Raw genomic sequence first — 57,671 nt, 5'->3', positions numbered from 1 at the left:
CCTGTTCCGCATGACCAGCGCCAACATGACGGTAAACTATTCGTTCTCGAGCCGGGGCGAAAGCAAAGAAAAAACCAACACCCAAGGTAAACGAAACGGAGGGCGTGAAGACGACTTATTCGGGACCAATACCGACCTGAGCGACCGCCGCCAAAGCCAGTTTACCGATGAGGGTGAAGAAAAAGAAACCGCCTCGGAATTCTTCAACTACAAGCTGCCGTTCGACATGACCATGGCCTACTCCCTAACCTATTCGAACAACAACCGCGAAAAGAAAATCTCCGGAAACTCCCTGATGGTCTCCATGAATACCGATTTGGCACCCAAGTGGAAAGCCGGGGTCTCTACCGGGTATGACTTTGTGCAAAAAGGAGTCACTTTCACCCAATTCCGCTTTGAACGCGACCTCGACAGCTGGCGCATGGATTTCAGCTGGGTACCCTTCGGACAGTCGTACTGGAGTTTCTTCATCGGTATCAAGTCGGGCGTACTGAGCGACATCAAGTGGGACAAACGCAGCCAGGCGGATAGGAGTTTAAGATAGCGGAAGGTGGAAGGCAGATTTCAGATAACAGACTTTCAGATAATAGACGAACAACCATCAACCATCAACCAACAACTCATGAAAAAAATAATCTACACTGAAAAAGCACCGGCACCAATCGGGCCTTATAACCAAGCGGTTTTGACAGGGAATACCCTTTATACTTCGGGACAGATTGCTCTGGATCCGGTTACTATGGAACTGGTTTTAGACGATATTGAAACCGAAACCCGTCAGGTTATGGAAAACATGAAAGCCGTATTGGCAGCGGCCGATATGACCTTTGAGCATGTGGTTAAAACCACCATCTTCATCATGGATATGGGCAATTTTGCCCGCATCAACAGTGTGTATGGCGCTTACTTTGACGAGGCTACTGCCCCGGCCCGCGAAACTGTTCAGGTTGCCGGACTGCCCAAAGGCGTTAACGTTGAAATCTCCATGATAGCGGTTAAAGCATAAGCTATCCCCCCTTTATAAACCCTGACAGGGTTTGGAACCCTGTCAGGGTTGAATTACAAAGGTTTGGAACCCTGTCAGGGTTAAATTACAAGGGTTTGGAACCCTGTCAGGGTTGAATTACAACAACAAAGCGAAAGACTCCTCTTTCGCTTACCTTTTTTCTACGCCTGCAATAATTTAATGATTGCATCCCTGAGCAACCCTAACCTAAAAAATCAAAAAACACAACTGAAACCACAACTGTCACCCTGAGCCTGTCGAAGGGCATCATTCACAATTCCCCTGCCTCTCTTAGCCTGCCTATCCTGAGCTCAGTTTACACTGAGCCTGCCTGTCCTGAGCCTGCCGAAGGATTGAAGGGAAGGATCAAAGGTAAAGATGCAAGCCCCCAAATCCCCTCCTAAATTCCCGAATCCAACACCAAACCATTTGATTCCGCAATCCCAATCCTATAGCTTTGTTCCCTTCAGTACTACTCGTAATGCAGGAACAACCCTTCCATATCCATATTAAAAACATCTACCAAATGCTGTTTGAACTGGCAACGGGGAATCTTTCGTTCCGGTTAGTGCCTCAAGTAGAAAATAAAGAAGTCGAAACCTTAATCAACAAACTAAACGCCTTCGCCACCAGCCTGCAAAACACCATCGACATGTTAGGGCACGTAAACCCGGTATACAACTATCAAAACCTTGTACAGTTCACCCTCGAACTCGATGAACAGCACAACATCAAAAGCTTCAGCAGTGCCGTTCCCAAACTCTTAGAATACCCACCGGCTCAACTCATCACCACCAATATCACCACTCTGTTACAGCAAACCACTCTGGCACTCTGGAGCCAATTAGAAACCGAGCTCAAAGCCAACAGTGTTTACGAATCCACTGCCCTGCTGTTATTTCACACTGCGCAGCACAAAGTTCTCCCCTGTCATTGCACCATCGCCAAACACCACTACAGCAGCAAAATAATAGTCTCCTCGGTAACTACAATTCTTGAGGACTTGATGGCAGACGGCAACAACATACAATCCATAAAACCCCGCAAGTCCGATGCAGCCATCATGCAAAGCATCTACGAATACATCAAAGAACACCTCGAAGAGCCCATGCCGTCAGCCAAACAATTGGCACTCCTGTTCGGGACCAACGAATTGAAAATCAAAAGAGGCTTCCGCCACTACTACAACACCAGCATCTACCAATGCTATACCAACGAACGCCTGAAAAAAGGCCACTACCTCATCCAAAAAACTGACTTCCCACTAAAAGAAATCGCTTTCATGAGCGGTTTCAACGACTATCCTACGTTTTCCAAAGCATTCAAGAAAAAATACAACTACTCCCCAAGCGATGTCAAAAGAGAAAACAACTAACACACTCATTTACAACATCTAATCCTCCGATTTCAACATCAACCAACAGTTTCTGATTCAGAATTTTACAATACAAAAACCAACTGTAATGAAACCACATCCGGCACTCAAAAACAATTTTGTCTATACTGTTGCAATGCTATACATACTGTTGTTCTCATACGCAGCTATGAGTAAGCTGTTAGACTTTCAAAACTTCCAAATCCAACTCGGGCAGTCTCCTTTGTTGAGTGCATTTGCAGCTCCCGTATCCGTAGCAGTCCCTGTGGCAGAATTCATCTTGGTACTACTCCTGATGTTCAAAAAATCAAGACTGATAGGATTGTACGGAAGTTTTGTCCTCATGACCATGTTTTCAGCTTACATCGTCATAATCCTGAATTTCAGTTCGTTTACACCCTGTTCATGTGGCGGCATCTTAGAAAAAATGAGCTGGACACAACATCTGATTTTTAATATTGTTTTTGTGGTAATCGCGGCAATCGCTATAATAGTTCAATCAGCAACAAGAGGCACCTATGGGTTCCTGACAATGCTTTTCACATCTGGGATAGTGGTAATCACAGTACTGTTTCTGATGTCAGAGGATATCATACAGCATCGCAATAATTTTGTACGAAGGCTCCCGGAACAGTTCCCTCAGGAACACGACATTGACCTTGGGTTCAACTCCTATTATTTTGCAGGAACTGCTAATGGAAAAATATATTTAGGAAATGTCACTGCACCATTATTACTTACCGAAATTGATGCGGCACTACAGCACAAAAAGGAAATTGTAATTAAACTAAACAACCTGAATTTTCCGTTCCGCGCTTTGCATCTTAACGTCTATCCAAAATACTTTTTTGCATCTGATGGTACGGTGCCGGTGATATTTAGAGGGAAAACAGGGCAATGGAGTGCACAACAGCAACACGGAATCACTCCTCGCTTTACAAATCCTGTCTTTACTGATTCAGTTGCTACGGCATTCAGAACCGACAAACAGAATGGAGAAAACATACTTGGTGCCTATTCTCAAAGTGCCAACAATCTAATCCTAAACCCCTCTTTACTGCAGAAGCAAATAGATGGAGTTTTTGATACTGATGGAATGTTGAATTACGACCCTTTTACAAATCAGTTGGTCTATACATACTATTACCGCAATCAATATATAGTTACCGATACTAATCTCAAATTAAAATACCGGGGAAACACTATTGACACCATAAGTAAAGCACAAATAAAGTTGGCATACAATGCAGCAAGAAACGAAACAAAGATGGCAGCGCCTCCGGTATACGTCAACAGGCAAGCCTTTGCTTACAAAGGGCTTTTATTCGTCAACGCTGCTTCAATGGGCAAATTCGAGGATGCAAAAATGTGGAAACAGGCAAGCCTTGTTGATGTCTATGACCTTAAAAACCGTAGCTATATAGTGAGTTTCTATGTGTACAACGTCGATGGCGAAAGATTAAGTCACTTCACATTGCAGGGCAACCATTTTTATGGATTAATAGGAACGCACCTGGTTAGTTACCGAATGAGTCCCTTGGTACTACAACGGTATTCGGAAAATACCATTAAAGCCAAACCTACTATGGTTCAAAGAACGAAAGCTGCAACACCAGATAAATAAAAATATAACCGGCCGGTTGTCAGGAGAACGATCGAAAACCTGTGAACAGAGTAGATCAATAACATTAAATTTAATAATCATGAAAAGATTCAGTAAATTCATTCCAATGGCAGTACTTGCCTTGGGATTGGTTGGAGCACTCAGCTCATTCACAACGAGCAAGAACTCAAAGTTGACCATCAACATTCCGGGATTTGTACAATTAAATCCACAGGGAACACAGTGTTCAACATCCATTATGTGTTCTGATGATGTAGGACCACTTTGTACCTTCGGAGGAAATAACCTTTGGGGTAAGGATGCCAGTGGAAACTGTGTGGTAAAACTATACCGCAACCACCAGTAGCAAAAAGCAATGCAGTTCCCGTGGGAACTGCATTGTTGTTTTATAACCTATCGGGCATAAGCCAATCCGGCTTTACTCCCCCTTTTAAATAGTAATCAAACCATTCCTGGGTTCGATGCGTCAAATCGACCTGATGCTCCCTTTTCATTAGTACGTGGTCCTCTCCTTCATACAACAGCAAAACATTGGGTTTCTGCAATCGCCGCAATGCCAAGTGAAACTCTATACTTTGATAATAATCTACCTGTCCGTCAGCATCTCCCGACCATAGTAAAACAGGTGTCTGTATCTGCTTTGCAAAGGTAATCGGAGAATTATCCAGATACTTTTGAAATCCATCAAACAATGATACACCCATCCTTGACTGATTAAATTCATAACGCCAGCCATTGGGTCTCTTATTGCCTACGGCTAAGTAACTGCTTATGAAATCAGCCATACCCGAACCTGATATTGCGGTGACAAACTTATTAGTTTGTGTTATAATAAAATTAGTTTCATAACCTCCAAACGAATGACCAAAAAGCCCCAGACGTTTTGGGTCAACGGATTCGTTAGCCAATACTTCATCAACCGCAGCAGTTACACAATCTAAGGCAGACTGGCCGGTTTTACCTTCTTCATAGGCAATATCAGGTAACAGCACAAAGTAACCCTGTGCGGTTAGGTTACTGATATTGAATCCCTCACCATTTAGCAAGCTTGGATTCACATACTGGTTATAGAAATCAGACAACCGCTCATAAATATACACCACCATAGGATAGCTTTTATCCGCATCAAAACCGGCAGGATAAAAAAGAGCTCCGTGCAATACCTTCCCTTTCGAATTTTCATACGTTATCAACTTTGAAAAACCCCATTGGTAGTTTTTCTGCTGTGGATTGCTTTGATAAAGTACTTTCTTTTTATTTATGTTATATTGAACTACCAATTGAGGTGACAAATGATAATGTTCTTTTGTATATACAATCACACCATTTAAAGAACGTTTGATGCCTCCTATCCTATTGCTTTCGTACACCAGCTTTTGCAGCCCTTTCCCGGCAGTCCATGTAAAATAACCACTTTTTGTATCACTTACAGCCTCAAGCAGCAATCCGTCATTCAAATGTAAAACCCCGCTATCTGACGAACGGAGAGAAGTATAAGCATTTCGGGGCACCAGCCTGTATACTGTTTTTTCCTCGCGACCTCTTGTCAAACGCACAGCAGGGCTGCCATCTGTTCTCAAAAGCCAGATGTCATACGTATCATAAACCAGTACTTCTTTATCATCCTGAGTCCAGCCCGCAATACCCGACACCTTTTCTTCTCCTGAGCGATCATACTTTTCCTCTGTAAAGGATTGCCCCGTATGCGAAGTAAGGTTGCGACGCGTGTCCGATTTTACATCATAGAGCCACCACTGCTTATCCTTGAAGTAGGCAATAAACCTACCCGCACCCGAAATACCAATCTTATTTTGGTCGTCACTAAATTTTTGTAGAATGAGTTTGCTTTGCCCCGTTGTACTATTTTGCAGGTAATAATCAATGGAAGCATCACGGTTGAATTGCGGCTCATTGAAAATCGGATTGCAAAGCAATGCCCATTCCTGACCGGGCAGTAATTGCTGATACGGAAATTGTGCGTCCGTCACCATCCTAAACTGTTGCAACTCCGGAAACCATACGCCCAATTTGGGACGAACGGTCCAATCCTTAAGCGCGGCTCTGGCAGGATACAATATTTTGTCTGCCGTATTCCAAACCTGCACACCGGTCGGTTCCACTGTCGGTTCCTTTTCCTTAATTCCAAAGAATATACGTTTGCCATCATCAGAAACGGCTAATTCCGCAACAGATGCACCACATACTAAAGCTTCTTTTGGAAAATTAGGGAATCGGTTTCGGTCAAACTTGTACTCCTTCTTTTCGCTTAGGCTAAAATACCCAACTGTACCATCAGTAAGATAGGCAAAAGAAGACCCATTGCTTTGCCAGGCTATTTGACGGTAGTCACGCGCCACCTCATCAACAAGTACAACTGTCTTTAAAACCTTTAGGTCAATAACCCGAAGTTTCCCGTCACTGTCACAGGCCAGTGCATTAGAATCAGGACTAAGCGAAAACAAGGTAACCTTTGGTATTGTAAGCACCACTTTACCATCCGCTCCAATACCTAGTAAATCACCTCCACCACCGTTTCCATTTTTCAGCAGGAGCAACATACTCCCTTCTAAAGCTATAGTGTAGTTACTAATCTCTGTATATGTTTGCTGCCTGCCGCTTTTAAGGTTCTGCCAACTTATTCCACCATCAGTTCCCCGGCACACAAAAAAATCCTCCTTGGCAAAGCGCCCATCCGCACCTCCCGCAAAAGCATAGGATTTTAGGCTCTTAGTATGCCTTACAAACAAGGTATCCTTACCGCTTTCATAACGCACCGAATAGCTCATCCAGTTGCCATAATCCGACAACTGATTACTGTCCATTGTGCCCCACAGTTTGTATTCCGCTTCAGTAACAGGTCCTTTTATAACCTGCCCAAACAAAGGGCAGGCCATTAATAGTATAATAATAAAACTTTTCATCAATACCCGGGGTTTTGAGGGAGTAAATTAGGGTTTAGTAACAATTCCGATTCGGGCAGCGGCAGTAAGGCATCCGTACTACTCCATCCCGGTTTTATCGGGCTTAATACAGCATCCAATTGCTGCGCACGCTTCAAATCAAAAAAACGGTGCCCACCTTCCGTAAAAAACTCCACCCGACGTTCCTGTACGATGGCAGAAAGAATTTCCTGTTGAGTCACAGCAGTGGTATTGAGCAATCCGGCAAGGTTGCGAATAACATCAAGGTCTTCTTTCGCACCCGTTAAAAATCCCTGTTTTGCCCTTGCCTCTGCCCGAATCAGGTATTGCTCAGACAAGCGGAGTACTATTGAATATTCCATCGAAGTGCCGGTAGCAGTAGGTTCCTTGTATTTATAGGCATGATACCAGGTGCTGCTCCCATCCGTAACCGCTTTTACCCAATGGGTTTTGCGTAAATCCCCGGTTTCAAAGGCATTTATCAGTTCATTTCGCAATGCTGCAAAAGGGGGCGGTCCTGCCACGAAAATATAGGTACTCCCCTCTTCCGTGTTGCGCCCCTCTGCAGGCGGACTAAATTGCCACAGGGTACCCGGACTGTCCTTTAAAAAAGCAGTATCCAAATCCGAATCCAAAGTATAAGTTCCTGCTTCATTCAGTACTGCAGATGCAGCATTTGATGCCGCGGCATAATCTCCATGGTACAGATATACTCTTGCCAATAAGGCGGTCGCCACAAACCGATTAGGGCGCACCCTGTTTCCGCCAACGTAGCTGGTTGGCAATAATGTCTGTGCCATTTCAAGATCGGCTATGATTCTTGTATACACTTCAGCAACAGACATCCTATGTACCTTTTGATTCTGCCCATAATCAGTAGTAGTTATGTAGGGCACATCACCATAGAGGTTCACCAGATAAAAATGCAGCATCCCCCTAACAAATAAGGCCTCTCCCATCAATTGGTCTTTTATAGGTTGCGACAGTTTTGCTGAGGCACTAACGCCTTCATAAACAGCATTAGCGGCATAAATCTGATTGTAGCTGCTGCTCCACCACAGACTTACATCACCATTATTGGGTAACAAAGTGTTGGTATAAAAAAATGCAGTGCCTCCACCATAGTAATCCAGTTCGTCAGCATACAGTCCCAGCGCAGCATGCATGCCATACCCATAGCCGGTCAGCAAACCGTTGTCACGCATTTTGGCATAGATATCCGTCATAGCCGCATTGGCGGTTGCAGGCTCTTCAAACACAGTTGCCAAACTCAATTGCGATGAGGGCAAATCTACCGCAACAAACGATTCGCAACCAACAGTCAGCATAAGCAGTACAACAGCCATCAGCCTGCGGAGGCCGATAAAAAGGGTTTTATTTTTCATTTTAAATAGTGTTTAAGTTAAAAAGTAAATTGCAGTCCTGCTGTTAGTACCCGCAAAGGCGGTAAATAACCACTAAGGGTAAATTCAGGGTCGCGACCTTTATAGGAAGTAAATGTCAATAGGTTTTGTGCTTCCAGCGTGGCACGGCAGCTGGCGCCAAACAGCCATTTCTCAGGTACCTTATACGTCAGGGAAACATTTTTTAAGCGTACATAAGAGGCATCGCTTATCACTGCATCACTCTCAAGATAATTGTAAAAGGCATCCACAGCATCATAGTTGTACCCTGCGGTATATTGCTGAAAACCGGTCGAATCACCCGCTGACTGCCAATGAGTAAGTACCTCTACCGGCTGATTGCCTCTGCTTCCCGGCAATCCGGCCATTGCCGCCGAAGTATAGTTTCGCTGCTTCACAAACTGCAGCAAAAAATCGAGCTGCCAGCGTTTGTAGGTAAACTGGTTGCTTAGACCACCAAAAAAAGCAGGATTAAAATCGGCAACCGTTTGTTTGTCTTGAGCATTGGTAATACCGTCACCATTGACATCCTCAAAAGTAAAGACTCCCTTTGCAGGATTGAGTCCGGTATAATGGTACACCTTTTGGATATTCAATGCCTGTCCTATTACAAACTGATTGCGATAAGTCGAACCTTCTAACGCGGGAAACGACAACAATTTATTTTTAGCTACCGAGATATTGAAATGGGTAGTCCAATTAAAATTCCCTTTCTGAAAGTTCACAGTCCTCAAAGTTACCTCAACCCCACGGTTCTGTACCGTGGCATCAAGATTCCCCTGTATTGAGGAAAATCCCGTAGTAGCAGGCATCGGAATACCCACCAGCTGGCTCGAAGAACGATTGTTATACCAACCCAAGGTTAAAAAGATACGGTCCTTAAAAAACCCGGTTTCAAGCGCTACCTCAAGCTTTTTATTGGTCTCCCATCCAAAATTAGGATTGTAGAGTCTGGTCGGCTGCAAACCTATTACACCGGCATAGCTTACCCCCGAGGACAGATAGGTATCCAAAAACTGGTAATCCCCTATTTGGTCATTCCCGGTGATACCATAGCTGCCACGAAGCTTTCCAAAACTCAGGATACCATTATCTTTCAAAAGCTTCTCCGCGCCAAACAGCCACGCTGCCCCCACAGCCCCAAAAGTAGCAAACTGCCTCCCGGGGCCAAACCGGCTCGACCCGTCACGCCGGCCCGTTAAGTTCACAATGTACCTTTCTTTATAGGAATAATTCAACCGCCCAAAAAAGGCCTGATACTTGTAATCGGTCTGCTGATCCTTTAAGGTAAAAACATGAAAAGCAGCACCGAGGTTATAAATCAAACTATTACTGGCAAAGCCATCCGCTTCAAACAACTGGTTACTGCTTTTCTGTTGCTGAAAAGTGCCTCCCGCCAGTACTTCGGTTGTACCAAACTTCCATTGATGCGCCCAACTCACTTGCGGTTCCACTATCCACGACCGGCGTTTACTATTAGTAACATACAGGGAGGAATACTCAGGTCCTACCTCATAAACAGGGTCGTATAGCGTTGAGGGCTGGGTGCGGGTTTCCTCGTGCTGCGTGTCAGTTATGCCAAAACTCGTTTTCAAATCCAGTCCCGGCAGTAGCGTGTAGCTTAGTAATGAATTAACAATAAAATCATGCGTTTTGGTGCGGTACTTCCCTTCCAGCAAAGCTATCGGATTCGCCCAAGTACTGCCTTCCCAGTTCAGGCTGCCATCGGCAGTGTACAACGCCGGTGCATTAGGCGCTAAGCTAAGCGCAACACTACTGAGGTCGGTGGATGTTTGGTTGTTTTCTTGGGCGGTATATCCGGTCGAAAAGTTCATCTTAAACCGCCCGTTTTCTGATTGGTGGTTCAGGTTACTGCGCAGCACACCGCGTTTATACCCAAAATCACCCGGAAAAACGGTGGTCTCGTCATGGTAAGTGCCGCTCACTAAAAACTGAATAGTGGCACTTCCGCCACTCACGCTGGCATTGGCATCGGTGTAAGTTGCCGTACCTCCTGTCAGCTCTTTTTGCCAGTCAGTATAGCGGTTCGGGTCCCACGTGCCGTTTACATCATAGGCAAATGGCTCGGGGGCTACACCATCATTGGCATAGGCTTCATGGCGCATAGCCAGGTACTGCTGTGTGTTTAGCAATTTCATAAACTTGGTAACACTACCCGCTCCTTTACTAACATTGGCGGCAAACCGCGTCTTACCCTGCTTTCCGGTTTTAGTAGTAATCAGAACCACACCATTAGCCCCACGCGAACCATAGATAGCCGTAGCATCGGCATCCTTCAGCACTTCTATACTCGCTATATCATCAGGGTTAATGCTGTTCAGTGGGTTTGCCACACCCGGAAGCACATAAGTACTTCGGGTATTACCCAAAGCTTCACTCGAATAAGGAACGCCGTCTATCAGGTACAAAGGGCTGTTCCCCTCCGCCCTAAGGCTGTTCTGCCCGCGGATTTTGATGTCAAAACCACCTCCCGGCACCCCACTCGTTTGGGTAATGCTCACTCCCGCCATCCGTCCCTGCATAGTAGCAAGTACATTCGTCACGGGTTGTTTCTCTATGTCCTTAGCAGTAATCTTAGCAATACTACCGGTACGTTCCTTGTCTTTCACGGTATAATACCCGGCATTAACCGTTACTTCTTTAAGCGTGGTAGCATCCTCCTGCATAATCACATCATATACACGGCGACTGTCCACAGTAACAGTCACAGCCGCATAACCTATGTAACTAAAGACAAGCACATCTCCCACTTCAGCAGCTATACTAAACTGCCCTTTTTCATCGGTTATAACACTTTTGCCACTACTAAAAGAATTGTCACCCTGAGCTTGTCGAAGGGCAACCGTCACCCCCGGAAGCACCCCATGAGCATCACTAACGGTTCCGGTAATAATATTTTGTTTTATTGTCATTCCGACAAAGGAGGAATCTCCTCCATTTACAGCAAAAAGTCTCTTGCTTCTTGTCTCTTGCTTCTTGTCTCCAAAAGCAAACGTAACCTGAAAACAAAGGCACAAAAGGAATAGATATATTCCCATATTGCCAATAGGCTTTTTATTCATATTTTTGGTTTAGTTAAATGAAACATTAGTTTTGTTTGTCTACCGGTCCTCTGTTCAACCGCCAAGAAGATGCAGAGGGCCTTTTTTTTTGTGTTTTAAGTTCGTTGTGTTTGTTATACCATAGGCTGTAGCGTTAAAGGATTAATAATTGTTTTCTTGTCGTTCAAACTTTGTCATCCTGAGCTTGTCGAAGGACGTAATTCATAATTCGTAATTCATAATTCGTAATTCGTAATTCGTAATTCATAATTCATAATTAAATAAACCCGCCCCAACAATTTTTAATTTCATAATCCAACTCGCCCGAGGCGCAGCCGAATTGTTTGGAGCGCCGCGGAATAAAATAAATTAAACAACTTAACCACTTGTAATTCATAATTCATAATTCGTAATTCGTAATTCGTAATTCATAATTCGTAATTCCAATGGCGTTGAGGCAGGGTCTATTATTTATGATTCCGTCAGTTCGAGTGTCCGCCTTGGCGGATATATCGAGAACCTCATGTATGGAAATTCCACACACAACTGTTTCATAACAATCAGTAAAAATAAAAGTGAATCGTGTAGCAGAGTGTAACGCATAAAAAAAGGCGCGGAACTCAGCTTACTGCATCGTAGGCACTGGTATACCTTGCAACAATAAGTGAGCCCACGCCCTAGGAGCGTGAGCATTTACACTTATCATCTCGTTGCTAAAATTACCAGTTTTACGATGCGAGATTCAAAGCGAATGCTTCAATATTGTATTTGAAGAATCGCAAATTTATATATTCTGATACAAATATAATAAATAATTCCTACAATCGGACAGCTGTCCGATTAATTTTAATCTATAACATCTTAATTTGTCTATATGGCAGATTTGAACAGAAAAATATGTGATTACATAGCTAAAGAATGGATTGGCAATGAACAAGCAAAAACTCAGTTTGCTTTAAATCATAATATTGAAGAAAAGACAGCCAGAAGAATATTTAACGATAAAAAATACACCATAACTTTATACACTTTGAATAAAATCTGTGAAGCAAGAAATATCAAACTCTCCGATTTTTTTAAACTAATAGAAATGTAAAAAACAAATACAGACCAAAGAGTTTGTTATATTTTAATTAATGTCAAAAGAAAAGATGCCTCTCAGCATCTTTTTTTAATAACTTTATTCTTAGTAATCAACATCTTTTAACTCAATTCAAATAACAATGGATGAAACTTTAAGAATGTATTGGGAATTATACAATGAATTATGTCCTAATGAATTAATGATTCACAAAAATCACAATCTCTTGAGGAATTTCGAAGATGAATTCATTGAGGGTCCAATACTTGAATTAGGATGTGGTCAAAGCAGTTTTCTTGTCGAATATTCAAAAAAGGGAAAAGAAATTTTTGCAATTGACAATGAAGACTTTCAGTTAAACCTTCTGAAAAAAAGAATCGAGTTATATGCTGGAAAAGAGGCTGGAAAATTACATCTATTAAATATAACGATTCCTAAAAAAGAAATTCCTAAAGAAATATTCTCTTTAGTGATCATGTTTGATTTTTTACATTTTTTCACCTTGGAAGACTGTAGCAAAATAATTGATCAAATAGCTTCAAGAACGCAAAAAGGTTCATTAATTTATATTAAAGCCCACTCAAAATCTCATTCTTACTTCAAGTCGCCAAATCCTGGAATGCATCAATATTATAAACATTTTTTTTCAGAGACGGACCTATCTAGACTCTTTGATAACAAAAACTTTGAAAGAATCATGATTTCCGATACGGTTCAAAGTGTTAGATCAAAATTTTCAAGAGAATTGGAGATTAAATGGCATGAAAGTGTGTTAGATGAACATCAGGTATTTGATTCCCAAGATAGAGAGGAAGAACTTAAGTCCACTAAAGAAGAATCAAATATCGGTTATTTAGAGTGCATTTACAGAAGAAAGTAAAAACTACACATAACTTTTCGAGTTTTATCCCTAGTCTAGAATTAAACACTATAATATTTGTTTTTCAAACTGTTAATTTACCGTTCGCAAACTATCTGGAATGGTTGGAACACCCACACGACCAATATATGAAAGATATCTTTGACGTAATTGCTGTATATAAGGAGTATTAATCTTAACTGAACGATTTTGCCTCCGAGTCTCCAAGTACTTACCTTTCACGAGGGTTAGTGAAAATCTAAAATCAATAAGTGCTGTCTCTTCTGAACCTGCAAAAGGAAAAATTGGCAAAAGATGTATTGCCGCAATTTCTTGATTATATGCTCTCTTAATTTCATCCTGAGACTTGCAAAATGAATTGATATTATTTTTAAAATCGTCTTTACAGAAACATATCATCTCAACTAGTTCATTTTTTTTAATCAGTTTCATCATGTCACATTCTGGTGAAATTATAATTCCATAGCAGTCCTCCTTTAAAAGATATACATCACCGGTCATTACAGTATCGGTAACTAGCGTCTTTGTGTAATATAGTTTTGAATAAAGATTTATTATGGCGCTGGCACCAGGTATCTCAGTAAAATTTTTAATTGAATAATCTGTAATTGCATCCTTCAATTCCACGTTCTGGATTAATCTTTCTGACAATATATTTTGAAACAAATTTATTACTTCAATTGTTGGCTCAACTTCAACAGCTTTTGGTATGCCTGCTTTATCAATTCCTCTTGCCGAACTATAATATAATTCTTTAATCCAAAATTTATCGGCAGATTCTAGTTCAGAAAATATTTTTTGCGATGCTTCATTTATGGCTTTTCCCCAAACAAATGGTACTACTAGGTGGCCATTTTTATCTTCAAAGTCTCTAATACCTTTTGTTATTTTTTCAAATTCATTATCTAAATCATTCGTAATATCTTTTTTGTCAAAAAATATCTTATTTGGATATAGTGCTTGAAGCTCTGCTATAATATCTTCAGGTAAATCCTCTTGCGAATAAATATAGATTAATGAATAAACTGTTTTTTGTCTTAAAAAACTTAAGGGGTTTTCATCTGTGGCTTTAACTCCTAATTCTTTATCTTCTTCGCTTAATTCTCTTTTAAAATTCCAATCCAGTATTATTGCTTTAAAAGTTGAAATTGATGAAACAGCTTTTTCTAGAACATTTAAATTGTTAATTGGTAAAATAGAGTAGTTACCATCTGAATTAAATTTATTAAAAAGTTTATTGACAAACTCGTTATTATCAAAAACGTGATCATCAGCATATAAAATAACTCCTTCCATTCAATACTAATTAAAGTTTACTACGAAATTTGCTCCAGGCAAGATTTTCGCATCTTCCCTGTTATTTAAGTAAATTTCACCATTTATTCTAAAGAGGATTTCTTTCACAATGTATAAACCCAGCCCACGACCATCTGTTTTAAGTGAAAAAAATTCTGAAAAGATAGCTTCTGTAACATCTTCCCTAACACCTGGACCATTATCCGCAATAGTTAATGATTTTTCCACAGCGTTTATAGAAATCATTATTTTCTTGTCATACGATTCATTTTTGTTTACCCAATAAATTGCATTGTCAATCAAATTTATAAGTATCTGCAAAATCAGTCCTTTATTAGTATGAATGACTAAATCTTTCGACTTGACAATTTCAACTTCAATTTTCCCATGCAAGTCTCGCCTAAAATATTGAACAACTTTTTCGACACACTCAATAATACTTATATCTTGAGCAGCTTTACGTTGAGCTTTAAATAGCGGCTGAATTATCTGCATTTCTTCAAACACAAAACTTAAGTTTTCGTCCAATTCTGTCAATAATGAAACTAAATTTTCATTCTTATAATCTCCATGTAGCGCTTTTTTCCTAAAATCAAGAACATTAGCCCGCATAGTAGATAACAAAGTCAGTGAATCGTGAGAAGCTTTTTCGACAGCCATTCCAAGTCCAGCTAAGTCTTCAACAGTTTCCATTCTATCGCGCATTAATTTATTATGTTTCTGCACGGTATCAAGGAAACTATTGGCTTTCTCTAATACATCTCTATTTTCAGTTTTCTCTAAAACTGCTTTAAACGAATTGAATGATTTTGTAAGTATATCCGAAGAATCTTTTATAGCAACTTTTTTGTTGAGTTCAATTTTATTCTTATCAATCTTAATCTCTGTATTGAAGATTTCTGTAACTGCAGTAACCATGCTTTTAAAATCCTCCAATGCACCATCAATATCCATTATTCCTTGTCTATTGGAAGAATCTTTTAGTCGCTGGTTATGATCGTCGCTGATATATACAAATCCTGTTAAATCATTGTAACTAATAAACCATCCCGCACGCACAGTAGATCTTAGTTTGTCGAGGTTAAGCCAGTCAATTCCTTTCTCACCGTATGGATAAACTCGCACTCCATCTCGTAAAACAAATACAAAATTATCTTTGATAAAATTTTCAATATCTTTATTCAATATAGTTCTATCCGGTTTGGCAAGGTCAAAAGCATAGAATGTGAATTTGAAAGGACCTGATAAAGGTTTGCGAACCAATGTTTTCTTTGCTTTATCGTAAAACCGCTTTTCAATAGAATATGAAACATAATTTTCCTTAGATAATGCTTCACGGCTCATTAAATTAACTTCCTTTGAAAAACTGCGAACTGGCGACTGAGATTTATAATTAAATTCTAAATATCCGTCATTATCCACTTCGCCAATCATAGTATATTGGGCGCGCTCAATTACATCTTTAAAGGTGGTAATATTTTCGGCAACAAATAATTCTCCGTCATTATACAAATCAATTCCAAAATCTTGATGAAAATCGATGCCTAATCGTTTGGCATTTTCATCTGTCGGAGGTATTAATCGTTGGATAGATTTATATAAATCTTCTAAATCCTCAATTTTCCATCGCTCCCTTAAGTTGAATATCCTGATTACTGTACCTTTTTGTTTAGTAATAACTTCAGCCGGCTTATTAACGTACCAATTATTAAAAACTTTATTCAAAAGCTTGTAGTCATCCATCGGTGTGAACAAGTCCGCCTTTTCAGGGTCAAAATCAGTAAAATCCATTTCCAATTTTACTTCATCATTTCCAAGGGCCTTTGTAAATAGCTCTATTTTTTCTCCAAGTTTATGAATGGCAAATCGACCGATACCTTTTTCTCCTTGAATTATCCGCCCCTTAGTTGTTAGGTTTTCTTTTAATTTTTTCTTGGTAATTTTATTTGGTGTAGCCGGTCTCAGCCAGACTTTTTTAATTATTTCCAGACTCATGCCGTCACCATCATCTTCTATTTCAATATAGGGTTGCTCATTTACAGGAAGATAATTTTTTCCATAGTTATCAAGATTAAAGAATTTTACTTTAACACTTTCTGCATCGGCATCATAAGAATTTTTGACAATCTCAACTACGGCAATTTTTCTATCGGTAATCAATTGATCACCTAAAATATTCATAAGCCTAGCATAAGGCTCAAAAGGTTGACTATCTTTATGTATTACTCCCATTATTATCTATTTTATATTGAGAATCACGATTAATCATTTAAACCAAAAGCATCGATATATATATCCCTAAATTCGTAAGGGATGTCGGAATCGTTTGAAGTTTGATTTAGGGCATTCAAAATTATTTCAGGAGTACTTTGCAAACTAACCAAATCATTTTCATAAGAAATATAACTAGGCACTAACGTTTTTAAGCTTTGAACAATTTGTACTATTGTAGGTGATGATATATCTGGAAGCCCAAAATTATATTTTAATTCCGATCTGATAGCTGTTATATTCGGTCTTTCAGTATCATCTTTTGTTAACTTGTATGCAGCCTGCAGAACTTCCTTAATAGGTCCGCGATCGATAACTTTGGCTTTCAAGTCATTTATCCATTTCGAGGTATCAATAACAGAATGGCAATTTTCAAATAACGGTCTTAGTTCTGTCAAACCTAATTGTTTAGGACCAGCGAGTAAAATTAGACTCATTAAATCTTTAGCTCTAATGAGATTAACTTTTAGATTCCGTGCTTCCTTATTGACCGCAGAATTTTCATCAGTTGCACCTTGAAAATCAATTGCAACAATTACTGCATAATTTGCATTGTGATCTCTACGATGCCTATCAACCCCAGAAATATGGGCTGTACCGGCCATAATCTTATCTTTGTTGGTACTTTTGGCATCAAATGTAATTTTATAATTTTCAGTAGAGTGTTTATGTCCCAAATAAGCAGTGGCAATTCCATCGGGATTACCGCTCTTTCCAATTGGATTTGTTTCAAATCCAAGAGAAGTAAACGCTTTCACTAAAGCATCTTCTAATCCATCAGGATTATTTAAGGTTGCTTTAATGAGGCTTGCCACAGCTGGTGCATTTTGCTTATCACTAAACGTTAACTCTCTAAGTATACTGTCACGCCGATACATAATCTCTTTAATCTGCTCTTCATCAACACCTTGTTCAATTAAGGATACTTCCGTTAAGATTTCAGTTAATGCAAACAACTGGAAAGGCAGTGGGTTTTTCAAATCTTCAATAAAGTTTGCAAAAAAAGGATGCATTAAATTAATGTTTGCAACACCATCTACTAAATTAAATTTAGCAACAGGGTCTTCCGGCAATAAAGCAACCCATTTAACGTCCTTTATTATTCCTGATTCGCTGGTAAGGTCAAATTCTAACCGCTCAATAATCTCATTTTTTTGTTCAAAAGACAAATCAGAAGGAATCTCAGTCAACAGCAGATTGGAAATTTCTCCAGCGAAGAACTTTTTGGCCGCCACAAGAAGAGGTCTTCTCGACATACTACCAGCAGCATTCGATATTTTGTATGAGGCTCTGCTTTTCTTTTCCTCTTCTTCAATTTTAGAAAAGTAGAACTCTCTGGCTTCGGTAAACTTTCTTTGAATATATTTCTTTAAGTCTTCAAACGCCGAACTATCTTTTATTGACTCTCGGGTAGAAGTAATGTAATCGTTTAGGCCATCTGCCTCAACCATTATTCGTATTCTATTAAAAACCCCGTGGGTCATTGCTGGCATACCTAACAAAGGATCATCAAGATTAATCAAGCGCTTTCTAATCGTTAGGAATATCCCGTGGCTTCGCCCCCAATCCTGTGATTTACCTTTTACAAGAGAATCAGCATAGAGTTCCACCTGGCCCCTTACTTTTTTAACGTTCGGCATATCTATGTAAGGACCATTCTCATCATCTCCTATTTCATAATCGACAAACTTTTTGGCAACTGCATCTTCGTCATCGCCAAATTTCCAAATCTTTATAGGCTTTTGTTTTTCCTTGCTTGATTTTAATAAATCTCCGTTATAATATAATTCAAAGTTAGGGTTCAGTGGCAAAGCTGTTGACAAAATCCACTTTAATCGGCCTTCACTGATTTCTGATACCTTTGGTTTCAGATTGCTCATTATCGTAAAGGTCCACGTTGGCTCTGAATTTTCACCCCAAAGCGTAAAAGGGAGAAATTTTTGACCTCCAGGATTGATGTATGGCGAAAGAAGTTCTTTTACATTATCTTCAGAAAGTTGTATCTCATCTAACTTAATTTGTTCTGTGGTTTTTGTGATATTTCGATAATCCATTTTAACCGCGAAATAACCGTCAGCTGTTTTACAGATATAGGTCAGTTCATAAGTTAGGATGTATGTCGCTAATTTACCAATACCAAATTTACCAATCAATGGTCTGGATTCCTGTTCTGCTCCATTTTTAACAGATTCACCAATCATCCAAAGATTTTTAAGCCCTTCTTTATTCATTGAGCTTCCGTTGTCACATACCCAAATTACCGAGTCTTCCTTCAACTTGTCAAGAGGTAGAAATACAGCAACCTTATTAGCTAGTGCGTCATATGAATTACTCACTAATTCCTCGAAAGCTTTATTCGGGCTTGAATACAATCCAGCAGAAAATAGTTCAATAATTCTAAAGCTTATATGAACAGGTATATCGTCGACCTTTGTACCGTATTTCTTAAAATCCATTTACTTTTTGGCTATGATGATATATTCTTCAGGGTACACTTCTTTACTGTTTTCATTTGCCAAAGTCGTGAACTTACCTGTATTTTCATCTCTGATGGTTGGTATTAATTTAAAAGGAATTGATCTTTTAATAACTTCTTCGATAGTGAACCCGCTTAACTCTAGAAGTTCGCCGAAAATCTCAGCCGATTCTATTTTTATATTCTTATATGTTGTATTTCCGATTACAATGAATGCCCTACCACCATCTCTTAATATGCGATGCATTTCGACAGCGACTTTTTGCATGTCATTGAAATAGTTAGTCATTTCCTTGGCTGTCCGAAGGTGTTTAGCTTTAAGCTGTTCAATAGTATTTTGCGCAATTGGTGATTCACATTCTAGGGTCTCACCATAAGAGTAAAATGTACCAATAAAATTCTTTCTGTAATTCTTCAAATCAGATATATAATCAAACCAATATGCCGTCAATTGATGCAAATCTGCGTATTCATAGGAAGTCACATACGGCGGCGAAGTTATAACGGCGCTTACAGAACCTTCTGCTATACTAGTCTTCCTTGCATCTTCAAGGTGGATAGTACATTCCGTAGTTAAAAAGTTTAATTTATTTAATTCTTTAAAAAATAAATCATTCTTTTTCACCATCGAATTTACCTGCTTTGTAAAAGCTGAAAAAGGTTCTGAGATAATCTTTTTAGGGTCTCTTTGAGGTTTAGTACTAGACTGCAACCATCTGGAACAATTTTTTAAAATGTTCGAGAGTGCAACCAAAAAGAAATCTTTAACTTGTTGTGGCTGTTCACTCGCCAAGATAGCTTCATATAGGTATGCAATTTTATTTCTATTGTCAGGAAAAAACCAATAGTCTATTCTATCGTGTTTAGCCTCAGTTGTGAAAATCTCTGCATCGTAGTCTGCTATCACTGTTTTAATCGCAGAATAGGCATTCACTAACGTTTCTGGATTAATTGGATTGGTCTTTACACTAGTAATTAATTGAGCTACAGGATTGATATCTACTCCTATTGAAACCCTACCATGTACTTTAGCCTCAACCAAAGTCGTTCCGCACCCGGCAAAGAGATCCGCAACAGTATCGCCTACATTTGTATGGGTTTCGATGATTTTTTGAACAATATTGGGCAGGAATTTGGCAGGATATCGGTGATAACCATGAGTCCATTTTTCTGATGAACGGACACCGTTAAATGTCCATTCATCATTTGTTATTAAGTCATTAAATGGTAAATAGTTAACTAACAAATTTATAATTTTTAAATTAATTATTCAAATATATTTACTTAAATGACAATATGCAAGGAATTATCAAAATACTTAGAGCTTCACATGAATGAAAATATTTACTTTTAGAATTAAAATAAAGAAACTCATTTTTATAAAAAGACAATTTGCAATTAATATTTCCCTATAAACTTAAAAAAATTAAAAAATGTTAGAAATGAACGGTAGATATCTAAATAAAATCCTTGAAACAAACGCTAAACATGCTCTATACCGCGAAGATGGAAAGTGGTATCACAATTTAAAAAAGTTTCCCGGTGTATTGTTTGATAAGAATGGTTATGTAATATTCAATTCTATTGAAGAATACAATAATGAAGACGCGCTCCAAATCAAAAAAGATTTGCATATTATTGATGGCATCCAGAATCTAAAACAATACCACAAATTTACTGCATTAGAATTACAACTTATTGAGGGTATTGAAGTAAATGAATCAAACAATGATTCTAGCAACAGTGAAGATACTGTCAGGGTCTTACGAACAATCGATACAATTCTACGAAACAAGGCTCTGGTACAAAGAGTAAAGAAGCTCTACAACAACACTTGTCAACTTTGCGGAACACAATTACGTATCAGAAAAAATAATTACTACTCCGAAGTACATCATATTGTTCCGTTAGGAAAACCACATAATGGAAAAGATAGTTTAGATAATATGATTTGCGTTTGTCCTAACTGCCATGTGCAATTAGATTTGAAAAGCATTTCAATAAACAAAAATAGTTTATTACTTAACAACCATGAAATCAACATTGGCTATATTGACAAACACAATTCCTTTCTTAAATCTTAACATCCTATACAAGTTTTTATAAGAATAGATTATAAAATTCGGCATCAGTATTATAGGACTTAACCTGAGAAATGTTCTCAATCCATTTTTTCAAGTTAGGCTCTGTCTTACCACTATCTCGTAAATTGATTTCCCTACAAATTAGATTTGAATTACTTTGAAAATCATCAATGTGCCTCAAGTTTTCAAAAAGTGTAAAATATTTGATGTTCTTTTCCCAATCCCTAACTGAGCGTATTCCAGTAGCAAAACCGCTCGTTGCCAATTCGAAAGTGCAATTGGTATTTTTACAAAAGTTCAAAATATCAGGATAAGACTCCACTATATGTTTTCCGCCGATTATATAATTCGGAATGCCGCAAAATTCAAAATCTTCTTTCTCCTTCCATGCGTTAAACAAAAACTCCTTTAAATGAGGCATCTCATCAATGGGATGAGTTTCAGCATAGAAACAATTGCTGTAATGGTCCCTGATCAAGAAGTTAACCAAATGCCGTTTGCCGGTTCGGCTATAATTTCCCCAATTAACATCGAATTTCTTTTGTTGGTAGTGGATTTCTCCGTTTTTCAAAAGATAATAATTTTGAGAAATAGACAGGTTTAACTGATGTACTTGGTTAGGACAGTCGCTTTTATAAGATAATTGCATATCCAAATCTACAAATATTTAAACAATTCTTGCCAATAAGATTCTACATAAAGAAATATTGCTGTAGGTAAATCTTTAACTATATTTGAAATAATAATCTCAAAATTTTAGATTGTAACTCCAATAACCACCCTAATAAAAAATGAATTAAAAATGGCGAAGCAGCGAATAAGTACTTTTTTCAACAATGAAATTGAAGCTATTTTAAACAAATACAAACAGATTGAAGCATTAATTCCAAAGCAGCAGATAAAAAAGGATGGCGAACTTGCTGCCGGTTCAGACCATACTGCCGAAGAAGGACGTTTTATTGAAAGTATCCTCCGTAGCACTTTAAACAAATACTTGCCAAAAAACCTCAAAGCACTTTCTGGATTTATACTGCGCCCTGAAGCAATGGTAGGCGAAAACGACAATAGTCGTATAATCGAAAATGAGGGAGACCAACACTCAAGGCAATTAGACATTATAATTTTTGATGTGGGTAATTATCCTGTTTACGAACAATTTGAGGAATTTGCTATAGTACCTCCTGAAGGTATTATAGCAGTCATATCGGTTAAAAAAACATTAAGGAAAGCTGACATTAACCACGAATTAGATTGCCTTGCGGATGCGGCCTCATTATCTCGTCACTATATAAGGAAACAGAATACGGAACTTGCTACAAAAAGTGCTTTTGAAAAAATCAATGTGGTTGCCCCTGCTACTATTTTAGTAGGATTCACATCAGATTTTGGTGCTGCAGATTCACTGACGATTGCAAATGATGTGTTTAATTCTTGCATTGAGCCTTTAAAAAAATATCCTTATGATGCCATTGTCAAGCTGATAACAGTTTTAGACAAGCTTAGCATACTAAAAACTGAGGAACAATCATCAAACATTAAATCCGATGGTATTGAAACCACTTTTGTCTGGTACAAACACACGCACGAGGATGAAAAATATTATGACGTAGGCATTCAATTGATACTTCAAAGCATCCTGAAAGTTTATTATCAGCGAACTAGGTCACCGTTTATAGTAAAACCCGGTTTTGAAAAGATAGAAGATGTTTTTAAAGTAAAAGACCGATTAGGTTTTTTAAAATCTTCAGGCTATCGAATAGAAAATACGATTAACACAGGTATTAATGCCAAAAGAAAATTGATAAGACAACAATTATTATCCGGAAAAAAAGATGAATAAACACCTCTCAATAAGAATTGCCTGGCACGACAATAAATGGAATGGAAGTATCTGTAAACATCCTGCACAAAATACTTACTGCAAACATTTGCCTCGTATCCTGGCTGAAAAAAATGATGTTCTAGAAGAACAAAATGCGGGTAAAGCCTGGAATGAAATTCAAGGTACTTTTCTGCCTCCTTGCAAGGCAGAAGGTGGTGCTTTCATGAATACATCAGGTTATAAACGTCTTTTCATTCATCCGTATAGTCATAATTCAGGAAAGGATATCCCACATGCTGCATTAAAGCCTACCACTATTGATGTACCACCGTTCAGTAGTTTTGCTGTACCGTTTAAATGGATGTTGAAAAATAATCAAAAGGAATTACGCAACTTGTACCCGGATATTCCTTTTGATGAAAACTCTCCATTTCCATCATCCTGGCTTTATACGTCCAAGGCTCAAAATGCGGTTTTGCATACGTTTTTTGATCCCATAAAGGAAAATCAATCCCTTGCAGTCTATTATGTTAAAGGAGCCAATCCTGTTGATGAAGATTTACGTAGGCTAATCGCAGGCATAGGGATTATTAAAAAAAAATCGCCTGTAATAGAATATGATAGTAAGGAAAACTATACCTATCCTCTTTGGGATAGGCTGATTACTCACGGTATTAATCCAAGTGAACCACACAGTGAAGGGGTACTCATTCCCTATCAGGAATACTTAGACCTGCCTGATGATTATGTTTATAGGAACGGAGATATACATAAAACAAAATATGAACTGCTTGATGAAATCAAGTTAACACTTCAGGACACAGGAAGTCGTCAGGAAATAATAGAAGAATTTGCATATGGAAGTGCTTGGGTAAATGACAGCACTATGCTTATAGTTTTAGCTAAACTAAAGGCAGTCGTCGAACGCATTAGAGAACACGGAATCGTTCGAGGGCATTGGACTGAAAATTTAATTTGGATTGACAGGCAAATAGGAAAGGTTAAAGAAAGCATGGGGCCGTTTCCTTCATTTGCCAATGCCCTGCTTGCATTTGGTTTTCAATATGGCAACTTACTCGAGCAAGATCTAAGAAGAGAACATAATCTTGGCAGTAAAGATAATCCATGGGAAATGTGGGAAGATTTAGTTTATGGAACTACCACCATTTATGGCAAACCCTACAGCAAAGAATTTGCTCATTTTAAAGACATCTGGTTAAATGAAACACAAGATAGATTAAACCTATTACAGTTACTATCCCGTTTTGAGCTTTCATCCGACCAAATTAAAAATTGGTTTGACAGTAACTTAAGAAATAAGTTGGATGCCAAAGTCTCTGACAAAGAATTACTTGAAAACCCATATCTGATAGCGGAATTAGATCCCGGAGACCAAGAACACTATCCAATTGCTGTAGAGACTATAGACAATGGTCTTTTTGAAGATGCTGCAATACAGGGAGACAACATTCCCGAGAAACCGCAACTGGTCGAATCACCCTTAGACAAAAGAAGAATACGAGCATTGATTATAAGTATTTTAAAAGCTGCTACGTTAGATGGTGACACTTTATTGTCGGTGAGTGAAATTACGGAAAGCTTAAACCTGCTTAACCTCCAGCGCTCTACTGTAGTACCTACAAACTACATTACCAGCAACCTCAATTTTATGAAAAGTAGACTTGCATACTTCAACACCAGTGATAGCGACGCCTTGCAGTTATTGGTATATGAACAAATTGAAACCTATTTAAGAAAGGTATTAATAGCGAGGGGCACAAAACAATTAGAAACTGAAAACGAAGAATGGAATGAACTTGTAAAAAAAGTAATTGAGAAGAACGGCATCATCTTTAATCCTGACAACAATAAGCATGTGGCTGCGTTAGAGGATCAGGTGACAGCTCTGCAGCAATTAACCAGCAGAAAATTGTCTGTCCTTCATGGTCCGGCAGGAACAGGAAAAACAACCGTATTGGGTGCGCTATTTGGTAGTAAGGAGTTAAAGAAAGAAGGGATTTTACTGCTTGCTCCTACCGGCAAAGCAAGGGTAAAATTAGAAAAGATGGCCAATGCATCAGCCTTTACAATAGCACAATTCCTTGCAAAGCAAAAAAGATTTGATTTTGATAGAATGAAGCCTAAGTTTAATGGGCCTGAAAAATATAAAGGCGAACAAAATCTAATAATTGATGAGTGTTCTATGTTGACAGAAGATGACCTGTATGCACTTTTTCAGGCTTTAGACATGTCACACATAAAACGAATCATTTTAGTAGGTGACCCTTACCAATTACCTCCTATTGGTGCAGGAAGACCATTTGCTGATTTATGTAACTATATTGAATCACTAACACCTGAAGACGAAGATGGTGCCGTAATTCATGCACTGGCAAGATTAAAAGAAGTGGTAAGAACAGTGGAAGGTGAGAATTCAGACTGTTTAACATTAGCATCCTGGTATTCGGGATTAAAACCCGGTAAAAATGCCGACCTCATATTTTCAAAATTAGGCGACAATAAAAGTATGAATGACTTAATGGTCGAAAACTGGCAGGATGAAAAAGAACTTTACCAGAAAATAAATCAAACTTTGGTAAAAGTACTTAACCTTGATGATGAGTATGATGAAATCAATTTAAATAAATCTATAGGGGTAAGTGATAAGGGGATAGATACATCAAAGATTGAATTATTTCAAATCCTTACTCCCGTAAAGGCTCCTTTTTGGGGCACTTTCAACCTTAATCAAATTATTCAGAACCAGTTTAGAAAAGATCTTAACGGTGCGGCTAAAATTGGTGATTATAAAATTGGGCAGTTCGACAAAGTTATCCAGACAAAAAATGAGTGGAAAGAAGGCTATCCGGGTAATCAACAACACCAGCTTTCCAACGGACTATTAGGTGTTGTAACCAATACATACAAAGGCCATGCAAACGTTGCCTTTGCAGGAATGGAAGAAAACGTAACTTTTGGATACAAATCACAAGGACAGACAGAAACTGATGAGGCCAACATTGAACTGGCATACACCATAACAGTGCACAAGAGCCAGGGAAGTGATTTTGAATATGTATTCCTTATCATTCCTAAAACAGGAAGGGTAATTTCACGAGAACTGATTTATACCGCATTAACTCGTGCCAAACGAAAACTAGTTTTATTGGTAGAGGGCGATAATCCGCATTGGATAATTAATCTGTCAAAACCACAACACTCTGAGACTTCTAAAAGGAATACACATTTATTCAAGCCTTCCATTAGAGAAGCAAAATCACACATCCCTTTTGTGGAAGGGCTAATTCACAAAACAAAAAAAGAAGGGCTTTTGGTAAGAAGCAAATCAGAAGTAATTATTTCAAATGAATTGGAATACCGTGAAGTCCCTTTTGAGTATGAAAAGGAATTTATTGGTAAAAATGGGCAAAAACGAATTCCCGATTTTACGTTTGTTGACCCGGCGGGAGATATTATAATTTTAGAACATTTGGGCATGTTGTCTGTGCCAAGCTACAAAGCCGATTGGGAAAAGAAAAAACAGTTCTATTTGGATAGTGGTTTCAAAATGAATGAAAATCTGTTCATTACAACAGAAAGTGAAAAGGGTGGTATCGATTCAAAAGAAATTGAACGGGTTATTGATGAAATACAAAAACTACTATAAGTTTTTCTTATGAAAATAAAGAATATCCAACAGTATCGTACCTTCTATAAAAATGAAATTCGTGACCTTCCAACAAGAGACGAAAATTTTATAGGTAATTTTTTAATTGACAAAAACACCAAAAAAAAGAAATTTGGATGGTTTGAAATTTATCATGGAGATAAGGAAGGCTATGGAAAAGCCGAAACTGGAATTGAAAACTTTTTGCAAAGTTTTCTCGATATGGCAAAAGATGGTCAGGCTGTTTATGAATTTTTACAGAATGCTGTAGATGCCGGTAGTACTCACTATACAATGGTATGGGGTCAAGATCCTATTGATGATAATTTTTACCTTCTTGTGGCCAACAATGGAAAAATGTTTGATTTGAATAGTATCCGCTCTATTCTGAATGTGGGTTCTTCAACTAAAACAGCAGACAGTCAGACTATAGGAAAATTTGGTATCGGTTTTAAATTAGCTCATCGATTAGTAGGTAAAGACAATGGTTTACAAGAATTAATTAACGAAAATTCTGGCCCTGTATTATTCAGTTGGAAAAATTATGAAATTGAAAAGTTAGCTGCTGGTTCAATTCCTGTTCCTTCAGATATGCATATATCAAATGAAAGTGATGAATCAGTTGTTTTAGATGAAAATCCTTGGCTATTCAAAATCCTAATTACTTGTTTTCCTTGCCTTCCTGAAAACGACTTGGCAACAGAGTTGCCTATTATGGTAGACGGCATAATGGCAGATAAAAATCCTTTTGATAAAAATGAACTTGAAGTGTTGTCACGTTGGACAAAAAGCAACCAACATATTTTAAATAAAGAAACTTACAAGGAAGGCTCTCTTTTTTTTATAAAATTAGGTTCTGGCAAAGAGTCAGAATTAGCAGAGGTTAACTTAAAGCATGGGGTAAAATTTTCTTTAGCTATATTAAAGGAAACCGCAGAAAACGAATCTAAAAAAAATAAAGTTCTACAAACAGTCCAATTAAATAATGAGGAACCAATAACGTATCCAAATTTAGAATATCTAAAAATCTCAATTGACAAAGAGGAAGAGAAAGACACATATGCTTATGTCCGGTTTGGCGTCGAGCAATATGAAGAACTAACTACAGAACAAAAAAAGAAAATAGAGCACGAAGCTAATATTGAAGCTTTATTTGGATTTAGAAAACACAACAAAATAGGAGAATATTTTAAAGGAGCACCAAATTTGTATTTGTACTTCCCGCTATCCGAAGAAGTACATAATTTTAATTACATATTACACTCAAATGCTTTCTATAAAGGGAGCTCCAGAACATTTTTACATACTGGTAGTAGTAAAGAAGATGGAATCAATGAACGTCTTTTAAAAACTATTGTTAGCAAAATCGACGAGCGCTTATCGATCTTATCGACTTCTGCTGACGAAGAGGACAAATCACTTTTCTTGCATTTTTATGCAGCTTTATTGACTTCTGGTAAAAGCACCAATCAAAGCAGGGCGTGGATTGACGAACCTTACATTAACAGAATTAATGAATTATTAAGAAAATATATTCCTGTAAGGATTTCCGAAAACAGTAACGAATTTACAGTCACAGATAATCCTGAAAGTGTATTTATCAAGAAAACAAAAATTAACATAAATAGTCGGGACTGGAATTTAGAAAATGTAAATTGGTTTTATTGGGGTGATGATTCTGATTTGAACATAGTATTGAATGCCGGTAATAAATTAAGCATAAAAGAATTCAGTATATTTGACTTGCTCGCATTTGAAAAAATTGATGAATCCGTAAATGAATGGCTCAATAATGAAGATGAAAAGAGAAAGATAGTACTTTCAGAATTAAAATATTTTGATAGAGAAATAACCAACATTGAGAAAATAAAAAGCCAGTTGGTAAATCTTAATTTATTTGAATTTTCTAACAGAGCAACACTTTCATTAAATTCATTTGTGGAAAAAGAAAGAGAAGGATATTTTCTGATTCATAACAAACTTAGTGATATTAGAGATATACTTTTAAAATTAGGAGTAACAATCACAACATTAGACTTGGATGAATATAGTTTTGTGGATATCTATAGATCCTATTTATTACAAAGCACAAAACACAAAGGATATACCGAGCTAACTCAACTTTTTAGTAACAATGTTACTGATGCAACTCTTTCAAGATTATCTAAAGTAGAAAAACTTGCAGTATTCAAAGCTTTTAGAACACTAAACGCTGAAAATGTAACAGAAAGAATTAAGGAATTAAAACTATTTTCAAACAATAGCGGCGCACATGTTTGTTTCAAAAATCTTTTTTTTCAGGCGGAATCAGACAATTGGTTAAATAATTTCAATATCAATTCATTAGAATTTGATTCTCAATTTAAGCAATTCCTATTAGCTGATCAAAGCGAGTTATATGAAGGCATCATCTATCCCTTTTGGGAGCAAATAGCTGGCTACATTGCAGAAACTCCACTCAAATCTGATGAAATACTGTCAGATTGCATAGCAGCTTATGAAAACAGCACATGGGTTGAAAAATCAAATTATTTAGTAAGTACTTTAAAAAAGATAATATTCTTATCCGAAGTAGTTCAAGTAAATAGTATATTCTTTGATGAAAACATTCTATCTCTACCTGATGAAATCTTTAAAAGAATACAGACTACCGTACTTAAATTTTATAATATTCACATACCCGATAAATGTCTTATTCCATATCTATCTTTAAAACCTTTTGGTTATGTAGTTTCAATTTTCGATCCAAAAATAGAAAACACTGAATGTTCCTTGGAAGAATTAGAAGATTTGTTAATGCTGTCAAAAACGTGTAATATTGATTTTTTTGAATCAAACTGCATAATAAGTAGTAATGGGCTTTACGCAATTGATTCGAGTGGAAACAAAAAACAAATAGCTAGTTCCAAAGCGGAAATTAAAGAGTATGTAAAAAAATATTATCCTGAAGAATATGTTTTAATTCCAGATACTCTAAACGATAGCAAAGTAAAAATTGAGTTATCAGACAGCAAATTAATTGAGCATCTGATTGAACGGTTTGAAGAAGACGAAATTCAACAGCAGGAACTTGATTTTCTTCAAGTTTTATTACCGGAAAGATTTAATGATAAAAAAGCTTTTCTTGAAAAAATATCATCAGTTTCTTTAGATGCTAATTGGACAGAAGGAAATAGAAATGAATTATACTTGCAACTGCTGAAAGATATTGTGGAAGGGAATATTTCAGATGATGAACTATCACATCTGCATCAAAAAATAATAATAAAAAAAGAAGACAGGGTTATTATTGTTGGAGATATAGATAGTGCTGAAGATTCTATAAAAGTGCTGAGAGGAGACAAAGAAATCATCTTATCACAATCCCAAATTTTGAATTTGGATAACGCAGACAATATTAAACTCATTCAGGAATTTCATGACGAAGCAAAAAGAAGGGAGTTAATTAAGCAATCAACATCTGATAAAATCTTTAAAATTTCAAATATTGGCATTACTGAAGATCTTGTTACAAAATTCAAAAATAATTTGGACAAAAATCGGTTGGTAAACTCACACCAACTTATCTTCATTTGGCTTTCCGGCAAATTTAAAAAAGATGAATATTCAAAATTCAGTTTGCTATCCCATGATGACCAGTGGTATACAGTAGCAAAGCAACTTTTTATTAATTGCTCTGAAAACAATAAGCACATTAACAATGCTTACGTCCTAAACGAATGTTACGGAGATCTTCAGACCCTTTTACAATTAAATAAAAACGAAATATATAATTATGGAATAGATGAAGAAGATATAATTACTACTAATTTTTTGTTTACCAGAGGATTTAAGACTGATATCCTTGAGAGTACCGAATCGGTAGGTGAAAAGTTGAATTATTTATTTAGTGCATGGCAAAGTACTCCTAATGTAATGAAGGAAGAAAAACGAAATCAGGACTGGCAACCTCATTTAGGTATTATTCCCAATCAATTTGTCCTTAATGCTATAAAAACTGAAGACGAGACTTTACCCGTTGAATTTATCGATTGGTACCAAAATGAAAGAAAACGTGAGGAATTCTTGAAAGCAATTGGTGTTTACATTACCGATAGTCCCATTGAAAAAATAAGAAAATATCTGACTTTAAAGAATAATGATCATCCTGCTGATATAGATATAGAAAAGTTTAACGATGTGCTGCTTTTAAATACGTTAAAGGGATTAGCAGGTGATTTCACTGAATTGAATAATATACCCGTTGTTTATGAAGAAGAAAAACATAAATTACATTTATTGTTATTAGAAAAAATCATAAATCACTTGTATGGTAAATCAATTAATATTCCAACATTGACCTACTGTACTTTTAATACTTTCAAAATTGTAAAATCAGAGGAGGCAGAAATTCTTAAAATAGATGAAGTAATTCATCAAAAGTTGAGAATTAGTAATGCACCTGACCTTAACCTCCTATATAAATTTAACAATGTTATCAGAATAACAGAAACACTGCATTCTGAAATGATTGATTCTTGTGAGGAAGTAAAATTTATAAAAACATTTATTCCTGGTAATACGCAACAGGAGCACGACGAACCTTTTTATCACAATTGGAAAAGCGAAAACAATATAATATTATTTAAAGAAAATGAATTGCAATTCGATATTTTGATTGAAGTTGACGACAAAACTATTTGTGTAGGAAGAATAACTGATGGTCTTTTTCATCTTCAGAACAGTTTGAATAATTCAATTGAGATTTTTTACAATAAGAGTGTTTCTTTAGAAGAATTAAGTCATTCCTTAAGTAACGATTATGAATCGGTTTCAAATGCCTTGTCTAATTTAATTTATAAAAGAAATGCAATGCTTACTAGTTTTTATAATACTCTTAATGCCGCAGCGAAAGGGGAGGTAAATGATGCCCACTTACAAGCTCTAAAGATGGCATTTAAAGAGGAAGATCTAAAACTGGAAAGAAAGGAACTTATCGAGAGCATAAAAAACAATACAAATTACTCATACAACTGGTTTGAATCTTACCTCAAATTTCTTCTGACATTTGAAAGCAAACAGGATACAACATCACAACAGAGCATTTCATTTCAGGAAATTAAAAGATATTCCATCAACGACAAATTATCAAATAAATATTTCATGTTATGCGGCGCTAGTTCACTGATTCCTTTAAACATTGAAGATTTTGATGATTTTAAAGTTACTCTAAACATTAAAAACCGGCAAAACGAAAATATAAAAGTTGAAGGAGTTTCAAAAAGAGGTCAGGACATCCTAATTTATTGTAGGGAGACAATACCTGAATCAGTCATTAAATTATTCAACGAGGTAATTCAAATTCGGATAAGTTTCTCTCCTACAATGAATTTATTACAATTATTGAAAAATGCTTTTGTTAATAGAAATAATATTGATGAATGGGAAGATATAAACGAAATACTCCCTAAACTAAATTTTATTTATGGCCCTCCCGGAACTGGAAAGACAACAACAATTTGCAATAAAATTATAGATGGGGTAAAAGAAAACTATAATTCAAAATATCTTCTGCTTACACCAACAAATAAAGCAGCAGATGTACTATGTAAAAAAATATTGGATACTCCTTTTGAAGTAGAAGGAGCCTCTGAAGAAAAGGAGTTGGAAATAGAAAATCATGGTAGATCAATAACATTGACAAGAATTGGTAAACCTACAGACCCTGAATTGGAAGACATAGAGGAAGGTATTTATCAAAACTCCTTAACAACAGCCCAACTAGACTATACTAACCTTGTAGCATCTACGATTCATCGGATACCATATTTTGAGGTAGTAGACGAGGTAGAAAAAGAAAATATAAAATTATTTAAGTTAGCAGATCATTGGGATTATGTAATATTTGATGAAGCATCAATGATAAACCTGCCTTATCTTGTTTTCGCAATTTTAGCCATACATAAATTCAGCCCAAATGCGACATTCGTTATAGCGGGTGATCCTAAGCAGATACCTCCCGTTGTAGATGTAACTGACAAAGACCTTGAGGAATTGGACATTCAGGATGAGAATGTATACACGATGATGAATATAAGTTCGTTCAAAAAAGATGAACAAAAACTCAGAATTGGAGATACAATAAATAATCTTGATCGCCAATACAGAAGTATTAAGGAAATAGGTCAGCTATTCAGTGAACTTTCTTATGATCATTTATTAAAACATGATCGGGAAATTAATAACAAAAATACCAAAAAACTGCCGGTGGCATTTTCAGAATTAATTCAGAATAATGTAACTTTTATTGATGTTCCTTTAGATGCCGAAAATGCAATTTACAGGGTGAATAAATTACTTTATAGTCCATATCACACTTACAGTGCTATTTTTGTTGTAGAGTTGATTAAATATTTCGATGCACTAATAAGCAAAGACGAGACTTGGACGATTGGCTTGATTGCACCCTATAAGGCTCAATCTGTACTATTAAATAAATTAATTACTTCATACGGCATCTCTGAAAAATTAAAAATTTATTCCGATACCGTCCATGGATTTCAAGGAGATGAATGTGATATTATATTTTTTATCTGCAATCCTAACAGTACTACTTATACTGGAAATAAAAGAGCCTTATTGTCAAAAGAATATATTTACAACGTAGCCATCAGTAGAGCAAAGGATTATTTGATAATACTACATCCGTTTTCTGTTATACCGGATAATCCATTTATTAATAAAATAAGAAATTCATATCAAAGTAATTTTGGGAATCCAGTAATCCGAAAATCCGAAGAATTCGAAAAAGTAATTTTTAAACAGAAAGATTTCATTGAAAAAAACAGTTATATAAGTGGTCATGACAATATAAATATATTTGGTCAAATGGAAATGAAATACTTTATAAAAACCAATGAAAGCGCAATTGATATACAACTTAGAAAAATTGATACCAAATAAATCATCTGAATGTAAAATTGCACACCTAACCCCATAGAGCGGATTTCTAATCCGTGCTTAATTACAATAGATACCCAAACCCATTATTATGCGCAATCGTAACCAGCGGTTGTATCCCTTCCTTAAACCTAACATAATCAAATTGGTCTGCACTGGTCAGTTCCGGAAACAAAGTCAAATACTCTTCCAGTAATTTATTTTTGGGGCTATGATGGTGTATAATTTCAAAGGCAGTCTTCTGCAAGGTAAAAAAACCATCAAAATGGCTTTCCATAATAGGCAACTTATCGCTCTTAATAGAGTTATAACTTTTGTCAATCGGTACCAAATTCCAAATCAAATTATGCGACACAAAAGCATGGGGCACAAAATGGTCTAAAGCATAGGCGTCTTGTCTCAAAGTGGTATTGGTAAAAATACAATCTATAGTGCCCAGTTCCTGAAAAACAATATCCCAGTAGTTCTTCCTTTGGTTAGTCAACGTTCCCCTAAATGGCGGGCGTATTAGTTTATTGGCAATATCCGGTACATTAGGGTTACGCACCTGCAAAAACAAAGTCAGGTTCCAATAAATAAAATCCTTTAGCACTTTTGCATTGGTTTTTAAATAACCAACCCAGCTGGGGTTAATAACAATATGGTCGTCATACAAAGCATACAAACAATCATTTGCAAATACCTGCGAAGAAGCATAAATCCGTTTGCGGTAAGCCACATCATTTTCACTGGCAAGCTTACCAAACCAAGGCGACAAAAACCAATGGGGCACATTTTTATTAAAATGGAATAACATCTGTTGGGTGCTCTTCAAAGGAGAGTTTTCCAATACGGCCAATAGAGTTGCTTTCTTGGTATCTATAGTGAGTTTTTCCTGCTCTAGAATAATCTGCACCGCCTGCTGTATCAAATCCTGCTTCCCAAACGACACATGAAAATAGTGTACCGTATACCAGGCATTACCAATCATTCGGGCAAATAACTTGCGTTTAGCAATACTGGTCTCCCCTTCCTCCACCAACTCAACAATCCCCAACAACCAATAAAACTTATAAGTCGCCGAAGTGTTACCAAACGATGCCGCTAATTTCGATACAGGAAGTTGTTCAGAAAAAGGTAAATTCATAAAACAAACATAAGAATGACAGAAAGTAGTAAATATAAAACATTAGTGTTAATAATAAACGTTAGGGGTTGAGTTGGTTGAAAAAACAAAAACCCTCTACATCTAGAGGGTTTTAAAAAGCGATGAACAAATAAAATAAATTACGGCATATTCTCAACAATCCCAACAACAGCCGCCCGCATAACGGCCTCATCAATACCCACTGCCGCACCGTCAATCGCGGCCGTGATATTGCCGATAAGCAGCGTCCAGTCAGGATCGGTATTCTTTTTAGGCTTCTTCTTTTTAGCATAAACAGTATACCGGGCTATCGAAGTAGCAGTAAGTATAACGTTCTGTTCATACCCACTCAGTTGTCCGTCAGCCAATACAGCATCCTCATAGGTCGCGATAAACTCATATAACCCGGAGTACTCTTCCTCAGTAGAACTGAGATCCATCAGAGTGGTAACAAATTGCTTTAGGCTGCTTCGGGCATCTGCACTGCTAAGCGAAGTCGCAATCACTTCATCCAAACAGTTCCCCGATTGGGATACTAAATAAGCCGACCGCTCTTCCGCAGCGAATACATACGGTTTCTGAGTCGTCAGAGCCAAAAATGAAGGCTGGGCATTGGCTAAAGTTGTAAGTGTACCTATAATCCCGCTATAACTCAAAGGCTGATAGCTTTCGGAATAATAAGAACGGATGAGCTCATAATAAACGCGTCCTGCCTCATCATAAGGATTGGCGGAGTTAGCGGGCAATGCATCCCCTTGCCGTTGTAATGCTGATAGGGTCTCGCTACTGTCCGTTGGTCGGCTGCAGGAAATAACTAAGGGTAGAAATAAAAAATAAAATCGTAAAAATTTCATGTGAATGGCGTGTTTTAAAATGAATACTGATTGTGTTACATCAGTTCATTTCACCCGGGCTAATCTGAACAGTTTTTTGAGAATCGCTTCTCGTTGAATTCAGAGCAAAACTAAGAGCGGCCACCCGCCGCCACAACCCAACCACTAATCCATTCCCGAATACATAATACCCAATTCACGAATCCGGCACTTACGATTCCAAGTAACAGCTAATAAATCAATGAGTTGAAACAAAACAAATCATTCAAGTGTTAATATCCGTTTTTGACATCGTCGTAATCAAGTTTTTTAATATTTTAGCTACAATAATTACTCATCAATCACATCCCAACCAATGTGTGCTAAGCAACACCCAACCAACACTAAAACAATACTGTTCCTGCTTTATATAGCCTTCCACTTCAATTTGGGAGCACAATCCAAACAGCAACTGCAAAACCAACTTCAAAAAGCCAAAACAAAAAAAGACTACCGTCAAATGGCGGTAACCTACAAAGCGCTGCTCTACCGGACTGATACCGCTGCCCGTTTTGCCTACGCCGACAGCATGCTTTCCTGTGCCGAAAAAACAAAAGACCCCGCTGCAATCGGAGCGGCCTTCCTCACCAAAGGAACGCTCTACTACAACCGCAAAGACCACCTCAAGGCCTTAGACAACTTCATTTGGGCCGACAACTACATTGCAAAAACAAATGACGAATACCTCAAATACAAAACCAAATACACCATTGCCCAAATCAAGTCTTATCTCGGGTTCTATGACGAGGCCATAGCCCTGTTCAAAGAATGCCTCACCTACTTCGAAGAAGAAAACGACCTCGCCTACCTCAACACATTGCACTCCATAGGACTTGCCTACAACCACATTGGCAAATACGACCTTTGCTCCTACTACAACCAATTAGGGATAAAGACAGGAACCGAATTGGACAATAAGGAACTCCAACCCTATTTCATCCATTCGGAAGGCATCAACCAATACAGCAAAAAGAAATACAAAGAAGTCGTCAGCAAACTGACAGAAGTTATTCCGACCCTGACAAAAAAGAAAGATTTTGCGGCCCTGTCCGTGGCCAATGCTTACTTAGGACAAGCCTACTGGGCATTAAATCAAAAGGAAAAAGCAATGCCCTGCCTGCTCAAAGTAGACCAAACCTTCAACCGACACCACTACATCAAACCCGAGTTAAGAAAAAACTACGAGCTGTTAATCGATTATTATAAAGAAAAAAATAACCCCCAGGCGCAACTGTCCTACATCAACAAGCTGCTCAAAATAGACCGCATATTGGAGCACGACTACAAATACCTGTCACAAAAAATCTTCAAAGAGTACGATACCAAAAAACTACTGCTCGAAAAAGAAGCCGTTCAAAAGTCCTTAGCAACCAACAAACGTTGGTATTATGCGGTCATCATTTTGTTATTGGGAACCCTTATAGGGTTGAGCATCCGCTACCGCATAAAACAAAAGCAACTCAAACTGAAGTTTGACGAACTTATGTCCCAAAAACCTGAAACGGCAAGCAAAACCAATAACAACATTGAGCTCGACCTGAACCCCGAACTCGTACAAAACATTCTGAAAAATCTGGAGAAATTCGAGGCCGGTAAAAAATACCTCGAAAAAGACATGGGACTCAACAAATTGGCATTGTACCTCAAAACCAATCCTAAATATGCCTCAAAAATAATCCTCAAATACCGCAACAAAAAATCCATCGAATACATCACCAAACTCAAAATCGAGCACACCATCGAACTGCTCAAAACCCAAAACAAATACCGCAACTACACCTATAAAGCACTGGCCGAAGAAGTAGGCTTCGGCTCTACCCAAAACTTCACCAAAGCCTTCAAAACCATAACAGGAATGCCTCCCGCATATTTCATCCAAAACCTAAAGAAAAACCACCCGCTCTAAAAACACAACCCTTCCCGTTTAAACAACAAAAAATCCCGTTTTAAACATCCAAAGTCAAAACAAACAAGTACCTATGTAAAAAAAAATTATAATCAAAAAACACAACTGTCACCCAGAGCCCACCTGTCCTGAGCTCAGTTTACCCTGAGCCCGCCGAAGGGAAGGATAGAAAAGCATCATTCAACATTCATAATTCATAATTCATAATTCATAATTCATAATTCATAATTCTCTTGTCACCCTGAGCCCGCCTGTCCTGAGCTCAGTTTACCCTGAGCCTGCCGAAGGGAAGGATCGAAGAGCATCATTCAACATTCAAAATTTAGCATTCAACATTCATAATTATACTGTCACCCTGAGCCTGTCGAAGGGCATCATTCAACATTCAACATTTATCATTCAACATTTATCATTCAACATTCACAATTCCCATGTCTCCCCTCTCCCACTTCTACGCCAAAGCCGCCACCGACGACCTCAACCCAAGCCACATGAGCCTCTACCTCGCCCTGTTCCAAACTTGGAGCATAAACCGCTGCCAAAATCCAATCAGCATCTACCGCGACGACATCATGCAATTAAGCAAAATAGCCTCTCCCGCCACCTACCACAAATGCATAAAGGAGCTCCATAACAAAGGATACATAAAGTACCAACCCTCTTTCAATCCCTTCAAAAGCAGTCAGGTAGATATTTTAATTCGTAAAACCAAATAATAAAATCACTTTAGAGAGAACCAAAAAATAATAACAATAGCCAAAAAAAGTTGACAAGCAGTCTGTAAAAATACATTCATCCTTATTTCGTGAGTAGTGTAAATACTTATCGTTGATTAGAAAAGAAAGATGCATAGAAGAATCTATGAGAAACAAAAATAATCACCTTAATTATATCTTCCTTTCAATTACCTACCGTATTGATAATATAAAAAAATCAATGATGGCTGATAGTATTAACCAAATTTATCGCAACAAAGAAAAATGCCCTTTGAGTAAAATACCACTTTGTCGTTTTACAACAAACCAATAATCATCAGCCGGAAGTTGCCTTCCATTTAAGGTACCATCCCAGCCAATGCTTTTTCCTTTAAAGCCGGTAATTATTTTACCATAGCGGTCAAAAATCAGCAGCTCCATGTTTGGCTCCATTTCGGATAATTTAACGCGCCATTCATCATGAACACCGTCTCCGTTAGGCGTAAAAAACTTAGGATACATAAGTAAATAAACAGCTTTCGTAGTATAACCACATCCTTTCTTGTCGTTAACATAAACCGTATACTCTCCGGATGACAATCCGCTAAAGACCGAGCTGTCCTGGTAATGAATTCCGTCTATCGAAAACTCATAATCTCCATCACCGGTATACCCTACAGTAATTATATTCTCATTATCGGTCCAGTCCTTAACATCAATATTGGTAATAGTGGCAGGATTTGAATTATTTACCACAAAATGGGTAGTGGTACTGCAAATTATCGTTCCGTAATCTTTGGTAACAGTTAAATAATAATTTCCTGCTGCAGTTATTACTGTAGATGAACTTGAGTCGCCATTAGACCAAGTATAACTTGAAAAACCAGCTGGAGCGCTTATGGTTTTTGAAGAACCATCACAAATTGTATAAGAATCATTCAAATTTAAAATAGGCTCAGCTTTAACTTGCAACTGAAAAGAGGTTGTTGCAAAACAAGTTGCGTTTAGCTTATTCTCTACCCGAACAACTATTGTTTGCGGATTTACGGTATTACTAAAAGAAGTATTCAAAGGATTAATTCCTGAATTGGCATCTGCTGCTGTAGCATGATAGCTTACCGAGAAATCACTTAACGTTTGTAACCCTAAAATCGTGGCAGTTTGCAATGATAAATCAAACGGTTCCTTCCCATCATTTCCGATATCGCAGGCATACAAATTATTGGGTTGGTATGCTACAGCCATTTTATACAAACCTATTTGAAATGAAGTTGTACTAAAACAGGTGTGGCTTTGATTATTTTCAACTCTTACGTAGATGGTTTGCGGGTTGCTGCTATTTTGATAATTTAAAGACAGCGCATTACTATTGGTATCAGCGTCATTTTGATTCAAATGATAACTTACCGTAAACTGATTACTATTTTGGGAGCCCAAAACTGTCGGGGTAAAAGCACCCAAATTAAAGATACCCAAACCATCATTTGAACTGTCATCACATACAAAACTAGAGGCTGGAGTAGTTGCGGTTGGTTTTTGAAAAAGTGTTACTGTAAAACTGGTTATTGCATAACATTTGGTATTGTTTAAATTATAAACTTTAGCATAAAACGTTGTTATACCAGCGGGCAAACTATAGTTTAGTGGCAATACATTAAAATGATTTGACGCATTAACAAGTGAACTAAAATAAGCTACCCCAAAAAGAGCCGTAGATTGACTTCCTAACAGGGTTCCGTTATGTTGTGATAAATCATAAGCTGCATTCAATGATGCACAGACAGACTGATTTGTGACAATGTTTGCCACGGTAGGAATGACAGAAATAGTAATTGTTTTTGATTTTGTTACAGCTCCATTTGGGCCCAAAGCTATTAACGTTACTGTATAATCTCCCGGATTGGCATACTGATGTGTTGGATTTAGAGTGTTGGATAAAGGACTGCCATCACCAAAATCCCAACTAACATTGTTTACATTTTGCGAAGTACTTATAGTAAATTGTGTTGAAGAGCCAAAACAAAGGTTTTCTGTTAAAAAAGAAGCATTAAAGTAAGACGTGATAAACGGCGGTAATCCTAATCTCGTCAATTTACCGGATGCCAGCGTTTGTCCTGCATGCACATAATTGCAGGCCAAACCGGCTGCATCCGGACTATTAATAACGCCTAAAGAAGCCACATAGGAAGTGGCACAGTAGATTTTATTATTCGGGGCCAATTGAAGAGCATACAGATAGTAGTCCTGATTAAAAAGTACAACTCTTGAATTTGGGATGTCCGGACTGGTCAGATCCAATTGGGCTAACTCCATTTTTAGAGTGGTACCAACTCTGTAGGTAGCGTAGAGTTTTTCGGAGTTAGGCGAAAATTCAACGCCATACCCTTGTACATTTGGAATTACTGTAAGTCCATTGGAGACAATCCCTGTAGTACCATCAAAGTCAAACAGTTCAACACCTCCTGTACCATAACTTAATTCTCCAACTACTGTACCATTTTGCTTATGAGAAATGGCCAGTTTGGTACCGTCAGGCGATGCCTTTAAATACCCAATAGCATTTCTACGGTACCCTAAGAGAGTTTGATTAGAACCCAAAGTAGAAATCACAGGAGTTGAGCTAACGCCCGAAGCTGTGACCTTAAAAGCATAAAAACGATTAATAAAATGGGTAATTACCCAATAACTACCATCTGCTTCATTTTTTATGGCAGTAATTTTTTCCGAACATTTATATTTTATTTCTTCTCCAGCTGGATTTGGATCATAGGTTACCAAATGATTATTTCGTGACGTTATATTTCCTATACTGCCATTACTTCCCATTACTGACAAATCTACTATAGAATAATTAAGACCGTTATTGCGACCGTCGTCATCTGTAGGGGTAACTCCACTATCGGTTTCTACATAATTTCCTGAAAAAGCATTTGGATATACAGCCGCATTTTCATGATGAGGCTCATCTACCGTAAAGATATAATATAAGTCAGAGCTCCCAGGTTGTGGCACTATAATACCTGATTGTGTGCTTGATGCGTCTCCATATAATTCTGTTCCTAAGCTAAAACTGCCATTAGGCATTTGAACATGATTTCTATCCCACACAGTGCGCCCATCAGTATAAAACAGTAAGTTTCCATTAACATCAGCAATAGAGCTGCAACCCTCGTCTGTATTAAGCTGCCCGTCTGATAATGGTGTAACACTACCATTCGTTTCAAATTTCAACCCGGCATTTTTACCAAAATACCAAACACTCGCTTCCTGCTGAGCAGAAGCGAGTGTTGTTAGCAGCATAAGTATAAATAGTTTTTTTTTCAAAATTTTAAACGCTCTGTAGTCCTTATATTTTACTGTTTCAAAAGTTTTATACTACTTTAGTCAGGTTACAAAGGTACTTTATAGCTTCTCAAAAACTAAAGCTTTGGCATCATAAACACCTTCAGCCATAAAATTTAAAGATTTCGGCGGGTCAAATTCTAAAGTAAAACCAGAGGAGGTAAGATTGGTAATTTTAGCCTCATCAAAAAGTTCACTGCTGACATGAATAACGTTATTGGAATTAAATGAATAATCAGAACCTCCAAAATTACTTATGCCGTTACAGTCCATATAATAATTATAGGTAACAATCTTTCGGTAATTAAATATCTCTGCATAATCTGTTTTGGTCGCACACATCCCAACATAAGGAATGACGGTTCCATCGGCCTTGATAATTGATTTATATTTCCATTTACCCACCATATTTTGAAAGGTAACCGGCAAAGAGGAATCATCACTTTTACTACAGGATAATAGTAGGGAAACTGCTAATAAGGTTATTATTTTTTTCATTTCATTTTATTTTAGTTTATATTATTTTAATTATCAATGCTGATTATATACTGTACAAATTATATTTATCAATGAATCTGCTTTCTAACATCTCTTGGTACTACATTTTGTTTTGCTATTGCAAAACCACAACCAGTATGCTCAAAAACTAAAGACTCTACGGAGCGGGTGTCATTTTACAAATACAATTGGAACTTCATTAGAAACAACTACACCACTGAATATTTCTACATTGTTTTCTCTTAATTCATCTATTTTAAATTTTGGCAATCGTGCTTTAAGTGTTTTTGAAACTGTAAGATATTGCAATTTAAAATTATACTTCTTTTGGGACTTAAATTTAAAATAAGATAGAAAGCTAGCATTTTCTACTTGATCATTATAGATTGGTAAAGATAAAATTGTTTTAAAGTATCTTGTCTCGTTTGGATGAAGTACAAAGGAATTTTTTCGGATAGCATTTGCAAATTCAAAATCAGCAATATCAGGATAACCCAGATCTTTTAATTTTGATTTTAGTTCTACAATTCTGTTAATTTCCGAATCAATACATTCGTTGTTCTTATTACTAAAATGATCACCAATAACGGTATAAGATTCAATTTTAGAATGATCATCAGACTCAATCACAAAGCAAATCCTGGCTTTTTTGAGGAAATCAGCAGAATTAAGTGTTTGAACTGAAAAAGTCTCCAACCCATCTTCATTTAAAACTAAAAAAAAGTTTTTCTTAGAATTATTGGTTATCTTAAACGTAATGATGTTTTTACCTTTTTCTTTTTTGTTATTTGTATTTGGTATTACTTCTTCATTTGCCTTATCTAAGGCACAAAGAATCTTTTCATTTACTATTTCTAACTTTAAATCCTCTGTTTTTTTTATCTTCTTGGCATGAAAATAAAAAAAATAAGATAAAAATAAAAATTGGTCTCTTCATATTATAAATTCATAATATCATGTTTAACTGGATTTACAAAAATTAATTAACGCTTTATTTAATTCTTCCTTAAATATTCCTATCATTTTCTTATCTTCATCAAAATCTTCAATTATAAAACTTCTGATAACTTTAGTATCAATTAAAATATAAAACTCTAATTGATCATAATGAATGTAAAATTCAAAATTCAAAGATTTATATTTAAAATAAAATACTATCATTAAATTTAAATTATCTTCATATTTCCCTCGAACCCCTTTATTCTTATGTTCCTCCATTCTAAAATTTGAAATCTCTTTGTTAGAAAAGATAATTTCAATTTCTCTTAAAACTTCTTTTTGGAACTGAATTACATTCTTGTTATTTAACTTGCTTGTTAACTCTAATTTCATAACTATTTAATTTTCGGTATTTTCCCTAAATCAATGTCAAAAATATGCTTCCATTTATTTCCAAATGTAAGTCTGAAAACTTGATTACCTCTTGTATGTGAAATGCCCAGTCTAAAATACCTCCCTCTGTTTAACCAAGGAGCAAATTCTTTAATATATGCACCCGCATATCTTGCCATCGGAGCTTTTAAAGCATTAAATCCTTCGCCCAAATAACTCAAGCCATTTTTAACGACTTTTCCTCCAGCAAAAAGTTCAAAAATTGTATTGTCTTGATTAGCAGCGCCAGTTGCCATAGCGTCACCCCTGAAGCCATATCCTCTAAGCCCCCCAAGTTCTCTATATTCTCCTTGAGAAATTGAGCCTATATATTCGACACTTGTTGAACTAATTATTTTTCCGTTACTATCATATAAATAATCAGTTGTATTGCCTCCATTATTATTTATTTGTTTTCCATTTTTATCATACCCATTATCATCATGCATCAAATCATTAAACCCTGCTACAATAAGACCTGTTGTAGCTCCTTGCCAAAAGTTCCCTCCTGCTAAAGCACTACCGGCACCACCCATTACGGCACTAAAAGCTAATGTCCCAATTGCGCCTGTTCCAGCGCCAAGACCTTCATGTACAATTGTTTTTGGTCCCCAAGCCCAATTATTCTCTGCAGAAAAACCTTCAGTTTCTGTAGTACCTCCTCCCCAAACACTGGCAGCTATACTACTCAAAGCCCCGGAAGCAAAACCAGCCCAAAACTTGCCTCCGGTTGCCGCTGCCAATCCGCCCTGGAATGCACCATGAGCTAATGCCGAGACCGCTGCTTTTGTCGAGAACCGTGCTATATTTTCACAGGCACTACCTATACCATAGGATACGGCAATACTAATACCTGTAACTATGGCATCTACAGCTACACGGCCCCAATTAATTGATTGGTGCATCAATAAGCTAGCAAATACAGATCCAAGAACCGGTATGCAGCTTACAAAGCTTGCAATATTTTCAAACATATTACCCGTAACATCAGTGTACTTCAATGGGTTGTTTACACAGTATCCATAACGGTTATAGTTTTGGGTGTTGTAAGGATCTTGAATATAGTTGTCCGCTTCTAAAAAACGATGCAGTTTGGGGTCATACAACCGGGCATTCATATTGATTAGCCCAACACTTTGCAAGTGTTCGTGCCCTGTATAACCTCTATCAAAGAACGTAAGTTGTGGCAGTGCATTACCGGCACCATCCTGAACTTTTACAATCCCCCCCCATGGGTCAAACAAGCGTTTTTCAACTACAGCAGCGGCAGCATTTGTAATGGCTAATATACTGCCTTGGTAATCCCTGTGCAAATAAAAATAATTTTGGGTAGTCCCATCGCTTTTTAAAACTACAGCAGCAGTATAGGCATCACCTCCTAAGTAAGTCATAAACTCTACTGCAACCGGTGTGGTAGTATCACTAGCGGCAAACGTGGCTTTAATTTCCATACTGCCATCAGCACTGTAATATTTGCGATAAGGTTTACTTAACTTGTCTGCACTGGTATTTCCATAATACATTACAGAACGTTCCTGAAAAGCATTGTACCCAAAATTAATCAGGTCTATTCCCTGCTCTTCAATTTTAACAGGGGCTTTAAATGCGTTATACGCTATGTCCTGCAAAGGCCTGTCGGCATAATAAGTCTTAGCCTCAGGGGTCATGACAATACTGTTGTTTTGATAAGGATGGGTTGAGTCATAGCCATACTGACCAACATTATTATTCACAATCCTGCCTCTTTCGTCATAATCTTGTCTGTTAATCGCAATGCTATCAATTTTTAAATTATCTAAATAAAAAGTAGCATTGGTATAAGAAGGTACTGTTGTTATGGTACCATCCGGGTTTTCTTCAATTATATATTCCGGGTCACTTCCGCCATTGTCCTGACCTTCAGCAACAAATTTCAAACTCAACTTTACATTTAAAAAATTATCGCTAACGGTATACTCAAAGTCAAAAGCACCATTATCTGACAATTCCATTATTGTAAATTCATTATAAGATATACCGTCATCAAGATCTGTTTCTACCATTACCAACCTTGTTACAGTTCCGTTTAATAATGTTAAACCGGAAATATCTCCTCTGATCCTAAACTTATCACCGGCAGCGGCATTAATATTGAGCGCTCTGTTTGCAGAAGCTACAGAGTGTTTTAACACTACTTTTAGTTTACTTGTTACATTTGAAACAGACCCCTGAGAGCTGGTACCACTAAAAGTAAACCCATCAGTTGTAGTATTAAAGGGTAGTGTCATTAAATTTGAAGAAGTGCCTTCCCAAGTTACTAAGTGGTCAAGTGCATCGTAAGTAAATTTCTCTTTGACATCAAATTGACTGTTAAAACGACTTTTAAGATTCCCCAAGATAGGATCAAATTCGTTATTCAATGTCAATATGATTGAAGTGGAGTTTAAGAGATATTTATTGGAAAAACTATAACCATAAGCGTCATAGGTATTAATTACTGAAATTCCATTGCCCATTACAGCGTTGGTCAACTGGTTGCGGGCATTTATTGAATTGGTTTTCCACAATACGTTTTGGGTTACATTATCCTTAAAGCCGGTAAAATAGCCATTATTACCTGAATAAGTATGTTTTATTACTTTACTGCTGGTTTTTCCAAATGCAGTAGCAGTATTAGTTTCGGTATCTATTCGGCTAAAATTATCAAACGTCAATTGCTTAGCGAATACCGCCGTGCCTGAGGGTAATAGGTTTTGCGTTTCTTCGGTTTTATATAAACGTCGTTGAGAGTCATAAGTATAAGCAAAAGCACTATCTCCGTCGTTTGGATTACTAACCGTCATCGAATCCAACAACTTAGTGGTAGTATTGTAATTATAGGTACTCACAATGTTGGTAGCATCCGCTGTTGTCAAACCTTGTATAGATTTTGTAAGCACCCTGCCACTCAAACCGTCATAAGTATATGTAGTTACGCCTTTTGGGGCTCCTTCAGTCTTAATTTCTCCATAAGCATTGTAACTGTAGGTATAGGTTCCTGACGAACTGTCTACTAAAGTTAATTTTCTGCCCCAATTATCATAAGTCATGGTAGTCTTAATCCCTCCATAATTAGATTCTAACAAATTACCATCGGCATCATAGGTATAGTTTATGGTTCCACCCGGTGTATCGGTGGTGGTGGTGGTTTGCCCATTAGCATCAAAAGTTTTAGACTTACTCATTACAGAATCCGCCACAACTACTGTTAATCCGTTATAGGTAGTATTTACTATTTTTCCGGTAAATGAGGTCGTTCGTATGGGTCTGCTGTAATCGTCATAAGCATAAACTGTCCATTGTGATGGTGACGAAGAGTCAAAATAGGGTTCACTGGTGCGTAATTTTCGACCATAATTATCATACTCGGTTTTAACAAAAGTCCAGGTGCCATTTAGGTTCTTGCTTCCTTTGCGAACTTCTCTGGCCAAAACATCCTGATCTACAACAGAACTACTGCCATCCGAAAGACCTCCTGAGGTGGTCTTGGTTACTGTGGTAGTATAAATGTTATTTGCTCTGGTATAGGTGTAATTTGTCTTAAGACTCAACGAATTATCGGTAGTATTAATTAGTTTTCCCCAGTTATCATAAACATTGGTAATCGTTTGGTTAAAAGGGTCTTTTGTGACTAATGCAGTTCCGTAAAGCGGATGAAAACTCATGTTGGTACTTACCAATAACTCGGCATCAGTGGTTGTGCTTATAAACCTATTAGTTGGATCGTAAGTATAAGAAACTTTCCTTGGGGTCACATCATTAATTCCCACAGTAGTTCCTGTAGCACTAATCTCTTTATCTTTTAATAACCCATTAGGGTAATAGGTCATTTTTTCAACCATAGTTACAGGATCTACTGTCCCATCAGACTGATAAACATTTTTGTCTGTTTCAGAAATATTTCCGTTAAGATATGTATAGGTCTCACTCGTTTTTTTTGTATCCTGATAAGCAGTAGTTGTAGTGGTGGTTTTATGAGGTCTTCCTATATAATAATCACTGCCACTTCCAAAACTAGACGGGTCATATTCTGTTACTGTTGTTGTGGTTCCTTGTAATGTAGTACCCACATAATTATTATTGGTAACACTTATTGGCAGATTTTCTGAATTATAACTGTTATATACTGTTTCTTTAACAATTCCCGTTATATAATCTGTGCTTTTTTGATTTTGTAACAGTATTGCGTAAGGGAAAACATTTGGCGCAGGGCTGTTAAAAACATTCTCGGTTTTACTCATTAACCCGGTTGATAAATTTGTCGGAAAGGAGAAATCAGTGGCATTTGGCAGTAATGTATAAGCAACTTTAGTAGCCCCTCTGAGCAGTGGATCTAATTCAGTTACCGACCAGGTTTTTTTATCAGATGGATTGTTATACCATGCACATCGCGCCACTTTCTTAAATCCAATCGCTCCTACACCATCCAGCTGAACTATGTATCCATTGTACTTAAACTCCTGAGTTCTTGTAATACCTAAAGAAATATTTTTAAGTTTAGAAACTAATTTATTACCAAATGCCTGCTTTATTTCTATGGCAGGATAATTAACTGAATTATTAGAAGAATAAAAATCAGAAGCAACACCCAAACCTCCGTTAACACCACTGCTCTCCATTGGTGCATACGAAATTTCGTCTACTATGCCACCGTTGGATTGGGTAACCTTTTTAAGTGAATTTTCATAGGTTACATTCTTAACAAAATCTATATAGGTAATTCTTTTAGCAAAACTATTTCCTCTATGGAAGCGAATGACCAACATATCACTTGATAATCCTTTATACTTTAGGTCAGCCACTAAAACTATTGGAACACTATTGTCATCGTTATTATGGCCATCCGTTTGGCTGTAGGCATTGATAAAATCTTGACTGCCGTTAGCATTATTGCCTAAATTATTAACATAAGTATAGATTTTCCACCGCGAATCTATATCAGTAGAATCCCAAAAAGAGCCCGTAAAGTAAAGTCCCACAGCTGCTTTTACTACATCTGATTTACCATCTTTATTAATATCAAGAACATAATAGGAAAAGTAATCATCACCAGTCTGCTTAAAATAATCCGACATTGTATGCGTTTCTTTTGTAAAGAATTGCCCCCCTGACGGATTAGGGTTGCTATAGTACACATCCCACTTATTAAGGTTAGGGCACTCTATAGCGGGACTTATGATAACAACTTGCCCACTTGAATTTATGGTTGTAATTGCAGGTCTTGGATGGCAATCGCCATCAGCTTGGGGTATCATGATGTCTGGTTTTCCGTCACCATTATAATCTCCAAGTAAAAAAGGTTTGCCTGCTTTATAACTATCTAAGACACCCTGTCCCAGAACTTCAACTTCTACCCATGGTGAAACAGTAAGCTGATTAAAAGAGTATACTTTATAGGACTTATCAGCTTTAACAAATAAAATATCTGATTTACCATCACTATTATAATCCCCTACCATCACTTTGTCATCAGTATTTCGTGAAAGCCCCAAACCATTTAATATAGCAACCCCCGGGCTTCCAACTGTTGTAGAAGCATTATTATCAAGATTAACCATTAGTAATTGAGTTGGGACAGTACTTATAGTTTCGTGCTTTAAAGAGCATTGACATGTTTCCTCTGAATTATTTTCCGAGGTTCTGAGACTAACACATTTGGTAGGATCAATTCCATAATCATATGATTCATAATATGTAGCAACGATTACTTCGGTAATTCCGTCACCATTAAAATCACCTTCATAATAATTTACGTATTTTTTTTTGCTATTGTCACAAAAATTGGCATTAGCATCGGAATATCCCTCACATTCATTTGAACAAGACGCTGAATTGTCCATTGGTATAGTTTTCGTATATTCTTGTACAACGGTATTAGTATCTTGATGATAATCATAATATTTAAACACCACCGAATTTATGTTCAGCTTAGCACCAATTATGGTTTGTGACTGGTTTAATTTATTATTTTTTAATGTCGTTGCAATTATTTTTTTACCTTGTATTAAAGGTAAAATAACTGGAGGAATTGCAGCATTCAAAAATGTTTTAAGATACATTTTGTCACTCGTTACAATATCTAACTTACCATCGCCATCAAAATCGCCTGTAAGTTCTGGTGTATCAACAACTGCATAATTGTCTGCGTATATTTTTGTAGTTTCGTTTACTACATCCTCAGTACTGTTGTATTCAAAGGCTATAGGATTTGCTCCTTCTCCGGCACTATTAAACTCCTGAATTTTGGCTACTCTTTGATATCCTAATTGTGAATCCGTAGAATGAGTTAATCTGTATTCCTTAAACAAATTACCATTCGTATAGACTTTTATCTTTTTTAACAGTTCTGATTTTTCAACTAATACTCCCTTAAAATAAGCTTTTTCTGTCTTTGCAGCTGCAGTATAATTAAATTTAATATAATTCAAAGGTGTTGAATTACCATTAATGTTGGCACTGAATTGTATGGTATCAATACAAAGTCCTTTATTCAATGGTTTACTGTAATTATATAAAATAAAATTCCCTTCAACATCTTCAAATCTGACGATATAGTAAGCAGATAAATCTGTGGCATTCATACCGCCATAATTACCATACCAAGAACGGGATCCATCCGGTGATGTTACAATAAAATACATGTTTGTCCCTGACCCTATCAATTGTATTTTATTATTACTTTGCACTTCGGTTTCATATAATGATCCATCTGCCCAATAATTCGAGCTTGATTTAACTAATAATCGCTGTCCATCGAGAACTAATTTATCGTTGGTATCAAAATCAACCCCGTCTTTAAAACCATCAATATCAAATCGTGAGGCTACCCTTTTGATGCAGGAAATACTGTTAATGTCCCAACCTTGCCCGGCTATCCCATCATTTTGCCCGCTGGAATAAACTAAATTTATGGTTGGACCAACACTTGAAATACTTGGCGGCAAGGCTATTGGTAAAGTATAAACAGCCTGACCGGAATTAGAAACTTCCAATTTCCCTTGTGTATCATGATAAGAGGGCGTAGAAGAAATTCCGGTGCTATTGGGATCTCCTGCTGTATTATTTGGATCTCCACCTGAATTATCAGGTTCAGTAATAATTATTGTCAGTTGATAAATACTTGCACATGGGGCTGACGGTGTAAATGTATAGGTTGTCGTTGCCAAATTATTCAGCGCTGGTGACCATGTTCCGGTTATTCCTTCTAAAGAAGTTGTAGGCAACGGATTTAGAATCGTTCCTCGTTCCGTCGGAGGTACATTATTAAATGTGACAACTGTAGAATTTACAAGTATTGTTAAGGTTGTACTAACAGCACCTTGTGACGAGTCAGGTGTAAATGTATAGGTAGTGGTAACGGTATTATTTAAAGCTGGGGTCCATGTCCCTGTGATTCCATTTGTAGATGTCGTTGGCAAAGGAGCCAAAGCGCCTCCACTGCAAATTGGTGCTATTGGATTAAATGTTGGTGTGATATTCCCTGGATAAACAGTAATCGTTAATGACGCTGTTGTCGCACAAATGCCTGCATAAGGTGTAAATGTGTATGTTGTTGTTACAGTATTATTTAAAGAAGGTAACCATGTTCCGCTTATACCATTATTAGAAGTTGTTGGTAACGGCAGTAAAGTCCCTCCTGAAAAAATTGGGGAAATTGGAGTAAATGAAGGTGTTACTTGAGGATTAACAGTAATGGTAAGTGTCGTAGTTGTTGCATTTTGACTTGAATTCGGAGTAAAAGTGTAGGTGGTAGTTGCTAAGTTGTTAAGAGCTGGTGACCAACTTCCGGTAATCCCATTGTTTGATTGAATTGGCAAAGGACTTAATACACCACCTGCACAAATAGGATCAACCTGAGTAAAGGTTGGAATGAGTAAACTATTTACAGCGAACGAATTTGAAATGGCACTTATCAATCCCTGATAAATTGCCGTTAAGAAAAACCCTGTTCCTCCACTGATAGGTGTAATAGAGTTAAATGTATAAACCCCATTACTAAATGAACTAGGTACTATAGGAGTAGTACTTAAAGGTCCTGAACTGGTTAATGAAACGGTATTCATTTGATCTAAATCAATACTGCCAAAACTATCCTTTGCAATAACAGTAGGTGAAGGACTGATAACAGTTCCTTCAAATAGTCCGGAAGTAGGCTGTTGTTCAAAAACCAATCGGTCAGCGATGACGGTTACTTTATTAATATCACCTGTAATTTTTGAAGCAGCTCCACCCCCATTTACAGCGGCGAATCTTGACCCTGTCGCTTTAGCCGTAACGGAAGCTATTGTAAATTGCATTTGTTGGTTATCAATAACATTTGGCTTAAACGTAACTCTAAGATTGATAGCTATCTTATCATTATCCGGAGCAACAATCTCATTAGAAAGCCCAGTAAAGGTTATAGTTGAAGAACCATTAACCAAAACAGCTTGTCCCAAGGGAGTGTTTGAACTAAATAACCTTGCGGAAAGAATGTTATCCGGATTGGCTACATTGAATGTAATAGCTGTTAATTCTGTCGGCAAAGTATCCGCGTCAGAAAGTGAAGCTCCTCCATCCCGCACATAAAATCCCATAACACCGGTACATCCATTAATTCCGGAGGTAGAATTAGACAATACGGTGCCTTGAAATAACTGATAGTTTATAGTATCATTATTACTGGTTGCTGAGGAACTGTTGAGTACAACATCACTCGACATATTAGCAGTAATATCGGCTGTTAAACCAGTCGGCTGTTCCAAACTATAATTGGCAGAACTAGCGCCATTTAGGGAATATCCAACTATAGTAATCGTTTTTCCGGCACCAACTAAAGCATCAGCAAAAGTAGCTGTTGCTCCACTGGTTACCAATGTTACCGTTGCACTATCACTCGCAAGTAATCCATTCAAAATACCGCTTCCGCTTAATTGAGCGTTGGTAGTACCATCACACACTTTATTCAAAACTGTTATACCACTGATGGTAAGCCCCAATTTAGTCACAGAACTAGCTATTGTAGGCACATTAACCATAAGTCCATCATTACTACTTGTCACGGTAACATTTCCTGAATAAATTCCATATGCGTTTCCACTAAGTCGAACATAAATTGTAGTTGTATTTATGGTGCCTGAACTTGGATTAAGCGTTTGAGAAAAGGCGTAGCCTGTAGCTCCTCCCACAGTTTTTGAAATTTCAAAACCGGTTGGAGCTGTAATAATAAGGTTATCTGTAAGGTTTGATGCTCCAACAGTAAAACTGGTATAGGAACTTACAGTTCCATAAACTGTGGTCAAAGCCGAAAGCGTTCCGGATGTGGTAATGGTTGGTACTACTAAAGTAGTCCCATTAGCTGATGGACTGGCAGCTGTTACATATCCATCACCATTTTTAGCAAATGTCTTAAACGTATAAGTTGTTGTTGGTACTAATCCAGTTACTGTCTTTGTTCCCCAAGCTGTGGCTGATTGATAAACAGCTGTAGCGCCAAGAGTTCCATTAGTCTGAACATATGTTCCGGTAGAAGTTTCATAAATAGCATAAGTAGTTATTACCGAATTAGTATCATTTCCGATAGCAACATGCAAAGAAGTTCCTGAAGGACTATTAACAGTGGGAACAGTAGGTGTAGCGGCTAAAGTATAAAAGGTATAGACCGATCCATAGCCTGTTAAACCAGTGCTTTTTGTAGCATAAGCTGCGTAAGAATACTGAATGTTAGGTAACAATACCGTTCCCGAAGAATTTGTGAAACTACCTGTATTGGCATTAGGGCTTGACGATGATATAGTAACAACTCCTGAACCTCCAAAAGTAGGATTTGGATTACCGGAAGTCGCCGAGTAAACTGTTCCCGTTGCAATAATTTCAGAACCTCCTGTAGCAGTTACATTTCCTGCAAAAAAAGCTGAAGTACTGGTAACATTATCCACAGTAGTAGTCTTTAATGTTGGCGCTGTTTCGGTTCCAATTAGTTTAACATCGTCAATTCGTATTGAAGTTGTTCCGGTTTTAACAAATCGAATTTTCAATCCATTAATCTGAGCATCCGATGAGAGTGATAATGATTTAGCTTGATACCATCCGGTTCCTGCAGTGGCTGCTTCATTAAATAAAGCACTTGATGTATTAGCCAAGGTAACCCATGTATTGCCATTCCAATAATCAACCGAAAAGGTAGCATGAACCGAAGCGGCTTCTTTTCTATAACCATATTGAATAACTATTGAAGTATAATTTGAAGCATTAATCCCTTCTATAGAGAAACCATAAGCTCCCGCACTTGAAGAAAAAAACACATTACCACCTCCTGAAGCAGTTGCATAGGAACTCGACGGGTTAGTAACTCTTACATCGGCAGAATTAACTTGTCCCCCATTAGAATAGGATAATGTTGTGCTATTTTGAAAAGTATTGGAGGTTATTGCAGTATTTGCAGTAGGAGTCCCCATATTTTCCAATAAAATATTTTGTGCCCATAAACTTGAAAAAGAAATTATTAATAATAGGGTTGTAAATTTTGCTCTCATGTTTTTCTTTTAATTTTTCACTTTTAAATTGAATAATCCTAAGCATCACAGTTACAAAGAAGCAATCAAATCTTTAGTAATGCACATGCTCAATTACTTTAACCAATTTTGGTTTAATGCTTTATAATTTTCAATGATTTTTGTTCACCATTACTGTAATTCAAAACCAAACTGTAGATGGCTTGTGGCAAATCTCGAAACGAAATGGCATAGGTGTTAGTACTCTCAAGTTTATCGAACTTTTGAATAAATTGTCCGTTTAGTGTATATAACTGCATGGATAAGACTTTGGTGTCATTAACTAGTTGCCAACTTAAATAAAGTTCTTCTTTAACAGGATTAGGGTAATATTTAATATCATCATAGATATCTGCTTTAATAAAATCAGACTCTACAATATCGTTAGCATCTTTAACAGGTTTTGAACTTTGTCTATCACCATTCGTATCAATTAGATAACGCTTTATCTGATTACCCGCAGCATCATAATCAAACACAATATTATCCATAGTTTGACCAATAGAACTGAAAACAGTTAGCAAAAAAAGAAGTGAAAAATAATTTTTCATAAAATAGTTTTTAAAAAATTTAAATCATTTGTAAAATAAGTACTGCTTCATTATTTGATATAATAAACCACAGCATTAAAATTCACATAGTGAACTTCAGATGTATTATTATAGAAATTAAAAAATGGTAATTTTCGCGAACTAAATATTTTGAATCAAACATTACATCCAAAACATTTTAACCTCGGGTTCAGGTTAGTTTTGAAAGTCTGCACGAAAATTTATAAAACTACAGAGGTGGTATTTTTAGTTTTAATTAACACGAAAATAGACAATTAATTTTAATAAAAAAATGTTTTGAACAATTTTACATACAAATAATAAAAAATTACAATGGATATAAAAACAAGTATATGTCGCAGTCAACAGCAATAACCTAACTATTTAACAAACGAGAAAAGTTTCATTATCGTCACAACTTGTGATTACCGGTCGAATTAAACCATTTTTTTAACTAATAAAAAAGTTCAGTACAGAAATACAATCTGACACAGAGAATTCTAACAATTTCAATCCACCTCATCAAAGTCTGTAAGCATCCTTTAAATGAAAAAGCCCAACCGTTTACAGTTGGGCCTTAACAAAAACTACTTCCTGAACTTCCTGATAAGCAACTTTAACAGTAAAGTCAGAAAGAAACTGACCAGAGCGCCTACGGCAGCTAAAAGTACAGTTCGCACTAAATCAGCCGAGTTGATATTGGGCAGCATGCTCAATAAAGTACCCCCGGCTGTTCCCGCCAGAGTCTGACTATTGAAGGTCATCCTCTTCCTCAGCTATGGTCAGCTGACTCACGGCCGTCATAACACCACCGGCCACGGTCAAATAACCGCCTGCCGTCAGTACCGCAACCGGTAAAGCCACTGGAGCAGCCAGCAAACTGCCGCCAACAGCCGTGAGAACCAAACCGATAGTGCGCAGCACTCTGAAAAATTTAGGGGTGGGTGCGTTAACCCGTTTAATTACATTCATGATAGTACATTTAATAATGAATAAATCTGTTTTCAGATCAAAATCGTTTCCCTCAGTCCCGGAGAACTGCCTCTTTACACTCATGATATTGGCTAAGTTCGCAACTGAAACTTGACACCCTTTAAATACAGGACACCTCCAAAACATCGGGAAACAATTCTGGGCAACTAAAGACTACACCCCTCCGTCAACCTTTACAATCGATAACGGATTGTAAGCACCGTTTTTCAACGGATACAGCTCCCCGTTAACCTCTTGATAAAACTCTATGCCCAAAACAAGGAACAATGGTTTAGTCGAATTGGCGCTAACGGTATTGGTCTGACTGATAGCTGCAGTAATCACTGCATCCCAAGGTAAAGCAGCAGTTTCCGAAGTAGCCACCACAAAGGCACCTGCTTCAAAATCAACTTCAGCTCCACCCGAAATCACTTTGAAATGCGTAGTGCCCTCAGGTGCTGCCACCATGTTTTGAGGTACAAAAGCATCCAAATCAACAGTGATGCTGCCGGTCGCACGGTCAATGGTACCCGTGACAGGCACATACAAACTGTTGCTCAGCTTCCCGCGAATGTTAAACTCAAAACCGGTCAGCAACTCCGACTCTCCGTCAATAACGTTGCGCAACCCCCTTGGGCTGACAACATCAGTCTGTATGACCTTCATCATCGATTGCGTCAAACGACTCACCATTCGGCTGTCGGCAGAGTTGATGAGCAACGGCCGCAAAGCCATGCGCAAAAGTTTACCGGCCTTACCGGCTCTTCCAAATTCCGACCCGTTCTCTCGGGTACGTTGAAAAGCAGGATCATTCGCAATTCGATTGCCATCAACCCCTCCTTTCTCTTTAATCAGGAATCCATCCTGAGTTTTATAAAAAGTAACATCTCCAATGGTACCTTTCACTTTAAATATGCCCTTTTGTTTGGCCATGATTTCTAAGTATTAAAAAATTGGTGTATCGGAATGTTAAGGTACACTCCCTCAAACCTCATAATTCAAATCGCGATGCATCTGTAACCGAATTACACCACAAAGCTTTGAAATAAAAGGCATTAGAAAAAATAAGCCTGACCAAAAAGGACCAATTAGGAATAATAGATACACTTTTATCCCATGACAAAAACAAAATTTGTAATAATTATTCTATAAATTTGTTTACCCTCTTACAAAGGGTACAGGAGTAAAAACGCAAACAAACCACTATGAAACAAGAATGGAAAAGAATTTGCATTTACCCGAAAGACGTTCAGCGCATTACAGGTAGAAGTTACCGGTACTCCCGGTTACTGCTTATCGAAATCCGGAAACACTGCAACAAAGAGCCCCACCACTTGGTGGCAATCGAAGAGTTCTGCGAATACACCGGACTAAAGCTACACCACGTATATCCGCTGATCCAAGGGTAATAATCTTTCTCCGCCATCAGAGAATAAAACCCCTGCACAAAGTCAACACCTGTTCACTAACCTCTACAATACTTGAACAAGATCCATCAAAAAACCAATCAACCATCACTCTTTCCATCTATCATCTATCCATCTATCATCTATCCATCTATCATCTATTATCTGTCTTGTCCTTGTCTTGTCCTAAAATAGCTATACACTAAAAAAGTGTATATGGAAAACCCTGCACAAGAGATTTATGCTTCACGGGAGCACAAACAGAGCCGTTATGACAAACGCTTGATTTTAAAAATTGTCAAAGAAGTTGAACAAGGATTGCCTAGAAAAGAAGCTACCCGGATTTATGGATTAGGAAAAGCATCGTTAGATGGTTGGATGAGGGATTATGGTTCACCCGAATATCAAGAAAAAATCAAACGCAGGAGTTATACAAACCTTCAAAAACGTACTATTGTTACAGCTATAGAACAAG

At 37.3% G+C, this 57,671-nt stretch carries 33 protein-coding genes (1 of these 33 running past the window's edge); 15 read left to right on the top strand and 18 right to left on the bottom strand.

Annotation, left to right across the window (positions count from 1 at the left end):
* The 5 genes from EZL74_RS08600 to EZL74_RS08580 form a co-directional block, all read left to right on the top strand.
* Positions 1-544, top strand: the 3' end of a protein-coding gene (locus EZL74_RS08600) for a putative LPS assembly protein LptD (protein ID WP_394345861.1). The gene continues 2,117 nt to the left of window position 1, outside the view; only the last 544 of its 2,661 coding nucleotides appear in the window; its start codon lies beyond the left edge, outside the window; its stop codon occupies positions 542-544.
* 78 nt (positions 545-622) lie between these two features.
* Positions 623-1,006, top strand: coding sequence for a RidA family protein (locus EZL74_RS08595; RefSeq protein ID WP_131476202.1), 384 nt, complete (start codon positions 623-625; stop codon positions 1,004-1,006).
* A gap of 457 nt (positions 1,007-1,463) precedes the next feature.
* Positions 1,464-2,381 (top strand): helix-turn-helix transcriptional regulator, encoded by a 918-nt coding sequence (locus EZL74_RS08590; RefSeq protein WP_131476201.1) that lies wholly within the window; start codon positions 1,464-1,466, stop codon positions 2,379-2,381.
* An 88-nt stretch (positions 2,382-2,469) separates the two neighbouring features.
* Positions 2,470-4,005, top strand: coding sequence for a MauE/DoxX family redox-associated membrane protein (locus tag EZL74_RS08585; RefSeq protein ID WP_131476200.1), 1,536 nt, complete (start codon positions 2,470-2,472; stop codon positions 4,003-4,005).
* A 79-nt stretch (positions 4,006-4,084) separates the two neighbouring features.
* Positions 4,085-4,351 (top strand): hypothetical protein, encoded by a 267-nt coding sequence (locus EZL74_RS08580; RefSeq protein WP_131476199.1) that lies wholly within the window; start codon positions 4,085-4,087, stop codon positions 4,349-4,351.
* Positions 4,352-4,391: 40 nt separating this feature from the next.
* Here the strand turns inward: EZL74_RS08580 and EZL74_RS08575 are convergent, their stop codons facing one another.
* Genes EZL74_RS08575 through EZL74_RS08565 form a run of 3 tightly spaced genes read right to left on the bottom strand, consistent with a single transcriptional unit; the run spans position 4,392 to position 11,412 of the window.
* Positions 4,392-6,926 carry an alpha/beta hydrolase family protein gene (locus EZL74_RS08575; protein ID WP_131476198.1) on the bottom strand — a complete coding sequence of 845 codons (2,535 nt, stop codon included), beginning with the start codon at positions 6,924-6,926 and terminating at the stop codon, positions 4,392-4,394.
* Positions 6,926-8,311 (bottom strand): RagB/SusD family nutrient uptake outer membrane protein, encoded by a 1,386-nt coding sequence (locus EZL74_RS08570; RefSeq protein ID WP_131476197.1) that lies wholly within the window; start codon positions 8,309-8,311, stop codon positions 6,926-6,928. The genes EZL74_RS08575 and EZL74_RS08570 overlap by 1 nt, the downstream gene beginning before the upstream one ends.
* 17 nt (positions 8,312-8,328) lie before the next feature.
* Positions 8,329-11,412 carry a SusC/RagA family TonB-linked outer membrane protein gene (locus EZL74_RS08565; protein ID WP_240034578.1) on the bottom strand — a complete coding sequence of 1,028 codons (3,084 nt, stop codon included), beginning with the start codon at positions 11,410-11,412 and terminating at the stop codon, positions 8,329-8,331.
* 853 nt (positions 11,413-12,265) lie between these two features.
* Between EZL74_RS08565 and EZL74_RS08560 the strand changes: the two genes are divergently transcribed.
* Both EZL74_RS08560 and EZL74_RS08555 read left to right on the top strand, forming a co-directional pair.
* A complete protein-coding gene (locus EZL74_RS08560; protein ID WP_131476196.1) occupies positions 12,266-12,487 on the top strand; it encodes a helix-turn-helix domain-containing protein in 222 nt (73 codons plus the stop codon).
* 127 nt (positions 12,488-12,614) lie between these two features.
* Positions 12,615-13,352: a methyltransferase domain-containing protein gene (locus EZL74_RS08555; protein ID WP_131476195.1), complete on the top strand. Its 738-nt coding sequence runs from the start codon at positions 12,615-12,617 to the stop codon at positions 13,350-13,352.
* A 72-nt stretch (positions 13,353-13,424) separates the two neighbouring features.
* On the opposite strand, the gene EZL74_RS08550 is transcribed toward EZL74_RS08555, so the two are convergent.
* The 4 genes from EZL74_RS08550 to EZL74_RS08535 are packed head-to-tail and all read right to left on the bottom strand — an operon-like array spanning position 13,425 to position 20,641.
* A complete protein-coding gene (locus EZL74_RS08550) occupies positions 13,425-14,648 on the bottom strand; it encodes a hypothetical protein (protein WP_131476194.1) in 1,224 nt (407 codons plus the stop codon).
* A gap of 6 nt (positions 14,649-14,654) precedes the next feature.
* The gene (locus EZL74_RS08545; protein WP_131476193.1) at positions 14,655-16,880 is read right to left on the bottom strand and encodes an ATP-binding protein; all 2,226 of its coding nucleotides are present in this window, start codon (positions 16,878-16,880) and stop codon (positions 14,655-14,657) included.
* Positions 16,881-16,909: 29 nt separating this feature from the next.
* Positions 16,910-19,375, bottom strand: coding sequence for an ATP-binding protein (locus EZL74_RS08540; protein ID WP_131476192.1), 2,466 nt, complete (start codon positions 19,373-19,375; stop codon positions 16,910-16,912).
* Positions 19,376-20,641, bottom strand: a complete 1,266-nt coding sequence (locus EZL74_RS08535) for a DNA methyltransferase (RefSeq protein ID WP_131476191.1) — start codon at positions 20,639-20,641, stop codon at positions 19,376-19,378. It lies immediately after the preceding gene.
* Between the two features lie 187 nt (positions 20,642-20,828).
* Between EZL74_RS08535 and EZL74_RS08530 the strand changes: the two genes are divergently transcribed.
* Positions 20,829-21,479: an HNH endonuclease gene (locus EZL74_RS08530; protein WP_131476190.1), complete on the top strand. Its 651-nt coding sequence runs from the start codon at positions 20,829-20,831 to the stop codon at positions 21,477-21,479.
* Positions 21,480-21,495: 16 nt separating this feature from the next.
* Here the strand turns inward: EZL74_RS08530 and EZL74_RS08525 are convergent, their stop codons facing one another.
* Positions 21,496-22,050 carry a hypothetical protein gene (locus tag EZL74_RS08525; RefSeq protein WP_131476189.1) on the bottom strand — a complete coding sequence of 185 codons (555 nt, stop codon included), beginning with the start codon at positions 22,048-22,050 and terminating at the stop codon, positions 21,496-21,498.
* A gap of 231 nt (positions 22,051-22,281) precedes the next feature.
* On the opposite strand from EZL74_RS08525, the gene EZL74_RS08520 reads away from it, so the two are divergent.
* From EZL74_RS08520 to EZL74_RS08510, 3 genes are read left to right on the top strand one after another with little or no spacing between them, the layout of a single operon-like run.
* Positions 22,282-23,319 carry a DUF6602 domain-containing protein gene (locus EZL74_RS08520; protein ID WP_131476188.1) on the top strand — a complete coding sequence of 346 codons (1,038 nt, stop codon included), beginning with the start codon at positions 22,282-22,284 and terminating at the stop codon, positions 23,317-23,319.
* Entirely contained in the window at positions 23,312-26,968 is a 3,657-nt protein-coding gene (locus EZL74_RS08515; RefSeq protein WP_131476187.1) for an AAA family ATPase, read from the top strand. The genes EZL74_RS08520 and EZL74_RS08515 overlap by 8 nt, the downstream gene beginning before the upstream one ends.
* 9 nt (positions 26,969-26,977) lie before the next feature.
* Positions 26,978-33,910, top strand: coding sequence for an AAA domain-containing protein (locus EZL74_RS08510; protein WP_131476186.1), 6,933 nt, complete (start codon positions 26,978-26,980; stop codon positions 33,908-33,910).
* A gap of 61 nt (positions 33,911-33,971) precedes the next feature.
* Here EZL74_RS08510 and EZL74_RS08505 read toward each other — a convergent pair whose 3' ends face one another.
* Entirely contained in the window at positions 33,972-35,033 is a 1,062-nt protein-coding gene (locus EZL74_RS08505) for an HNH endonuclease domain-containing protein (RefSeq protein WP_131476185.1), read from the bottom strand.
* 140 nt (positions 35,034-35,173) lie between these two features.
* Positions 35,174-35,779, bottom strand: a complete 606-nt coding sequence (locus EZL74_RS08500) for a hypothetical protein (RefSeq protein WP_131476184.1) — start codon at positions 35,777-35,779, stop codon at positions 35,174-35,176.
* 442 nt (positions 35,780-36,221) lie between these two features.
* On the opposite strand from EZL74_RS08500, the gene EZL74_RS08495 reads away from it, so the two are divergent.
* Both EZL74_RS08495 and EZL74_RS08490 read left to right on the top strand, forming a co-directional pair.
* Positions 36,222-37,811 (top strand): helix-turn-helix domain-containing protein, encoded by a 1,590-nt coding sequence (locus tag EZL74_RS08495; RefSeq protein ID WP_131476183.1) that lies wholly within the window; start codon positions 36,222-36,224, stop codon positions 37,809-37,811.
* 431 nt (positions 37,812-38,242) lie between these two features.
* Positions 38,243-38,527 (top strand): hypothetical protein, encoded by a 285-nt coding sequence (locus EZL74_RS08490; protein ID WP_131476182.1) that lies wholly within the window; start codon positions 38,243-38,245, stop codon positions 38,525-38,527.
* A 246-nt stretch (positions 38,528-38,773) separates the two neighbouring features.
* Here EZL74_RS08490 and EZL74_RS08485 read toward each other — a convergent pair whose 3' ends face one another.
* From EZL74_RS08485 to EZL74_RS08460, 6 genes are all read right to left on the bottom strand, one after another.
* Positions 38,774-41,806: a T9SS type B sorting domain-containing protein gene (locus EZL74_RS08485; protein WP_131476181.1), complete on the bottom strand. Its 3,033-nt coding sequence runs from the start codon at positions 41,804-41,806 to the stop codon at positions 38,774-38,776.
* A gap of 102 nt (positions 41,807-41,908) precedes the next feature.
* Complete coding sequence (locus tag EZL74_RS08480; protein ID WP_131476180.1) at positions 41,909-42,346, bottom strand: hypothetical protein; 438 nt, start codon at positions 42,344-42,346, stop codon at positions 41,909-41,911.
* Positions 42,347-42,517: 171 nt separating this feature from the next.
* On the bottom strand, positions 42,518-43,042 hold the full coding sequence (locus tag EZL74_RS08475) for a hypothetical protein (RefSeq protein ID WP_131476179.1): 525 nt from the start codon (positions 43,040-43,042) through the stop codon (positions 42,518-42,520).
* 264 nt (positions 43,043-43,306) lie between these two features.
* Positions 43,307-43,678, bottom strand: coding sequence for a hypothetical protein (locus EZL74_RS08470; protein ID WP_131476178.1), 372 nt, complete (start codon positions 43,676-43,678; stop codon positions 43,307-43,309).
* Positions 43,679-43,680: 2 nt separating this feature from the next.
* Positions 43,681-54,249, bottom strand: a complete 10,569-nt coding sequence (locus EZL74_RS08465) for an RHS repeat-associated core domain-containing protein (protein ID WP_131476177.1) — start codon at positions 54,247-54,249, stop codon at positions 43,681-43,683.
* A 113-nt stretch (positions 54,250-54,362) separates the two neighbouring features.
* Positions 54,363-54,818, bottom strand: coding sequence for a T9SS type A sorting domain-containing protein (locus EZL74_RS08460; RefSeq protein WP_131476176.1), 456 nt, complete (start codon positions 54,816-54,818; stop codon positions 54,363-54,365).
* A gap of 546 nt (positions 54,819-55,364) precedes the next feature.
* Here EZL74_RS08460 and EZL74_RS13105 point away from each other — a divergent pair.
* The gene (locus EZL74_RS13105; RefSeq protein WP_154669982.1) at positions 55,365-55,568 is read left to right on the top strand and encodes a hypothetical protein; all 204 of its coding nucleotides are present in this window, start codon (positions 55,365-55,367) and stop codon (positions 55,566-55,568) included.
* Here EZL74_RS13105 and EZL74_RS08455 read toward each other — a convergent pair whose 3' ends face one another.
* Together EZL74_RS08455 and EZL74_RS08450 are read right to left on the bottom strand one after the other, a co-directional pair.
* The gene (locus EZL74_RS08455) at positions 55,569-55,790 is read right to left on the bottom strand and encodes a hypothetical protein (RefSeq protein ID WP_131476175.1); all 222 of its coding nucleotides are present in this window, start codon (positions 55,788-55,790) and stop codon (positions 55,569-55,571) included. It abuts the gene before it with no gap.
* Positions 55,791-55,964: 174 nt separating this feature from the next.
* Entirely contained in the window at positions 55,965-56,723 is a 759-nt protein-coding gene (locus EZL74_RS08450) for a hypothetical protein (RefSeq protein ID WP_131476174.1), read from the bottom strand.
* A gap of 689 nt (positions 56,724-57,412) precedes the next feature.
* Here EZL74_RS08450 and EZL74_RS08440 point away from each other — a divergent pair.
* Positions 57,413-57,671, top strand: a 259-nt coding sequence (locus tag EZL74_RS08440) for a helix-turn-helix domain-containing protein (protein ID WP_154669977.1), incomplete at its 3' end; no start/stop codon positions are given.

The sequence above is a fragment of the Flavobacterium silvisoli genome (assembly GCF_004329815.1).
Classification (GTDB): Bacteria; Bacteroidota; Bacteroidia; order Flavobacteriales; family Flavobacteriaceae; genus Flavobacterium; species Flavobacterium silvisoli.
The sequence above is the reverse complement of the archived record's forward strand: the minus strand, read 5'-3'. Positions and strand labels throughout refer to the sequence as shown.

What these genes read in the sequence shown, in the direction of transcription:
- EZL74_RS08595 (WP_131476202.1), top strand. Translation starts at nt 623, where the DNA reads ATGAAAAAAATAATCTACACTGAAAAAGCACCGGCACCAATCGGGCCT.
- EZL74_RS08585 (WP_131476200.1), top strand. Translation starts at nt 2,470, where the DNA reads ATGAAACCACATCCGGCACTCAAAAACAATTTTGTCTATACTGTTGCA.
- EZL74_RS08580 (WP_131476199.1), top strand. Translation starts at nt 4,085, where the DNA reads ATGAAAAGATTCAGTAAATTCATTCCAATGGCAGTACTTGCCTTGGGA.
- EZL74_RS08575 (WP_131476198.1), bottom strand. Translation starts at nt 6,926, where the DNA reads ATGAAAAGTTTTATTATTATACTATTAATGGCCTGCCCTTTGTTTGGG.
- EZL74_RS08570 (WP_131476197.1), bottom strand. Translation starts at nt 8,311, where the DNA reads ATGAAAAATAAAACCCTTTTTATCGGCCTCCGCAGGCTGATGGCTGTT.
- EZL74_RS08565 (WP_240034578.1), bottom strand. Translation starts at nt 11,412, where the DNA reads ATGAATAAAAAGCCTATTGGCAATATGGGAATATATCTATTCCTTTTG.
- EZL74_RS08560 (WP_131476196.1), top strand. Translation starts at nt 12,266, where the DNA reads ATGGCAGATTTGAACAGAAAAATATGTGATTACATAGCTAAAGAATGG.
- EZL74_RS08555 (WP_131476195.1), top strand. Translation starts at nt 12,615, where the DNA reads ATGGATGAAACTTTAAGAATGTATTGGGAATTATACAATGAATTATGT.
- EZL74_RS08550 (WP_131476194.1), bottom strand. Translation starts at nt 14,648, where the DNA reads ATGGAAGGAGTTATTTTATATGCTGATGATCACGTTTTTGATAATAAC.
- EZL74_RS08545 (WP_131476193.1), bottom strand. Translation starts at nt 16,880, where the DNA reads ATGGGAGTAATACATAAAGATAGTCAACCTTTTGAGCCTTATGCTAGG.
- EZL74_RS08540 (WP_131476192.1), bottom strand. Translation starts at nt 19,375, where the DNA reads ATGGATTTTAAGAAATACGGTACAAAGGTCGACGATATACCTGTTCAT.
- EZL74_RS08530 (WP_131476190.1), top strand. Translation starts at nt 20,829, where the DNA reads ATGTTAGAAATGAACGGTAGATATCTAAATAAAATCCTTGAAACAAAC.
- EZL74_RS08520 (WP_131476188.1), top strand. Translation starts at nt 22,282, where the DNA reads ATGGCGAAGCAGCGAATAAGTACTTTTTTCAACAATGAAATTGAAGCT.
- EZL74_RS08515 (WP_131476187.1), top strand. Translation starts at nt 23,312, where the DNA reads ATGAATAAACACCTCTCAATAAGAATTGCCTGGCACGACAATAAATGG.
- EZL74_RS08510 (WP_131476186.1), top strand. Translation starts at nt 26,978, where the DNA reads ATGAAAATAAAGAATATCCAACAGTATCGTACCTTCTATAAAAATGAA.
- EZL74_RS08505 (WP_131476185.1), bottom strand. Translation starts at nt 35,033, where the DNA reads ATGAATTTACCTTTTTCTGAACAACTTCCTGTATCGAAATTAGCGGCA.
- EZL74_RS08495 (WP_131476183.1), top strand. Translation starts at nt 36,222, where the DNA reads ATGTGTGCTAAGCAACACCCAACCAACACTAAAACAATACTGTTCCTG.
- EZL74_RS08490 (WP_131476182.1), top strand. Translation starts at nt 38,243, where the DNA reads ATGTCTCCCCTCTCCCACTTCTACGCCAAAGCCGCCACCGACGACCTC.
- EZL74_RS08485 (WP_131476181.1), bottom strand. Translation starts at nt 41,806, where the DNA reads ATGCTGCTAACAACACTCGCTTCTGCTCAGCAGGAAGCGAGTGTTTGG.
- EZL74_RS08480 (WP_131476180.1), bottom strand. Translation starts at nt 42,346, where the DNA reads ATGAAAAAAATAATAACCTTATTAGCAGTTTCCCTACTATTATCCTGT.
- EZL74_RS08470 (WP_131476178.1), bottom strand. Translation starts at nt 43,678, where the DNA reads ATGAAATTAGAGTTAACAAGCAAGTTAAATAACAAGAATGTAATTCAG.
- EZL74_RS08465 (WP_131476177.1), bottom strand. Translation starts at nt 54,249, where the DNA reads ATGAGAGCAAAATTTACAACCCTATTATTAATAATTTCTTTTTCAAGT.
- EZL74_RS08460 (WP_131476176.1), bottom strand. Translation starts at nt 54,818, where the DNA reads ATGAAAAATTATTTTTCACTTCTTTTTTTGCTAACTGTTTTCAGTTCT.
- EZL74_RS13105 (WP_154669982.1), top strand. Translation starts at nt 55,365, where the DNA reads ATGAAAAAGCCCAACCGTTTACAGTTGGGCCTTAACAAAAACTACTTC.
- EZL74_RS08455 (WP_131476175.1), bottom strand. Translation starts at nt 55,790, where the DNA reads ATGAATGTAATTAAACGGGTTAACGCACCCACCCCTAAATTTTTCAGA.
- EZL74_RS08450 (WP_131476174.1), bottom strand. Translation starts at nt 56,723, where the DNA reads ATGGCCAAACAAAAGGGCATATTTAAAGTGAAAGGTACCATTGGAGAT.